Source organism: Caballeronia grimmiae, assembly GCF_000698555.1.
GTDB lineage: Bacteria > Pseudomonadota > Gammaproteobacteria > Burkholderiales > Burkholderiaceae > Caballeronia > Caballeronia grimmiae.
The window spans coordinates 1-55,927 of record NZ_JFHE01000022.1; the positions used below are offsets into that span (position 1 = coordinate 1).

General features: G+C 63.5%; 56 protein-coding genes (1 of these 56 cut by a window edge). 32 read left to right on the plus strand and 24 right to left on the minus strand.

Features of this window, described 5'->3' with window-relative positions; translation table 11 throughout:
- The 3 genes from BG57_RS20050 to BG57_RS20060 all read left to right on the plus strand — a co-directional run.
- Positions 1-774, plus strand: a 774-nt coding sequence (locus BG57_RS20050; protein ID WP_338151977.1) for a hypothetical protein, incomplete at its 5' end; no start/stop codon positions are given.
- Between the two features lie 47 nt (positions 775-821).
- Positions 822-1,820: a LacI family DNA-binding transcriptional regulator gene (locus BG57_RS20055; protein ID WP_035967492.1), complete on the plus strand. Its 999-nt coding sequence runs from the start codon at positions 822-824 to the stop codon at positions 1,818-1,820.
- 85 nt (positions 1,821-1,905) lie between these two features.
- The gene (locus BG57_RS20060; RefSeq protein ID WP_035967493.1) at positions 1,906-3,690 is read left to right on the plus strand and encodes an IlvD/Edd family dehydratase; all 1,785 of its coding nucleotides are present in this window, start codon (positions 1,906-1,908) and stop codon (positions 3,688-3,690) included.
- Positions 3,691-3,693: 3 nt separating this feature from the next.
- Here the strand turns inward: BG57_RS20060 and BG57_RS20065 are convergent, their stop codons facing one another.
- On the minus strand, positions 3,694-4,014 hold the full coding sequence (locus BG57_RS20065) for a hypothetical protein (protein ID WP_229754087.1): 321 nt from the start codon (positions 4,012-4,014) through the stop codon (positions 3,694-3,696).
- A 272-nt stretch (positions 4,015-4,286) separates the two neighbouring features.
- Between BG57_RS20065 and BG57_RS20070 the strand changes: the two genes are divergently transcribed.
- Positions 4,287-5,387, plus strand: coding sequence for an MBL fold metallo-hydrolase (locus BG57_RS20070; RefSeq protein ID WP_229754088.1), 1,101 nt, complete (start codon positions 4,287-4,289; stop codon positions 5,385-5,387).
- A gap of 78 nt (positions 5,388-5,465) precedes the next feature.
- On the opposite strand, the gene BG57_RS31715 is transcribed toward BG57_RS20070, so the two are convergent.
- The 4 genes from BG57_RS31715 to BG57_RS20085 form a co-directional block, all read right to left on the minus strand.
- Positions 5,466-5,627, minus strand: a complete 162-nt coding sequence (locus BG57_RS31715; RefSeq protein WP_035967564.1) for a DUF1328 domain-containing protein — start codon at positions 5,625-5,627, stop codon at positions 5,466-5,468.
- 248 nt (positions 5,628-5,875) lie between these two features.
- Complete coding sequence (locus tag BG57_RS33090; protein ID WP_160174740.1) at positions 5,876-6,043, minus strand: hypothetical protein; 168 nt, start codon at positions 6,041-6,043, stop codon at positions 5,876-5,878.
- Between the two features lie 294 nt (positions 6,044-6,337).
- On the minus strand, positions 6,338-6,952 hold the full coding sequence (locus BG57_RS20080; protein WP_035967497.1) for a LysE family translocator: 615 nt from the start codon (positions 6,950-6,952) through the stop codon (positions 6,338-6,340).
- 115 nt (positions 6,953-7,067) lie between these two features.
- Positions 7,068-8,096: an aldo/keto reductase gene (locus tag BG57_RS20085; RefSeq protein WP_035967498.1), complete on the minus strand. Its 1,029-nt coding sequence runs from the start codon at positions 8,094-8,096 to the stop codon at positions 7,068-7,070.
- A gap of 184 nt (positions 8,097-8,280) precedes the next feature.
- Between BG57_RS20085 and BG57_RS20090 the strand changes: the two genes are divergently transcribed.
- The 4 genes from BG57_RS20090 to BG57_RS20105 all read left to right on the plus strand — a co-directional run bounded on the left by BG57_RS20090 (position 8,281) and on the right by BG57_RS20105 (position 12,866).
- Positions 8,281-10,635 (plus strand): VTT domain-containing protein, encoded by a 2,355-nt coding sequence (locus BG57_RS20090; protein ID WP_035967499.1) that lies wholly within the window; start codon positions 8,281-8,283, stop codon positions 10,633-10,635.
- Positions 10,632-11,390 carry an endonuclease/exonuclease/phosphatase family protein gene (locus BG57_RS20095; RefSeq protein WP_035967500.1) on the plus strand — a complete coding sequence of 253 codons (759 nt, stop codon included), beginning with the start codon at positions 10,632-10,634 and terminating at the stop codon, positions 11,388-11,390. Before BG57_RS20090 ends, BG57_RS20095 begins: the two co-directional genes overlap by 4 nt.
- A gap of 206 nt (positions 11,391-11,596) precedes the next feature.
- Complete coding sequence (locus tag BG57_RS20100) at positions 11,597-12,064, plus strand: HU family DNA-binding protein (RefSeq protein WP_035967501.1); 468 nt, start codon at positions 11,597-11,599, stop codon at positions 12,062-12,064.
- A gap of 442 nt (positions 12,065-12,506) precedes the next feature.
- Positions 12,507-12,866, plus strand: coding sequence for an H-NS histone family protein (locus tag BG57_RS20105; RefSeq protein WP_035967565.1), 360 nt, complete (start codon positions 12,507-12,509; stop codon positions 12,864-12,866).
- A 52-nt stretch (positions 12,867-12,918) separates the two neighbouring features.
- Here BG57_RS20105 and BG57_RS20110 read toward each other — a convergent pair whose 3' ends face one another.
- Complete coding sequence (locus tag BG57_RS20110; RefSeq protein ID WP_035967502.1) at positions 12,919-13,329, minus strand: RcnB family protein; 411 nt, start codon at positions 13,327-13,329, stop codon at positions 12,919-12,921.
- Between the two features lie 264 nt (positions 13,330-13,593).
- Here BG57_RS20110 and BG57_RS20115 point away from each other — a divergent pair, with 264 nt between their 5' ends.
- Positions 13,594-15,045, plus strand: a complete 1,452-nt coding sequence (locus tag BG57_RS20115) for an aldehyde dehydrogenase family protein (RefSeq protein WP_035967503.1) — start codon at positions 13,594-13,596, stop codon at positions 15,043-15,045.
- Between the two features lie 174 nt (positions 15,046-15,219).
- Here the strand turns inward: BG57_RS20115 and BG57_RS20120 are convergent, their stop codons facing one another.
- On the minus strand, positions 15,220-15,564 hold the full coding sequence (locus tag BG57_RS20120; RefSeq protein WP_035967505.1) for a hypothetical protein: 345 nt from the start codon (positions 15,562-15,564) through the stop codon (positions 15,220-15,222).
- Positions 15,565-15,661: 97 nt separating this feature from the next.
- Complete coding sequence (locus BG57_RS20125; protein WP_035967567.1) at positions 15,662-16,606, minus strand: LysR family transcriptional regulator; 945 nt, start codon at positions 16,604-16,606, stop codon at positions 15,662-15,664.
- 387 nt (positions 16,607-16,993) lie between these two features.
- On the opposite strand from BG57_RS20125, the gene oxlT reads away from it, so the two are divergent.
- From oxlT to BG57_RS20150, 5 genes are all read left to right on the plus strand, one after another.
- Positions 16,994-18,346 (plus strand): oxalate/formate MFS antiporter, encoded by a 1,353-nt coding sequence (oxlT, locus tag BG57_RS20130; protein ID WP_035967506.1) that lies wholly within the window; start codon positions 16,994-16,996, stop codon positions 18,344-18,346.
- A gap of 11 nt (positions 18,347-18,357) precedes the next feature.
- Positions 18,358-19,305 (plus strand): LysR family transcriptional regulator, encoded by a 948-nt coding sequence (locus tag BG57_RS20135; protein ID WP_052005908.1) that lies wholly within the window; start codon positions 18,358-18,360, stop codon positions 19,303-19,305.
- Between the two features lie 148 nt (positions 19,306-19,453).
- Positions 19,454-20,467 (plus strand): 2-dehydropantoate 2-reductase, encoded by a 1,014-nt coding sequence (locus BG57_RS20140; RefSeq protein WP_035967507.1) that lies wholly within the window; start codon positions 19,454-19,456, stop codon positions 20,465-20,467.
- 114 nt (positions 20,468-20,581) lie between these two features.
- The gene (locus BG57_RS20145; protein ID WP_035967508.1) at positions 20,582-20,803 is read left to right on the plus strand and encodes a hypothetical protein; all 222 of its coding nucleotides are present in this window, start codon (positions 20,582-20,584) and stop codon (positions 20,801-20,803) included.
- The gene (locus BG57_RS20150; RefSeq protein ID WP_035967509.1) at positions 20,793-21,518 is read left to right on the plus strand and encodes a GntR family transcriptional regulator; all 726 of its coding nucleotides are present in this window, start codon (positions 20,793-20,795) and stop codon (positions 21,516-21,518) included. Before BG57_RS20145 ends, BG57_RS20150 begins: the two co-directional genes overlap by 11 nt.
- Before the next feature lie 84 nt (positions 21,519-21,602).
- Here the strand turns inward: BG57_RS20150 and sucD are convergent, their stop codons facing one another.
- Together sucD and sucC are read right to left on the minus strand one after the other, a co-directional pair.
- Positions 21,603-22,475 carry a succinate--CoA ligase subunit alpha gene (gene sucD, locus BG57_RS20155; protein WP_035967511.1) on the minus strand — a complete coding sequence of 291 codons (873 nt, stop codon included), beginning with the start codon at positions 22,473-22,475 and terminating at the stop codon, positions 21,603-21,605.
- Positions 22,472-23,674 carry an ADP-forming succinate--CoA ligase subunit beta gene (gene sucC, locus BG57_RS20160; protein WP_035967514.1) on the minus strand — a complete coding sequence of 401 codons (1,203 nt, stop codon included), beginning with the start codon at positions 23,672-23,674 and terminating at the stop codon, positions 22,472-22,474. Before sucC ends, sucD begins: the two co-directional genes overlap by 4 nt.
- 308 nt (positions 23,675-23,982) lie before the next feature.
- Between sucC and BG57_RS20165 the strand changes: the two genes are divergently transcribed.
- The 4 genes from BG57_RS20165 (at position 23,983) to BG57_RS20180 (ending at position 30,183) form a co-directional block, all read left to right on the plus strand.
- Positions 23,983-25,749 (plus strand): thiamine pyrophosphate-binding protein, encoded by a 1,767-nt coding sequence (locus BG57_RS20165; RefSeq protein ID WP_035967516.1) that lies wholly within the window; start codon positions 23,983-23,985, stop codon positions 25,747-25,749.
- A 42-nt stretch (positions 25,750-25,791) separates the two neighbouring features.
- A complete protein-coding gene (gene frc, locus BG57_RS20170) occupies positions 25,792-27,054 on the plus strand; it encodes a formyl-CoA transferase (protein ID WP_035967518.1) in 1,263 nt (420 codons plus the stop codon).
- An 88-nt stretch (positions 27,055-27,142) separates the two neighbouring features.
- Positions 27,143-29,350 (plus strand): acetate--CoA ligase family protein, encoded by a 2,208-nt coding sequence (locus tag BG57_RS20175; protein WP_229754089.1) that lies wholly within the window; start codon positions 27,143-27,145, stop codon positions 29,348-29,350.
- 53 nt (positions 29,351-29,403) lie between these two features.
- Complete coding sequence (locus tag BG57_RS20180; RefSeq protein WP_035967519.1) at positions 29,404-30,183, plus strand: fumarylacetoacetate hydrolase family protein; 780 nt, start codon at positions 29,404-29,406, stop codon at positions 30,181-30,183.
- A 111-nt stretch (positions 30,184-30,294) separates the two neighbouring features.
- On the opposite strand, the gene BG57_RS20185 is transcribed toward BG57_RS20180, so the two are convergent.
- The 3 genes from BG57_RS20185 to BG57_RS20195 all read right to left on the minus strand — a co-directional run bounded on the left by BG57_RS20185 (position 30,295) and on the right by BG57_RS20195 (position 32,545).
- On the minus strand, positions 30,295-30,549 hold the full coding sequence (locus BG57_RS20185; RefSeq protein WP_035967520.1) for a CsbD family protein: 255 nt from the start codon (positions 30,547-30,549) through the stop codon (positions 30,295-30,297).
- A gap of 131 nt (positions 30,550-30,680) precedes the next feature.
- Entirely contained in the window at positions 30,681-31,037 is a 357-nt protein-coding gene (locus BG57_RS20190) for a response regulator transcription factor (RefSeq protein ID WP_035967521.1), read from the minus strand.
- On the minus strand, positions 31,034-32,545 hold the full coding sequence (locus tag BG57_RS20195) for an ATPase domain-containing protein (RefSeq protein WP_035967522.1): 1,512 nt from the start codon (positions 32,543-32,545) through the stop codon (positions 31,034-31,036). The genes BG57_RS20190 and BG57_RS20195 overlap by 4 nt, the downstream gene beginning before the upstream one ends.
- Positions 32,546-33,419: 874 nt before the next feature.
- On the opposite strand from BG57_RS20195, the gene BG57_RS20205 reads away from it, so the two are divergent.
- The gene (locus BG57_RS20205) at positions 33,420-34,115 is read left to right on the plus strand and encodes an OmpA family protein (protein ID WP_035967524.1); all 696 of its coding nucleotides are present in this window, start codon (positions 33,420-33,422) and stop codon (positions 34,113-34,115) included.
- A gap of 66 nt (positions 34,116-34,181) precedes the next feature.
- Here the strand turns inward: BG57_RS20205 and BG57_RS20210 are convergent, their stop codons facing one another.
- Genes BG57_RS20210 through BG57_RS20220 form a run of 3 tightly spaced genes read right to left on the minus strand, consistent with a single transcriptional unit; the run spans position 34,182 to position 35,710 of the window.
- A complete protein-coding gene (locus BG57_RS20210; RefSeq protein ID WP_035967526.1) occupies positions 34,182-34,697 on the minus strand; it encodes a methylated-DNA--[protein]-cysteine S-methyltransferase in 516 nt (171 codons plus the stop codon).
- Position 34,698: 1 nt separating this feature from the next.
- A complete protein-coding gene (locus tag BG57_RS20215; protein WP_035967527.1) occupies positions 34,699-34,959 on the minus strand; it encodes a hypothetical protein in 261 nt (86 codons plus the stop codon).
- Positions 34,952-35,710 (minus strand): DNA/RNA non-specific endonuclease, encoded by a 759-nt coding sequence (locus BG57_RS20220; RefSeq protein WP_081850950.1) that lies wholly within the window; start codon positions 35,708-35,710, stop codon positions 34,952-34,954. Before BG57_RS20220 ends, BG57_RS20215 begins: the two co-directional genes overlap by 8 nt.
- A 179-nt stretch (positions 35,711-35,889) precedes the next feature.
- Between BG57_RS20220 and BG57_RS20225 the strand changes: the two genes are divergently transcribed.
- Positions 35,890-36,954 (plus strand): alpha/beta fold hydrolase, encoded by a 1,065-nt coding sequence (locus BG57_RS20225; RefSeq protein WP_052005909.1) that lies wholly within the window; start codon positions 35,890-35,892, stop codon positions 36,952-36,954.
- Here the strand turns inward: BG57_RS20225 and BG57_RS20230 are convergent, their stop codons facing one another.
- Entirely contained in the window at positions 36,955-38,313 is a 1,359-nt protein-coding gene (locus BG57_RS20230) for an MATE family efflux transporter (RefSeq protein ID WP_035967528.1), read from the minus strand.
- Positions 38,314-38,429: 116 nt separating this feature from the next.
- On the opposite strand from BG57_RS20230, the gene BG57_RS20235 reads away from it, so the two are divergent.
- The gene (locus BG57_RS20235) at positions 38,430-38,747 is read left to right on the plus strand and encodes a YnfA family protein (protein ID WP_035967572.1); all 318 of its coding nucleotides are present in this window, start codon (positions 38,430-38,432) and stop codon (positions 38,745-38,747) included.
- A gap of 13 nt (positions 38,748-38,760) precedes the next feature.
- On the opposite strand, the gene BG57_RS20240 is transcribed toward BG57_RS20235, so the two are convergent.
- Positions 38,761-39,783 (minus strand): DUF2891 domain-containing protein, encoded by a 1,023-nt coding sequence (locus BG57_RS20240; RefSeq protein ID WP_035967529.1) that lies wholly within the window; start codon positions 39,781-39,783, stop codon positions 38,761-38,763.
- Between the two features lie 235 nt (positions 39,784-40,018).
- Between BG57_RS20240 and BG57_RS20245 the strand changes: the two genes are divergently transcribed.
- A complete protein-coding gene (locus BG57_RS20245) occupies positions 40,019-41,314 on the plus strand; it encodes an MFS family transporter (RefSeq protein WP_035967530.1) in 1,296 nt (431 codons plus the stop codon).
- 250 nt (positions 41,315-41,564) lie between these two features.
- Positions 41,565-42,242 carry a hypothetical protein gene (locus BG57_RS20250; protein ID WP_035967531.1) on the plus strand — a complete coding sequence of 226 codons (678 nt, stop codon included), beginning with the start codon at positions 41,565-41,567 and terminating at the stop codon, positions 42,240-42,242.
- A 9-nt stretch (positions 42,243-42,251) separates the two neighbouring features.
- Here BG57_RS20250 and BG57_RS33360 read toward each other — a convergent pair whose 3' ends face one another.
- On the minus strand, positions 42,252-42,413 hold the full coding sequence (locus tag BG57_RS33360; RefSeq protein ID WP_167569266.1) for a hypothetical protein: 162 nt from the start codon (positions 42,411-42,413) through the stop codon (positions 42,252-42,254).
- A gap of 172 nt (positions 42,414-42,585) precedes the next feature.
- Between BG57_RS33360 and BG57_RS20255 the strand changes: the two genes are divergently transcribed.
- From BG57_RS20255 to BG57_RS20265, 3 genes are all read left to right on the plus strand, one after another.
- On the plus strand, positions 42,586-43,719 hold the full coding sequence (locus BG57_RS20255; RefSeq protein ID WP_035967574.1) for an acyl-CoA dehydrogenase family protein: 1,134 nt from the start codon (positions 42,586-42,588) through the stop codon (positions 43,717-43,719).
- 14 nt (positions 43,720-43,733) lie between these two features.
- Positions 43,734-45,434 (plus strand): AMP-binding protein, encoded by a 1,701-nt coding sequence (locus BG57_RS20260; RefSeq protein ID WP_035967532.1) that lies wholly within the window; start codon positions 43,734-43,736, stop codon positions 45,432-45,434.
- A gap of 122 nt (positions 45,435-45,556) precedes the next feature.
- Positions 45,557-46,258, plus strand: a complete 702-nt coding sequence (locus tag BG57_RS20265; protein ID WP_035967533.1) for a hypothetical protein — start codon at positions 45,557-45,559, stop codon at positions 46,256-46,258.
- A gap of 100 nt (positions 46,259-46,358) precedes the next feature.
- On the opposite strand, the gene BG57_RS20270 is transcribed toward BG57_RS20265, so the two are convergent.
- Together BG57_RS20270 and ydiK are read right to left on the minus strand one after the other, a co-directional pair.
- Positions 46,359-46,919 (minus strand): DUF6572 domain-containing protein, encoded by a 561-nt coding sequence (locus BG57_RS20270; RefSeq protein WP_241482166.1) that lies wholly within the window; start codon positions 46,917-46,919, stop codon positions 46,359-46,361.
- Positions 46,920-47,102: 183 nt separating this feature from the next.
- Positions 47,103-48,275 carry an AI-2E family transporter YdiK gene (ydiK, locus tag BG57_RS20275; RefSeq protein WP_081850953.1) on the minus strand — a complete coding sequence of 391 codons (1,173 nt, stop codon included), beginning with the start codon at positions 48,273-48,275 and terminating at the stop codon, positions 47,103-47,105.
- 279 nt (positions 48,276-48,554) lie between these two features.
- Here ydiK and BG57_RS20280 point away from each other — a divergent pair, with 279 nt between their 5' ends.
- From BG57_RS20280 to BG57_RS20290, 3 genes are read left to right on the plus strand one after another with little or no spacing between them, the layout of a single operon-like run.
- On the plus strand, positions 48,555-50,306 hold the full coding sequence (locus BG57_RS20280) for a pyrroloquinoline quinone-dependent dehydrogenase (protein WP_035967534.1): 1,752 nt from the start codon (positions 48,555-48,557) through the stop codon (positions 50,304-50,306).
- Positions 50,306-50,884 (plus strand): c-type cytochrome, encoded by a 579-nt coding sequence (locus BG57_RS20285; RefSeq protein ID WP_035967535.1) that lies wholly within the window; start codon positions 50,306-50,308, stop codon positions 50,882-50,884. Before BG57_RS20280 ends, BG57_RS20285 begins: the two co-directional genes overlap by 1 nt.
- A gap of 10 nt (positions 50,885-50,894) precedes the next feature.
- Positions 50,895-51,548: an ankyrin repeat domain-containing protein gene (locus tag BG57_RS20290; protein WP_035967537.1), complete on the plus strand. Its 654-nt coding sequence runs from the start codon at positions 50,895-50,897 to the stop codon at positions 51,546-51,548.
- Between the two features lie 13 nt (positions 51,549-51,561).
- On the opposite strand, the gene BG57_RS20295 is transcribed toward BG57_RS20290, so the two are convergent.
- Positions 51,562-52,413, minus strand: a complete 852-nt coding sequence (locus BG57_RS20295; protein WP_035967538.1) for a 3-hydroxybutyryl-CoA dehydrogenase — start codon at positions 52,411-52,413, stop codon at positions 51,562-51,564.
- 94 nt (positions 52,414-52,507) lie between these two features.
- On the minus strand, positions 52,508-52,987 hold the full coding sequence (locus BG57_RS20300) for a 2,4'-dihydroxyacetophenone dioxygenase family protein (protein ID WP_035967539.1): 480 nt from the start codon (positions 52,985-52,987) through the stop codon (positions 52,508-52,510).
- Positions 52,988-53,105: 118 nt separating this feature from the next.
- Here BG57_RS20300 and BG57_RS20305 point away from each other — a divergent pair, with 118 nt between their 5' ends.
- From BG57_RS20305 to msrB, 3 genes are read left to right on the plus strand one after another with little or no spacing between them, the layout of a single operon-like run.
- Entirely contained in the window at positions 53,106-54,032 is a 927-nt protein-coding gene (locus BG57_RS20305) for an ABC transporter ATP-binding protein (protein WP_035967543.1), read from the plus strand.
- Entirely contained in the window at positions 54,029-54,790 is a 762-nt protein-coding gene (locus tag BG57_RS20310) for an ABC transporter permease (protein WP_035967545.1), read from the plus strand. The genes BG57_RS20305 and BG57_RS20310 overlap by 4 nt, the downstream gene beginning before the upstream one ends.
- 48 nt (positions 54,791-54,838) lie before the next feature.
- The gene (msrB, locus tag BG57_RS20315) at positions 54,839-55,345 is read left to right on the plus strand and encodes a peptide-methionine (R)-S-oxide reductase MsrB (protein WP_081850952.1); all 507 of its coding nucleotides are present in this window, start codon (positions 54,839-54,841) and stop codon (positions 55,343-55,345) included.
- A 234-nt stretch (positions 55,346-55,579) separates the two neighbouring features.
- On the opposite strand, the gene BG57_RS20320 is transcribed toward msrB, so the two are convergent.
- Positions 55,580-55,927 carry the final stretch of a metallophosphoesterase gene (locus tag BG57_RS20320; RefSeq protein ID WP_035967547.1) on the minus strand. Its footprint extends 828 nt past the window's final position, so the window shows 348 of its 1,176 coding nt (coding positions 829-1,176); its start codon lies beyond the right edge, outside the window; it ends in the stop codon at positions 55,580-55,582.

The window sequence follows — 55,927 nt, forward strand, 5'->3', positions numbered from 1 at the left end:
ACCCCGCAAAGGTGGGGTTTTTGCGTTGGGGCGGCGCATTCTGCATGCGATCTAACGCTGCAAGCGCGGAACCAGGCAAATCTGTCGGTAAAATGGCGCGACGAGGACCCCATCGGAGCGCCTATGAGAACGAGTCTGGTAATTGCCGCGGTTAGCGTCGCGATGTTGACGACGGCGTGTGGCAAGAAGAACGATGCGAGCGAGTCCAGCCTGGGCGAGGCGATCACCGCCGACATGAAAACCAACCGCGGGCTCCTGTGCCTCAACCGCAGCGGGCGCGGTCCTTTCACTTTTCCGTCGACCTATTCAGCGCGCGACCTCAACGAATATTCTGGCGCTGCATTGCGCGAGCAGCTGGCTGCGCTGGAAAAGAGCGGCCTGATCGCTCGCTCGACCACCACGCCCAGCAACGCGACTCCCAGCACGCAGCGCAACGCCGTCTCCTACAGTCTCACGGGCGAAGGTCAAAAGTACGCGGTAGAGACCGTCAGGCAAGCCGGTGACCCCAACGCGACTCCCGACAACCATGCATGGATGCTTTGCTACGCACGCGTGAAGCTCGACAAAGTCGTCGCCTGGACGGAGCCCGACCCTAACGTGCATCGTACAGATGTGACTTATACCTACAAGCTCGACAATGTCGCTCCGTGGGCAGACGATCGCGACATCAAGCGCGCGTTCGCCGATCTCGTCGCCGCCGATCGCGAAGCGGGCGAAACCAAACTCCATCTGACGCTGGAGCAGCGGCCGGACGGCTGGGCACGGGTGGACTGAGGAACGTGTCGGCGACTGTTGATGAACTTCCCGTCGGTCCGCCGCGCATGTCGGATGTTGCGCGGCTGGCGGGTGTGTCGAAGATGACCGTGTCGCGCGTGCTCGCCGGCCATAGCGTCGCTCTTGCGACGCGCGAGCGCGTGCAAAAAGCGATCGACGATCTCGGCTATGTGGCGGATGCCGCCGCCGGTGCGCTCTCGTCCGGGCGCTCGGAATTCGTCGCGGTACTGGTGCCGTCGCTGGCAAGCTCGAATTTCTCCGATACCGTCCGCGGCCTCTCCGCCGCATTGGAGCCGCACGGCCTGCAATTGTTGATCGGCGACACCGACTATCACCTCGACCGCGAAGAGAATCTCGTGCGCTCGATGCTGCGCCATCAGCCGCGCTGCATCGCGCTGACCGGCTCGCGTCACACTGACGCGACGCGCACACTCTTGCGCCGCTCGGGGGTGCCTGTCGTCGAGATGTGGGACTTCCCATCCGATCCGATCGATGCCGCCGTCGGCTTTTCCAACGTCAACGCCGCGCGCGAGATGGTGCGCTATCTCGCCGAGCGTGGCCACGAGCGCATCGGCTTCGTTGGCGGTGCGAGCGAACTGGACCGGCGCGGCCTCGATCGTCTGAAGGGCTTTCGTATGGAGATGAAGGCGCGTGGCCTCGACGCCGGGCGCGTCGTCCGTCTGGGCGATTCACCGATCACCATGAGTCACGGCGGTCCCGCGATGGCCGCGCTCCTCGATGCATGGCCCGATACGCAAGCCGTGATGTGTGTGAGCGACATGTCCGCGTTCGGCGCGATAATGGAAAGCCATCGGCGCGGGCTTTCGGTGCCTGACGATATCGCCGTCGCGGGCTTCGGCAACTTCGAAGTTGCCGCGTGCTGCGCGCCATCGATCACCACGGTCTCGGTCGACGCATATGGTATCGGCACGCGCACCGGCGCCGCGCTGCTGGCCGCACTCGAAGCCTATGAGCAGGGCGTCGTGAGGCGCGCTGGCAAGCGCATTCGCGTCGACTATCACGTGATCCCGCGCGAGAGCGCGTAAGCCCACGGAATCGCGAACATTGCATGTTAATATCGACGAGATGTTACCGGTAACAAACGCACAAGAACGCCCCACGGAGAGAGACATGTCCCAGCAAACACCCCGCCGCCTGCGCAGCCAGGAATGGTTCGACGATCCTTCGCATGCCGACATGACCGCGCTCTATGTCGAGCGATTCATGAACTACGGACTCACGCGCGAAGAATTGCAGTCGGGCCGGCCGATCATCGGCATTGCGCAAACGGGCAGCGATCTCGCGCCGTGCAATCGCCATCACATCGAGCTGGCCGCGCGCACCAAAGCCGGAATCCGCGACGCTGGCGGCATCCCCATGGAATTTCCCGTGCATCCGCTTGCGGAACAGAGCCGCCGTCCGACCGCCGCGCTCGACCGCAATCTCGCGTATCTCGGCCTCGTTGAAATACTGCATGGTTTCCCGCTCGATGGCGTCGTCCTCACGACCGGCTGTGACAAGACCACGCCCGCCTGTCTGATGGCAGCCGCTACCGTCGACATGCCGGCGATCGTGCTGTCGGGCGGTCCGATGCTCGACGGCTGGCACGAAGGCAAGCGCGTCGGCTCCGGCACGATCATCTGGCATGCGCGCAACCTGCTCGCGGCGGGCGATATCGATTACGAAGGCTTCATGCGCCTGACGACGGCATCGTCGCCGTCGATCGGCCATTGCAACACGATGGGCACCGCGCTCTCGATGAACAGCCTCGCCGAAGCGCTCGGCATGTCCTTGCCGACGTGCGCGAGCATTCCGGCTGCGTATCGCGAGCGCGGGCAGATGGCGTACGCGACAGGCAAGCGCATCGTCGACATGGTGCGCGAGGACTTGCGCCCGTCGAAGATCATGACGCGCGACGCGTTCCGCAATGCGATCGTCGTGGCGTCGGCGCTGGGTGCGTCGACCAACTGCCCGCCGCATCTGATCGCGATTGCGCGGCATATGGGCATCGACCTGAGTCTCGAAGACTGGCAGCGCGACGGCGAGCAGGTGCCGCTCATCGTCAATTGCATGCCGGCCGGCGAATATCTCGGCGAGAGCTTTCATCGTGCGGGCGGAGTTCCGGCCGTGCTGCGTCAGCTCGATGCCGCGGGTCTGCTGCATCGCGACTGTCACACGGTCTCGGGCCGCACGATCGGCGAGATTGCCGACGAAGCGCCCGCCGCCGATCGCGATGTCATCCGCACGGCGGACGACCCGCTGAAGCACGGTGCCGGCTTCATGGTGCTGTCGGGCAATTTCTTCGATAGCGCGATCATGAAGATGTCGGTCGTCGGTGAAGCGTTCACCAAGACCTATCTCAGCGAGCCGGGCGCGGAGAACATGTTCGAAGCGCGGGCGATCGTGTTCGATGGCCCCGAGGATTACCATGACCGCATCAACGATCCCGCCCTCGAGATCGACGAGCATTGCATCCTCGTGATTCGCGGTTGCGGCACGGTCGGTTATCCGGGCAGCGCGGAAGTGGTCAACATGGCGCCGCCGGCGGAACTGATCAAGCGTGGCGTCGATTCGCTGCCCTGCATGGGCGATGGCCGGCAAAGCGGCACGTCGGCGAGCCCGTCGATTCTGAACATGTCGCCGGAAGCGGCCGTGGGCGGCGGCCTCGCGCTGTTGCGCACGAATGACCGCATCCGTGTCGATCTAAATGCGCGCTCGGTCAACGTGCTGCTCGACGAAGCCGAACTCGAAAGCCGGCGCGACGAAGCCGCGTTCGCCGCGCCCGTCGCGCAGACGCCGTGGCAGGAACTGTATCGGCAGACGGTGGGTCAGCTATCGACGGGCGGCTGCCTCGAACCCGCGACGCTCTATCTCAAGGTCATCGAGACGCGCGGCAATCCGCGGCATTCGCACTGAGCGTCACACACGCGCATCGCGGCGTCGCGCGATGCGCGGCTCGGGCTTGAGCGTCGGCATCGTGCCGCTTTCGATGTAATGCTGCACGGCATCGGCGGCGTCGAAGTATCGGCGCTCGTCGAGCCAATGCCAGACGGCAGCGAGAAAAAGGCCGAGTCCCGCGTGACTGCAATGGGCGACGACATCCGCGATGCCTTCAGCGAGGCTTTGATCGCGTCCGTGCGAAGTGAATGCGCTCGCGACATGCGATGCGGTGCGCGATACGAGCATCGCGTGCATCGAATGCAATTGCGGATTGAACGTGCGCGATGCGTGACTTCTCAAGCTGCTGCCCATACGGCCCCCGTGGTCAATGCTGGCGTGCTGCGTCTTCTTCTCCGACGCGCGCCGCCATTGTCTGTTCGATGCGCCGGTTTTCGGCGTCGCGTGGTTATTGCAAGAAGCGGGCCGACGGTTCGAAACTTGCTGGCTCGCTTGCCTAGCGAGTGTCTGCGGACGCCGGGTGAATCAGACTCGGTACGCGCATCGCGCATTTCTACATTACGTATGAACGAACGCCTATGCGCCGACGCATTGCTCGTGTGTGCGAATTCCCTTTGCGATATCCACGGATCTCGATTTGCGCGCTCGCCTTGCTTGCGGGATGCTCTTCGCGCAGCGAGGAACCGCATCGTCCGATCGCGAGCCAGCCGCAACCGCTGCATCACGCGAGGCACACGTCAGCGGGCTTCGAAAACAATTACGGGGATCTGCCTCGCGAATCTTTTCTGAAGTGGCAGTGGGAGCGCATCACGCAAGGGCTGCCGAAGCCGCCGGCGAACGGCTATCGCTTCCCGATGGCGCATCCCGATGGCGCGTTTCTGAAGGCTAACCGCAGCGTCGATACGCTGACGTGGATCGGTCACGCGAGTGCGCTCGTGCAAATCGACGGCGTCAACGTTCTCACCGATCCGGTCTTTTCCGAGCGCGCGTCGCCGTTCTCTTTCGCGGGCCCGAAGCGTAAGACGCCACCCGCGCTGACGCTCGACGAGCTTCCGCACATCGACGTCGTGCTCATCTCGCACAATCATTACGATCATCTCGACAAGCCGAGCATCGAAGTGTTGAACCGGCAAGCGGGCGGGCCGCCGCGCTTTCTCGTGCCGCTGGGCGTGAAAGCATGGATGGCGCGCATCGGCGTGACGAACGTGGAAGAACTCGACTGGGGCGATGAAACGCACGCCGCCGGTCTCGATATCTGGTTCGCGCCGGCGCAGCACTGGTCGGCACGCACGCCGTTCGACCGCGCGGAAACGTTGTGGGGCAGTTGGGTCGTGAAGACGCCGCAGGGCGCGCCGCGTCCGTATTCCTTCTTCTTCGCGGGCGATACCGGATACTCGCCCGATTTCCGCGATATCGGCGCCCGCTTCGGCGGCTTTGACCTCGCGCTGATTCCGATCGGCGCTTACGATCCTCGCTGGTTCATGCACGCGCAGCATGTGAACCCGGAGGAAGCGGTGCGCATCTTCGAAGACATTCACGCGCGAAGAGCCATCGGCATTCATTGGGGCGCCTTCGAACTGACCGATGAGCCGCTCGATGAACCGCCGCGTCGCCTTGCCGATGCCGTGCGCAACGCGGGCCTTCCCGCCGATGTATTCACCGTACTCCAGCACGGCCAGACGATCCGGCTGAATACCGCGTCTCAGGCTCGCTAAACCGCAAGGCCCATAAAAAAACGCGCGGGCGTCGAAGCCCGCGCGTGAGTCAATGCAGCACTCGCGTTGCTATCGGCGTCATCGCCTGAATACGCCGAGCAGCAAAGTCGCAAGGAAGATCACGATGAAGATGAAGAACAGGATCTTGGCGATTTCCGCCGCGCCCGTCGCGATCCCGCCGAAGCCGAAAAAGGCCGCGATGAGCGCAATGATGAAAAATATGACAGCGTAACGGAGCATGAAGCCTCCCACGGGGATCGGTTGGTGATTCGATTCGCATGCGGACTGGACACCGTCGCCGCCTTCGCTCATCGGTCGTGCCGCGCTTTTGTTCAAGGTGGCGCGGTACGGAGCGACAAAGCAACGCGCGTGCCCAAGCGGGGCATCGTGTTTTCACCGGGCAAAGCAAAAACGCCGCAGACCCGTGGAAACAGGGTGATTGCGGCGTTGGATGCGCGTTGCGTAAACGCGCGGAGAAGGTTGTGGGGCTAACGGCCTAGCGTGCGATCGGAGTCGGTTTCATCGTCCTCGTCTTCGTCGTCCTCGACGCTGTTTTGTGCATCCAGATGACTCTTCAGTTCATCGCGCTCGATCTGATCGGCTAGGTCGAGGGATTTGCGCGTGGCGGGACCGGACGGGCGGTTGGCTCCAGACATGGCGTACTCCTTGAACAGATTTCACGGCCGCGCCCAAACCGGCGCGAACCAGGGAACAACGAGGCATGTACACGCCGGGCGATGAAACCGCCTCGGAGGATCATCCAGGGCGGCGGACGTTGCGATCGTTCATGACGGCAGCGTTCAACGCACAAAACGCTGGATGGGTGATCAAACCGCCGTCCCATTCTTGCAAGCGGAACGGCACATTTTGCGTGGCCGGCGCGTAAGCCAAGTATGCACGGGTCGGGCAGCGAGGCAAAGTGCTTTATCGGATAACGATCGCTGGCCGCGTTACTCAAAGTAATGCGCCACGACCGGATAGAGCGACAGCACGAGCAGCGCGGCCATCGTGATGTTGAATGCGCGCAGCAGACGCGGACGCGCGAGAAAACGCCGCAGCGACATCCCGAACGCCGCCCACGCGACAATGCACGGCAGCCCGACCAGCACGAACATCACCGCCATCAACGCGGCATTGAGCGAAAGGCTCGCGTGCAGATGGATGGTCGTCGCGGCGGTGAGCACCATCATCCACGCTTTGGGATTGACCCACTGAAACGCGAGGGCTTCATGGAACCGCATCGGGCGGCGCTCGCCGTCGCGCATCTGCACCGACGACGACGTGCCGATCTTCCATGCGAGATACAGCAGATAGACCACGCTTGCCGTTTCGAGCACGGAATACAGCCACGGCAAGCGATCGAACGCTTGTGCAAGCCCGAAACCGACCGCGAGCATCAGCACCGCGACGCCCGCGCTGATACCGAGCACATGCGGCACCGTGCGCTTCAGTCCGAAATTGACGCCCGACGCCAGCAGCATCGTATTGTTCGGGCCGGGCGTGATGCTCGTCACGAGCACGAACAGCGCGGCGGCGGGCAGGGCGTGGAGAAAATCGGAAGACATGGCGCATCTCGCAGATGAATCGATTGCAGCCAGTTTAAGCGCTCGCATCTGTACAGTACCGGTACAGCTCGACACGAGAGTTCCGGTACGGCACGAAGCGAAGTCACACCGCGAGTCACACCGGGAAAGGATTGCGCTCCGCAAAACCTTCCTGATGCCAGTACGGATACGCCGGCCGCACCTTGCTCGCTTCATCGAGCCTTTTGACCTGCTCCGTGGTCAGGTTCCAGCCGACAGCGCCCAGGTTCTGCCGCAACTGCTCCTCGTTGCGCGCGCCGATCAGCACGGTCGCGACAGTCGGACGCTGCAGCAGCCAGTTCAACGCGATCTGCGGTACGGTCTTGCCGGTTTCCTCGGCGATCGCATCGAGCGCATCGACCACGCGATAAAGATGCTCGTCGGGCACCGGCGGCCCCATGTCGGCGGTTTTATGCAGGCGGCTTGAGTCGGGCAGCGGCTGGCCGCGCCGGATTTTGCCCGTGAGACGTCCCCATCCGAGCGGACTCCACACGACAGCACCGACGCCCTGATCGAGTCCGAGCGGCATTAGTTCCCATTCGTAGTCGCGGCCAATCAGCGAGTAATACGTTTGATTGGCAACATAGCGTGGATAGCCATAACGATCCGCCACGTCGAGCGATTTCTGCAGATGCCATCCCGAGAAATTCGATACCCCGGTATAACGGATCTTGCCCGCGCGCACGAGATCGTCGAGCGTGGACAGCGTCTCTTCGACGGGCGTTTTCGCATCGAACCCATGCAACTGGAAGAGATCGATGTAGTCGGTCTGCAGGCGCTTCAATGCATCGTTGACGGCGTTGATGAGATGAAAGCGCGATGAACCGACGCTGTTGGGCTCGTCCGTATCGAAACGAAAGGTGGCTTTCGTCGAGATAACGGCCTTGTCGCGCCGGCCCTTGAGCGCCTCGCCCAGAATGGATTCCGACGCGCCGCGCGAATAGATGTCGGCGGTGTCGAACATGGTGACGCCAGCATCGAGACAGATGTCGATGAGCTGGCGCGCTTCGCTTACATCCGTTTGTCCCCAGGCCTGGAAGAACTCGCCTTTGCCGCCGAACGTGCCGGTGCCGAAGCTCAGCACGGGCACCTTGAAGCCCGAAGCGCCTAGATGTCGATATTCCATGGTGTGTCCTCTGAACGTTGGTCGCTTTACGTTGTGTTCGATTGACGAGACTAACCCAACGGCCGCACGCGTGCAGAACCGGCATCGGCGCACGGGCACGCTGCTTGCAAACTCCTGACGGACATGTCGCGGCGCGCTGCGGCATGCAGGCCCACATGACGGAGAACGCTTGAACGACGCCCCGATGCGCGATGCTCGCGCGAACGCAGTAACCGCAGAGAAACACGACGAATCCTTCTTCGAGCCGGGACGCAACTGCGCGAGCGTGCGTCATGCGGATCGCTTCAGCCTGCTCATCGACGGTTCCGATTATTTTCGCGTGCTGCGCGAGGCCATCACGCGTGCGGAGCGGACGGTGTTCATCCTCGGCTGGGATATCGACAGCCGCATGAAGCTCACGCCGGAAGGCTCGAACGATGGCTATCCGGAAGCGCTCGGCGACTTCCTGCATGCGATCGCAGCGGAGAAGCGCCGCCTGCGCATCTATATTCTCGCGTGGGACTTCGCGATGCTTTACGCGTTCGAACGCGAATGGCTGCCGGTCTACAAGATGGGCTGGCGCACGCATCGGCGCATCGCGTTTCAGATGGACGGCAAGCATCCGCTCGGCGGCTCGCAGCATCAGAAGCTCGTCGTGATCGACGACCGCCTCGCGTTCGTCGGCGGTCTCGATCTCACGCGCTCGCGCTGGGACACGCCGTCGCATGACCCCGACGATCCGCATCGCCGTGATGCGAACGGTGCGAAGTATCAGCCGTTCCACGACGTCCACACGATGTTCGATGGCGACGCCGCCCGCGAGATCGGCCAGCTTGCACGCGAACGCTGGTCGCGCGCATGCGGCCGGCGCCTGGCGATCCGCGCGCATCGCGCGGCGCTGCAAAACGATCCGTGGCCGCCTTCGCGCGCCGTCGATGTCGAAGACGTGCAACTCGCAATCTCACTGACGGAGCCTGCCTATCTCGGCCGACCCGCCGTGCAGCAGATCCGCACGCAATATCTCGATGCGATTGCGCGCGCCCGCCGCAGCATCTACATAGAGAATCAGTACTTCACGTCGGGGACCATCGGCGCGTCGCTTTCGGATTCGCTCGAGCGCGAAGACGGACCCGATCTCGCGATCGTCGTGCCGCGCAATCAAAGCGGCTGGCTGCAGGAAGTGACGATGGGCGTGCTGCGCGCGCGTCTGCACAAGCTCCTGAAGCAGGCGGACCGTCACGGCCGCTACCGGCTGATGTGCCCGACCGTGCCCAAGCTCGGCGAAGAGATCATCAACGTGCATAGCAAGCTGATGATCGTCGATGACGAACTGCTGATGGTCGGTTCCGCGAATCTGAACAATCGCTCGATGGTGCTCGACAGCGAGTGCAACATATCGATCGATGCCGGCGCGGACGCGCGTTTGCGACGCGCTATCGCGACGATGCGCGACACGCTGCTCGCCGAACATCTCGGCTGCGAAGTGGCGGACATCGTGCGCGAGCGCGATGCGCGTGGCGGGTTAAACGCCGCGATTCAGGCGCTTTCACGCGACCGCGACGAACATCGCACGCTGGTGCCGCTCGATCCCGAAGTGTCGCGCGAGCTCGATCAGCTCATTCCGCCCGAGGCGCTCGTCGACCCCGAAACGCCGATTGCCGCCGATGAACTCGTCGATCAGTTCGTGCCCGCGGAAAGGACACGGCCGCTCATCGGGCGCTTTGCGCTGCTCGGCGTGCTTGCGCTTCTCGTCGTCGGGGTGGCGGCCATATGGCACTGGACGCCGCTCGGCGAATACATCAACCTGAAGTCGCTGACCCAGGCGACGCGGCGCATCGACGCGCTGCCGCTCGCGCCGCTTCTCATCCTGTGCTGCTATGTCACTGCCGCCGTTATTTCCGTGCCGATCACGCTGCTGATCGCGACGACGGGCCTCGTGTTCGGCGCAGGATGGGGCAGCGCCTATGCGTTCGCGGGCACGCTGATCGCCGCTTCCATCTCGTACATGCTCGGGCAGTGGCTTGGCCGGGATGCGGTGCGCAAGGTCGCCGGGGCGCGCGTGAACCGGCTGTCCGAACGTGTGGCGCAGCGCGGCATCGTCGCGGTCGTCGTGCTGCGCCTGTTGCCCGTTGCGCCGTTTGCAATCGTGAATCTGGTCGCTGGCGCATCGCACATTCGCATGCGCGATTTCCTCATCGGCACGCTGCTCGGAATGGGCCCCGGCATTTTGTTGACGGTCGCGTTCGCGCATCAGCTGGTCGCTTCGCTGCGTCATCCGACGGTCGGCTCGTTTGCCGTGCTCATCGGCATCGGCGTGGTGCTGATCGGCGTATCGATACTGCTGCAGCGCTTCCTGGGACGTCGCGGTGATCGCAACGAGAAAGTGGCGGAAGGGGCCCCGAGCGATGCCGACAAGGCGCGCGCCAGCGACGAAGCGCAACGCGCGAGCCGCCTGCGCGAACGCGGGGTGATGCCGCGCGACAGCGCCGCGAACGCAGCGAACGCCGCCCACGCCGCCGACGATGCGTCGTCGCGCAATCACGACGAGGTCAGCTCATGACGTTGATGCACGAAGCCGGAATCGACATCGAAACGATGAGCGCGACGCGCGTGAAGGAACTGCGCATCGCGACGTACAACGTGCATGGCGCAGTGGGCATCGACGGGAAGTTCGCGCCGGAACGCATCGCCGGCGTCCTCGCGGAAATGGATGCGGATATCTTCGCGCTGCAGGAAGTGCCGCTCGGCGGCAACGGTCATCCCGATGTCCTTGACGGCCTGCAACGCATGACGGGGCTGCATGCGGTTGCCGGTCCGACTCTCGATACACCGGAGCGCCGCTATGGCAACGCGGTGCTCACGCGTTATCCGGTGCGCGCGGTGCGCACGCTCGATCTGTCGTTTCGAAGCCGCGAGCCGCGCGGCGCGCTGGATGCGGATATCGACTGCAACGGCGAACTATGGCGCGTCGTCGCGACGCATCTCGGGCTTGCATCGAGCGAGCGCCGCGCGCAAGTCGAACAGGTGCTGCAGAGCTTCGATACGCCCGCGCTGCCCGTGATCCTGCTCGGCGATCTGAACGAGTGGTTCGTCTATGGCCGCACGCTGCGGCGGCTCGTCACGCACTTTCATCGCGCACGTGCTCTGCGCACGTTTCCGACGCGCTATCCGCTCTTTGCGCTCGATCGAATCTGGGTGCATCCGGGCGAACGGCTCATGCGAGTGGACGTGCATCGCTCGCGTCTTGCGCGCGTCGCATCCGATCACTATCCGCTGATTGCGCACATTGCGCGTCGCGCATCGCGTCACGGATAAGCTGCATTGCAGTGCATCGAAAGCGATGCGATGCGCGACGAGCGGCTCGTGTGTCAGTGCTACACCACGAAAAACCCCTGAAAAACCGATATAAAAACGCAAAAGACTCGCACGAACACGTCTGCGCTATGTAGAATCCGGCGTTGATACGAACGCATCGGTGCTGACGTATTCCGATATCACTGACCAAAACAGGTAGGAGAAACATGCCGACTTCCGCAAAAACCGCTGCTAAGAAAGCCACGGCCAAGAAGGCCACGGTGAAGACTGCTGCACCGGCAAAGAAAGCAGCATCGAAGGTTGCCGCGAAGAAAGTACCCACCAAGAGCGTCGCCGTGAAGAAGACCGCGGGTGCGCTGTCGCCGATCAAGGACACCTTCACGAAGGCATCGCTCGCTGCGCATCTGGCGGATCGCGCCGAAGTCGACGTCAAGGCGGTCAAGGCCGTGTTGGTCGCGCTGGAAGACACCATCCTCGGCTCGGTTCACAAGAAGGGTTCCGGCGAGTTCACGCTGTCGGGTCTGTTGAAGATCTCGGCGCAAACTGTCCCGGCGAAGAAGAAGCGCTTCGGCAAAGACCCGTTCACCGGTGAAGAACGCTGGTTCCCGGCCAAGCCGGCAAGCGTGCGTATCAAGGCGCGCGCGCTCAAGAAGCTGAAGGACGCGGCGGCTTAAGGCTCGTTTGGCGTTCGATGGATGAAGAGGCCAGCTTCCCTTATGGGGAAGCTGGCCTTTTTGCTTTTGTCGTCGCGAAGGTCACGGCTTGTATGGTGTTGATACGCCCTTGCGATTGCCTTGCGTCGGAGGCAGATCTCGTTGTTGCAGCCTTCGGCGCACATGGATAGCCGGGAAACCGAAGCAGGTAAGGAACCCTGATGAAGTGCGCTGGACGCGGGCAAGTGAGAAAGACAGCGTGAGCGAGCGGCTCGAGTGAACAGTCATTCGTTTGCCGGCAAGCACGCCCGCCGCTCTGCCCGCAAACTCACTTCGTGTTAACCTCTGGTTTTCGCGGCTTTAACGCCGCACCTTATTGCGCGACTCACGCGCTCCCTGCATCGAAACCTTCGCCCCGCCATGCGCGGGCGCTGACATCGCTTACCCGACGCCCGATACGAACATGACGTACAGAAGTCCGCAAGTCGCCGAGTTAATGGCGCAAAGAGAATCGCTCGAAAAAGAACTTGCCGAAGCACGGCGCAAAGAAGAGCGGCTCGCGCTAATTGAAATCGTGGAGAAGATGCGCGAATACGGCATCACGCTAAACGAACTGTTGGGCCGCAAGCCCGAGACGCCGGTTGCCGCGTCCGAGGTCGCCATCAAGTACCGCGACCCGGCGAGCGGCGCAACGTGGAGCGGGCGCGGTCGCGCACCGCAGTGGATCGCCGGCAAGGATCGCGATGCGTTCCTCGCCAGCCGGCCCGCGAGCGGCGCATCGGCGCGCGCATCGCAGGCATCGCTGTTCGCGGACGAGGATTAACCGGCAGTCGCACGATGCCGGCCTGCCGCGCCGCGCTACTAAAGTGCGCCGCTTACTGCGACAACACCACCTGCGCGATCAGGCCGGTGCCGAGCGCCACGAGCAGATAATCCGCGCCTACGCCGACCCACTGATATCCGCGCGGCGGTTGATGCAGGCCGTGGCCGTGCCAGTCATCGACGACATATTGGCGATCACGATAATCCGCCGACAGACGGTCGCCCTTGCGCCAGTCGGGATGCCCGCGATCGTGGTCCGCATGCTCTTGCGGACGCGGCGCATCGTGGCCGACCATCACCGGTGCGCGTCCGGGTGCTTGATCGGGACGATGAGCGTCGCCGTGATCATTGCCATGATCGCTGCCAAGATCCGGTCCGTCATGCGACGGCTGCGCGAAAGTCGCGCTCGCCCCGAGACCCAGAGTTGCGCACAGAAGCGCCGCGATAATTCGATTCTTTTTCATCAAACACTTTCCTCGATAGCTGAATTGCCGATCGCGGCCCGGCTTGCAACGCCGATTCACGCGACCCGCCGCCACTCTAAGTGCTGGCAATGGGCGCTGCCGTGAGAATGTGTAAGTAACGCTTACTCCGTATTACCGGTGCGATAAGGCAGCCGTTTCAGCGGTCCATACATTCAGGTGAATGCGAACAATAAAAATGTTTTGCTATCGTGAATGGTCTTTCTGGCTCACCATGAAACGATTCGATAAAGCAGGGAGACGGAGATGGAAAGCACTGCGGACCTGAAGCGTTACGAGCTATTGATCGGCGGGGAGTTTGTCGCGCCGAGTGGCGGCGAGTATTCGACGAACCTCGATCCCGCGACCGAAAACGCCATCGCCTACGTGGCGCAAGGCACGTCGGCGGACGTCGATCGCGCGGTGCAGGCGGCGCGCGCCGCACTGAAACCGTGGAACGCAATCCGCGCCGCCGAGCGCGGACGCATCCTCATGCGGCTCGCCGAACTATTGCGTGAGAACCAGGAAGAATTGGCCGCGCTGGAAAGTCTCGATGCGGGCAAGCCGATCGCGGGAGTGCAGCGTCAGGACGTGCCCGCCGCCATCGATACGCTTGCCTATTACGCCGGCTGGTGCGACAAGATCAACGGTCAAGTGGTGCCCGCGCGGCCCGATGCGCTGACTTATACGGTGCGCGAACCAGTCGGCGTGGTCGGGGCCATCGTGCCGTGGAATTTTCCGTTGATGATCGGCATGTGGAAGATCGCGCCTGCGCTCGCATGCGGCTGCACGCTGATCGTGAAGCCTGCGGAAATCACGCCGCTTTCCGCGCTGATGGTCGGCCGGCTCGCGCTCGAAGCGGGCTTGCCGCCGGGCGTGCTCAACATCGTGACAGGGAAAGGCTCTGTCGTCGGCGATGCGCTCGTCGCGCATCCCGGCGTCGACAAGATCACGTTCACCGGCTCGCCGTCTGTCGGGCGCGGCATTCTGCAGGGCGCGGCGGGCAACTTCAAGCGCGTGACGCTGGAGCTCGGCGGCAAATCGGCAAACGTGATTTTCGCGGATGCCAACATCGACAGCGCCGTACGCGCCACGGCGTCCGGCATCTTCTTCAACGCGGGGCAGGTGTGTTCGGCGGGATCGCGCGTGCTCGTGCAGCGCGCCGTTTATGACGAGGTCGTCGAACGTCTCGGGCAGCGGGCGCGAAGCATCAAGCTCGGCGACCCGTCGCAACGCGAAACCAACATGGGCCCGCTGATTTCCGCAAAGCAGATGAAGACCGTGCTCGATTACGTGGACATTGGCAAGGGCGAGGGCGCATCGCTCGTGACGGGCGGCAAGCGGTCGGGCGAGCGCGGCTACTACGTCGAGCCGACCGTGTTCGCGAACGTCGAGCACGAGATGCGGATTTCGCAGGAAGAGATCTTCGGGCCGGTCGCGAGCGTGATCCCGTTCGACGACGAAGCCGACGCGCTGCGCATCGCCAACGGCACCGCGTACAGTCTGGCGGCGGGCGTGTGGAGCGCGGATATCGGGCGCGTGCATCGCATGACGGCGGAGTTGAAGGCGGGCACCGTCTGGGTCAATACCTACGGTTACACCGACGTGCGCCTGCCTTGGGGCGGCTCCGGCGATTCGGGCTTTGGCCGCGAGCACGGCGACGTGGCCATCGAGAACTTCACCGAGCCGAAAGCGGTGTGGGTGGCGTTGACGTCATGAAGGAACGATGTGGTCTCTCACGGCATGTGTCGTGAGAGACCGCAACGGACTGGAGCGTCTTCTGGAATTAATTGCGAGCGCAAGATCGCGGGGGCTGACACCTAAAAGCAAGCGCACGAAAGGGGCAGCAACCGCTGCCCCATTTTTTTGCGACCTTCCCAGCGCGATACGGAATCAGACTCCCACGCGCTGACCTTCCTCGTTCCGCGCACGCCAAAGCCGCGCGCGCTGTGTGCTGTCCTCGTACTGCACGGTATTTTGCCGGCAAGCCTCGATGGTCGAATTTTTCCGCTCGATGATCGCCTGGCAGAGAAACTCCGCGCTGTAAGCCGTCAGCAGATGCGGGCAATGCGTGCCGATGTATTGCGCGAGCTTGCCATAATCGCTGTCCGCCGATGCCAGCGAGCGATAGGTTTGCGCATCCCACCGGAACATCAGGTCCAGTTCTTCGAAAGCGGTATTGAAGGCGCAGACTTGCGCCTGAATCTCGCGGTCATCGCCAAGCGTTGAATGGATCATGATCGTCTCCTGTATGGCCGTGGGGCATGCATGGAGAATAGGCAACCTGATCCATAGAGGACAGTTAAACTTTCTTCTACTTCCTATTCGCGATCGCTTATAAGTCGGGTCTGCCCGTCTTGGCGACGATCTGCGTAATGGCTTCGATCTGCGCCGCGCCTTCTTCGACAAGAAACTCTTTGAAAGCAAGTGCGACGGGCGGCAAGCGTTTATTGTTCCGATGCACGACGAACCAGTTGAGCATCACGGGAAAACCCTCGATGTCCAGCACGGCCAGCTTGCCGACCTGCAATTCCATGCTGATCGTATGCGCCGATAAAAAGCTCACGCCCATTCCCGCAATCACGGCTTGCTTGATCGTCTCCGTGCTCGTGATTTCCATCGCGACATTGAGATTGGCGAGCCGCCCCGCAAAGCCTTCTTCCATTGAGTTCCAGGTATCCGAGCCGCGCTCACGAACGATGAACGGCTCATCGGCGAGGGCTTCCAGCGGAATGTTCTTGCGCCCGACGAGCGGATGATCCGGCGGCGCGACGATCACGTACGGATGCGGCGCAAACGATACATTGACCGTATCCATATCGCGCGGCGGCCGAACCATGACGGCTAGATCAGTGAGATTGTCGGTGAGCTGGTGCAGCAATTCTTCGCGATTGTGTACCGCCAGATTGAGCCGCACATCGGTATTGCGCCTGGTGAACGCCGCCAGCAAGCGGGGAAAGAAGTAGTCGCCCGCGCTGATCACGGCGACGTTGAGCGTGCCGCCCGAAATGCCTTTGAGACGAGCCATCGCATCGTCGGCTTCGCGGAATTGCTCAAGAATCGACCTGCTGTAATGGAGCATTTCGTTCCCGGCTGGAGTGAGGTAGATTTTCTTGCCGAGCTGCTCGAAGAGCGGCAAGCCCGCATGTTCCTCCAGTTGTTTCACCTGTGTGGATACCGCAGGCTGCGTGAGATAAAGCTCTTCCGCAGCTCGGGAAAAGCTGAGCCGGCGCGCGACCGTTTCGAAGATTTTGAGTTGACGCAGGGTGGCGTTACGCAGCACGGCGAGCCCTCATCCATTCACGATAGCTAACTTATACAATAATTTTTTTTAACTTTCCCTAATCGTTTTTCTCCCCCACGATGCCTTCACGCCTCTGGAATTTGTAAGCCAGTCGCGAAATCGCAGCACACGAAAGCCTGTAAAGGCTGCTTCAATCATCCGGACTCTATTGGGAATCGCTCGAAATGATTCTTCGATCGCCTGACGCGGATGTTGGCCAGATGTGCAACTTCATCGCCCTTCTCGATGTGCGCCGCCACGCCCGCGCCGCGCGTCCCGAACATCTTCCCTGACCGACCGCCTCGCCCGCTGGCGCACCGCGCCCGCGTTCTCGCAGTGCATCAGGCGCCGTACGAGCGCCGATTACAGATAACGGAGACAGACATGGCAAGCGCAGACACGGTTGTGTCCGGGCAATCGCACGGGCGTCATCACAACAGGTGGATTCAGCTAGCGATCGGCATTGCATGCATGGGCCTCGTCGCGAACCTGCAGTACGCCTGGACCCTTTTCGTCGTACCCATGGATGCCAAGCATCATTGGGGGCAAGCGGCGATTCAAACGGCTTTCACCATCTTCATCGTCACCGAGACGTGGCTCGTGCCCGTCGAGGGCTGGCTCGTCGATAAATTCGGGCCGCGCCCGGTCGTGATCGGCGGTTCGATTTGCGCCGCGATCGGCTGGGTCATCGACGCGCACGCGACGAGTCTCGCGCATCTGTACATCGCGGCGGTGATCGCGGGTATCGGCGCGGGCTGCGTGTATGGCACATGCGTCGGCACGGCGCTCAAGTGGTTCCCGGACAAGCGGGGACTCGCGGCGGGCCTCACGGCAGCGGGCTTCGGCGCGGGCGCGGCGGTGACGGTCATCCCGATCTCGAACATGATTCAAAGCTCGGGCTACGAACACGCGTTCATGTTCTTCGGCATCTTCCAGGGCGTGTGCATCTTCTTCCTCGCCTTGCTGCTCGTGCGCCCGAAGCCGCCCGTGAACGTGGTGCCGGCGAAGCGCGTCGTGTCGACCAAGATCGATTACACCACCGGACAGATGGTTCGCTCGCCGCTCTTCTGGGTGCTGTATCTGATGTTCGTGTTCGTCGCGGCGGGCGGCGTGATCGCCACGGCGCAGTTCGGGCCGATCGCGAAGGAATACGGCTTCGCGAAGATGCCCGTCAACGTGCTCGGCGTGACGCTGCCGCTGCTCGCGATGACGCTGTCCATCGACAATCTGTGCAACGGCTTCACGCGCCCGCTATGCGGCTTCATCTCCGACAAGATCGGCCGCGAGAACACGATGTTCATTATCTTTCTCGGTGAAGGCGTCGCGCTGCTCGGACTGATGGAGTTCGGTCATAACCCGTATCTCTTCATGCTGTTCGCGGCGATGACCTTCCTCTGCTGGGGCGAGATTTTCTCGATCTTCCCGGCGACCTGCGCCGACACCTTCGGCAGCAAGTACGCGGCTGCGAACGCGGGCACGCTCTACACAGCGAAAGGCACGGCGTCGATGCTGGTGCCGCTGGCATCGGTGCTGGCGTCGTTCGGTTCGTGGAACGCGGTGTTCATTACGGCGGCGGTGACGTCGATCGCGGCGGGACTGTGCGCCAAGTTCGTGCTCGCGCCGATGCGCAAACGCTGGATCGAGAACTCGGCCGCCGAAACGTCGGGCGATGCGTCGGTGAATGCATCGTTCCAGGCAGGCTGGCCGGAAACGTCGCGCAACACGTCGGTTCAATAAGGAAGCACGGCATGCGCGACCGTCCGCCCGGCTCCGCGCATGCGCCTTCCGTCTCGCTGCATCAATTACGATTGTTCATCACGCTCGCGCGCTATCGCAGTTTTACGCGCGTGGGCGATGAATTCGGCATCACTCAATCGGCAGTCAGCCGCGGCATCCGAGAACTCGAAGATGAAATCGCGCTGCGGCTGTTCGACCGTACGACACGCCACGTCACGCTCACCGATACCGGACGCAAGCTGCTGTCGCGCATCGCGCCGCTCGTCGAAGAACTGGAGGCCACGCTGCGGCCGCGCGCGCCGGAATCGGGCGAGCCGGGCGTCGTCAATCTCGCGTGCAGTTGCGGTTTGACGGCGAGCGTCTTGCCGCCGCTCTTCGCTTCTTGCCGGGAACGTCTTCCGGACATCACCGTCGTGCTCATGGACCGGCCGCAGAACGCCGTGCTGCAACTCGTGCGTTCCGGCGAGGCTGAACTCGGCGTTGTCATCGCGCCGGACAATCTCGACGACCTCGCGAGCGAGCCGCTCTTTGCAGACGGGCTCGCCGCTGTCGTGAGCGCGTCGCATCGACTGGCCGCGGCAGAGCGCGTGGACTGGCAGCAGTTGCGCGGCATGCCACTGCTTCTTCTCGACGATGACACCGGCAGCATCGCCGCCATCGAAGCCGCGCTGGCGCGATACGCCGTGACCGGCGCGGTTCGCCAGCGGCTCGCGCAGCCGGCGGCGGTCGCACGCATGGCCGAAGCGGGGCTGGGCATCGGCGTCCTGCCGATGCACGCCCGTACAGCCTGTGAAACCGATCGCGTGCGTTTCATCGCGCTCGCACCGGAAGAGTCGCGCACCATCATGCTCGTCCGGCGGCGCGGCCGCGCGTTGCGCGCGAGCGCGGCGAGCGTATGGTGGCACTTCATCGCATCGTCGACGCATACTCTTATCGCATCCCAGGCGATCGAAGCCTGAGCGTTCCCCGATCGATGCCGATCACAGACGCACCGCAGGCGCGGCGTGCGGGTTTCCGCTCGCTCGATTAGCCTTGTTCGGCGTGCACCTGGAATGTAGTATCTTGTATATCAGAAGGCTAAAAGCTACTTACTCCTGGAGACGAACCATGAAGATCTGCGTGTACGGCGCCGGCGCCATCGGCGGTTACATGGGAGCACAGCTTGCGCGTGCCGGAGCCGATGTCAGCTTCGTGGCGCGCGGGCCGCATCTGGCGGCAATGCAGGCGAATGGCGTTCGTCTCCGTATCGACGGGGAAGAGCACACGGTCAAGGTCCGCTGCACGAACAATCCCGCCGAACTCGGCCCGCAGGATTTCGTCATCATCGCGTTGAAGGCACATTCGGTGCCGGGCGTCGTCGATCTGATGCCGCCGCTGCTCGGTCCCGAGACGGCGATTGTCACTGCGGTGAATGGCTTGCCCTACTGGTACTTCCACGAGCACGGCGGCGAGCTGGCCGGCACGACGCTGCAAAGCATCGATCCCGGCGGCCGGCAGTGGAGCGTGTTCGGGCCGGAACGGGCCATCGGCTGCGTGCTGCTGCCCGCCGCGGAGATTGCGGAGCCGGGCGTCATCGAACATCACTACGGCAAGAAGTTTCCGATCGGCGAGCCGAGCGGGCAGATCACGCCGCGCCTGCAGGCGTTGCACGACATCATGGTCGCCGCCGACATGGAAGCGCCGATGCGCGACAACATCCGCGACGAAATCTGGCTGAAGCTGTGGGGCAACCTCTGCTTCAATCCGATCAGCGCGCTGACCCACGCCACGCTCGACGTCCTGACGAGCGATCCCGGCACGCGCGCGCTGTCCAAGGCGATGATGCTCGAAGCCAAAGCCATCGGCGACAAGCTCGGTGTCAATTTCCGCGTGGACGTGGAGCGGCGCATCAACGGCGCGGGCGCGGTCGGCGCGCACAAGACCTCGATGCTGATGGACTGCGAAGCCGGCCGTCCTATGGAAATCGACCCGCTGATTACCGTCGTTCAGGAAATAGGCCGCCTGGTGAAGATCGACACGCCGATGATCGATGCCGTCCTCGCATTGATCAAACTGCGCGAAGCAGTTAATCAAGGCACGGCGCGTGCGCTGCCCCTCCCGCAGACGCAGAAAGCGGCATAAACTGCACTCGATGGCCCCAGCGTTGTTTCTGATATACAAGATTCAAAATATGTTGCGTCCTGCTGCGACGCAACATATACTAGAGGCTCTTGAGTGATCAACCGGAGCCTTTAAATGAGCATCGCCTTGTTGGTAGTTGTCGGATTCGCGCTGGTGGCCGTGGGTGTGGGCGTTACGTTTGTGATTGCGTCGGCAGTGCCGCAGGACATGTTGCAGCGCGCACAGGATCACGGTCGCTTTGCCGGTCTCGCGGCGGACGATCGGAACGGCGGTTCGGGCAAGCGTGTTATCGCAGACCGGCCGCAAATGGGAAATCAAGCCATCAATGCCATCTGATACTCAATCCGTAGACCGGCCGGAAGTTCGGGGACTGACGCTTTCGCTGGAGCCGATCAACGCCACGGTTTCGCTGCGCGATCAGGCGTACGCGAAGCTGCGGCAGGCCATTGCGGAAGCGGACATCTACCGCTCGCGTGAAGAGATCCGTCTGGATGAAAAAGAGCTGACGGAGGCGCTCGGGGTGAGCCGCACGCCCATCCGCGAGGCCATGACGCTGCTGGAGCAGGAAGGCTTTCTGCGCACGGTGCCGCGTCGCGGTGTGTACATCTTGCGCAAGACCAAGCGCGAGATCGTCGAAATGATCCATATGTGGGCGGCGCTCGAAAGCATGGCGGCGCGCCTCGCGACGCAGCGCGCGACTGACGCGGAAATCGCCCAGTTGCGGCACATGTTCGACAACTTCCGCGACAGCACGCCCGCCGAGCACATCGACGAGTATTCGGAAGCGAACATCGCTTTCCATCAGGCGATCGTGCGGCTGTCGAAGTCGCAGATCATCTTCGATACGATCAAGAACATCTTCGTGCACGTGCGCGCCATTCGAAAGATGACGATCTCGCAGAGCGACCGCGCGTCGCGCTCGATCGTCGATCACATGCGCATCATCGAGGCGCTGGAAAGGCGCGATACCGAACTCGTCGAGCGTCTCGTCAGGCAGCATTCGCTCGACCTGGCGGCGTTCGTCGAAGCGAACTGCGATTTCCTGGACTGAGTCTGCGCCGGAGTCGGCGGTACCAATCAGAAAGGCCGCGCGGCGTTTGCCGCGCGGCCTTTCTTTTTACGTAGCGACCGCGGTTTAGCGCAGCGCACGCACCATCGTTTCACCGAGCGTGGCGGGAGAATCGGCGACATGGATGCCTGCCGCCCGCATCGCGTCGATCTTTGCGCTGGCGGTCCCCGACCCGCCCGAAATGATCGCGCCCGCGTGACCCATGCGCCGTCCCGGCGGCGCGCTCGTTCCGGCGATGAACCCGACGACAGGCTTCTTCGTCTTCGCATCCTTCAGGAACTGCGCGGCTTCCTCTTCCGCCGATCCGCCGATTTCACCGATCATGATGATGCCCTCGGTCGCGTCGTCCGCAAGAAACAGCTCGAGGCAATCGATGAAGTTCGTGCCATTCACCGGATCGCCGCCAATGCCGATGCACGTCGTTTGCCCGAGCCCGGCGGCCGTCGTCTGCGCCACCGCCTCGTAAGTGAGCGTGCCCGACCGCGATACGACGCCGATCTTCCCCGGCTGATGAATATGCCCCGGCATGATGCCGATCTTGCATTGCCCCGGCGTGATGACGCCCGGGCAGTTCGGACCGACCAGACGGCTCTTCGATCCAGCGAGCGCGCGCTTCACGCGCAGCATGTCGAGCACCGGTATGCCTTCCGTGATGCAGACGATGAACGGCACTTCCGCGTCGATGGCTTCGAGGATCGCATCGGCGGCGAAGGGCGGCGGCACGTAGATCACGGACGCGTCCGCGCCGGTCCGGGCGACGGCGTCCGCCACCGTGTCGAACACGGGCAGGTCGAGATGCGACGTGCCCCCCTTGCCCGGCGTGACGCCGCCGACCATGCGTGTACCGTAGGCAATCGCCTGCTCCGAATGGAACGTGCCCTGCGCGCCGGTGAAGCCCTGGCAGATCACCTTCGTATCTTTATTGATGAGAACGCTCATTTGGACTCTCCCACGGCAACGGCGGAAACGATTTTGTCGGCGGCATCGGCGAGATTTTCGGCGGGGATGATCGCGAGACCCGATGTGCGGAGAATCTCGCGGCCCGCGTCGACGTTGGTGCCCGCGAGACGCACGACGAGCGGCACGTGCAGATCGATTTCCCGCGCCGCCGCCACGACGCCTTGCGCGATGACGTCGCACCGCATGATGCCGCCGAAAATGTTGACGAGAATTCCGCGCACTTTCGGATCGCGCAGGATCAGCTTGAACGCCGTCGCGACGCGCTCTTGCGTCGCGCCGCCGCCGACGTCCAGGAAGTTGGCCGGCTCGCCGCCGTAGAGCTTGATGATGTCCATCGTCGCCATCGCGAGGCCTGCGCCGTTCACCATGCAGCCGATGTTGCCGTCGAGCTTCACGTAGTTCAGCCCGTGTTTCGCGGCTTCGATTTCCGCCGGGTCTTCCTCGGCCTCGTCGCGCAAGGCTTCGATGTCCGGGTGCCGGTACAGCGCGTTGTCGTCGAAATTCAGCTTGGCGTCGAGCGCGATGACATCGCCCGAGCCGGTCACGACGAGCGGATTGACTTCGACGACCGACGCATCAAGATCGACGAACGCCTGATACAGCGCCGCGATGAACTTCGACGCCGCCCCGACCTGCTTGCCGGATAGCCCGAGCCCGAACGCGATCTGCCGCGTGTGAAACGGCTGCAGGCCCGTCGCGGGATCGATCGCTACCTTGAGGATTTTCTCCGGCGTGCGGTGCGCCACTTCTTCGATCTCCATCCCGCCTTCCGTCGACGCCATGATCGTGATGCGCGAACTGGCGCGATCGACCAGCATGCCTAGATACAGCTCGCGTGCGATGTCGCAGCCTTCTTCGATATAGAGGCGCTTCACTTCCTTGCCCGCCGGCCCCGTCTGTTTCGTGACGAGCACCGACGACAGCATCTTGCGGGCGTTCTCGCGCACGTCATCGACCGATTTCACGACGCGCACGCCGCCCTTGCCATCGGGATCGTTCGAGAAGCGCCCGGCGCCGCGGCCTCCTGCGTGAATCTGCGATTTGACGACCCAGACCGGGCCGCCCAGCGCGCGCGCGGCGTCGGCGGCCTCTTGCGCATCGAAGGCGACGCGGCCCTGCGGGACCGCAACGCCGTACTTTCGCAGCAGCGCCTTCGCCTGATATTCGTGGATGTTCATTGCGTCTCCTTTTGTGATGGCTGTGGCGCGGGAAAAGTGCGGGGCGTTCGCGCTGGTATGTGATATATCACATTTCAGGCGGCATTAAAAAGGCTTCGGCGGGAGTTAGGAATGCTGCAGCGCAGCGTGAAACAAGCGGGAGCGCAATCGGAAAAGGCAGAACGCCATTGATGCGCCGCATCACAGGGTTTTCGCCCCTGCCGGACGCTTGAACTAATACTGTGTGTGGAATATTGTATATCACAGACACCGGGCGGCAGCGCGACGCCTCGTGATCGCACACAACCCCCATCGAGGAGGAGACAACAATGTCCGAAGTCGTCAGCAGCCGTCCCGAAGTCGCTCCGGCCACCACCACCGCCGAAGACACGCTCAAGCAGAAGACTCGCGGCGCGGGCGTCGTTTCGGGCGGCCACCTGGTCGCGCGAGCGCTCAAGAACGAAGGCGTCGATACGATCTTCACGCTGTGCGGCGGCCACATCATCGATATCTACGACGGCTGCGTCGATGAAGGCATCCGCATCATCGACGTGCGTCACGAGCAAGTCGCCGCGCACGCCGCCGATGGCTATGCGCGTCAGACCGGCAAGCTCGGCTGCGTCGTCACGACGGCCGGTCCCGGCTGCACGAACGCGGTCACGGGCGTCGCGACGGCGTTCCGCTCGGAAAGCCCGATCATCCATATCGGCGGGCAGGGCGCGCTCACGCAACACAAGATGGGTTCGCTGCAAGACCTGCCGCACGTCGACATGATGGCGCCGATCACGAAGTTCGCCGCGACCGTGCCGAGCACCGAGCGCGTCGCCGACATGATCTCGATGGCCGCCCGCGAAGCGTTCAACGGCGCGCCCGGCCCGGCGTATCTGGAGATTCCGCGCGACGTGCTCGACCGTGAAATCGACGTCACCAAGGCCGTGATCCCGCAGCCGGGGCGCTATCGCGCATCGACGAAATCGGTCGGCGATCCGCAGGACATCGAAAAACTCGCCGATCTGCTCGTCAACTCCGAGCGCCCGGCGATTCTGTACGGTCAGCAAGTGTGGACGGCGCGCGGTCACGAGGAAGCCATCGCGCTGCTGCGCGGCCTCGACATTCCCGGCTATTTCAACGGTGCGAGCCGCGGCTTGCTGCCGCCGGGCGACCCGCATCACTTCGACCGCACGCGCTCGCAGGCTTTCGCGAAGGCGGACCTGATCGTGATCGTCGGCACGCCGTTCGATTTCCGCATGGGTTACGGCAAGCGCATCAGCAAGGATCTGAAGCTGGTGCAGATCGACATGGATTACCGCACGGTCGGCAAGAACCGCGATATCGATCTCGGCCTGGTCGGAGATCCGGGCGCGATTCTCGGCGCGGCGCTGCAGGCGGCGAGCGGGCGTCTCAAGAACGACAAGCGCCAGTCGCGCCAGGCCTGGATGCGCGAACTCGCGGCGGCGGAAGAAACCGCGACCGCCAAGCTGATGCCGCTCTTCACGTCCGACTCGAGCCCGATCCATCCGTACCGCGTTGCGCACGAGATCAACCAGTTCCTGAGCGACGACACGATCTATATCGGCGATGGCGGCGACGTCGTCACGATCTCCGCGCAAGCCGTGCGTCCGCGCCGCCCCGGCCAGTGGATGGACCCCGGCGCGCTCGGCTCGCTCGGCGTCGGCACCGGCTTCGCGATCGCGGCGGGCCTCGCCAATCCCGAGAAAGAAGTACTCTGCTATTACGGCGACGGCGCGTTCTCGATGACCTCGTTCGACATGGAAACGGCCAATCGTTTCGGCGTGCCGTATATCGCGGTTATCGGCAACAACTCGGCGATGAACCAGATCCGCTACGGCCAGCTCGCCAAGTACGGGCAGGAGCGCGGCAATGTCGGCAACCTGCTGTCGGACGTGCCGTACGGACGCTTCGCGGAAATGCTCGGCGGCTACGGCGAGGAAGTGTACGAAGCGTCGAAGATCGCGGGTGCGTTGCAGCGGGCGCGCGAGTCGATCGCCAAAACGGGCAAGAGCGCGGTCATCAACATCTGGGTCGATCCGACTGTGTATGCCCCCGGCACGATGGCGCAGACGATGTACAAATAAACGTAGAACCTATAAACGTCGCAAGAGAGACTGGAGACAGCCATGACGGTGAACACTTCTGGCAAGGCGCTGGACGGCGTGCGCATTCTCGACTTCACGCACGTCCAGTCGGGCCCGACCTGCACGCAGTTGCTCGCGTGGTTCGGGGCTGACGTGATCAAGGTGGAGCGCGCGGGCGCGGGCGACATCACGCGGGAACAACTGCGCGATATCCCCGACGCCGACAGCCTCTACTTCACGATGCTCAACCACAACAAGCGGTCGATCACGATCGACACGAAGAACCCCGAAGGCAAGAAGGTGCTCGAAACGCTCGTCAAGAAGTGCGACGTGCTCGTCGAGAACTTCGCGCCGGGCGCGCTCGATCGCATGGGCTTCACGTGGGAGCGTATCCAGGAGTTGAATCCGCGGATGATCGTCGCGTCCGTCAAGGGCTTCGGGCCGGGGCCGTACGAAGACTGCAAGGTCTATGAGAACGTCGCGCAATGCGCGGGCGGCGCGGCATCGACCACGGGTTTCGACGATGGCCCGCCCGTCGTCACCGGCGCGCAGATCGGCGATTCGGGCACCGGCTTGCATCTCGCGCTCGGCATCGTCACGGCGCTGTATCAGCGCAACCAGACGGGGCGCGGCCAGAAAGTGCTCGCGGCGATGCAGGACGGCGTGCTCAACCTCTGCCGCGTGAAGCTGCGCGACCAGCAGCGGCTCGAGCGCACCGGCGTGATGAAGGAGTATCCGCAGTTCCCGAACGGCACCTTCGGCGAAGCGGTGCCGCGTGCGGGCAACGCATCCGGCGGCGGTCAGCCGGGCTGGATTCTCAAGTGCAAGGGCTGGGAAACCGATCCGAACGCGTACATCTACTTCATCACGCAGGCGCCGGTGTGGGGCGAAATCTGCAAGGTGATCGGCAGGGAGGAATGGATCGACCATCCCGACTACAAGACGCCGAACGCGCGCCTGCCGCACCTGAAGGACATCTTCGCCGAGATCGAACGCTGGACGATGACGAAGACCAAGTTCCAGGCGATGGAAATCCTGAACAAGCACGACATCCCGTGCGGCCCGATCCTCTCGATGAAGGAAATCGCCGAGGAGCCGTCGCTGCGAAAGACGGGCACGGTCGTAGAAGTCGATCATCCGGTGCGCGGCAAGTACCTGACGGTCGGCAATCCGATCAAGCTGTCGGACAGCCCGACCGAAGTCGTCCGCTCGCCGCTGCTCGGCGAGCATACCGAGGAAGTCATGGCCGAACTTGGCTACTCGCCCGACCAGATCGCCACGCTGAGAAGTCTCGGCGCGATCTGACCCACGCCTCATTCGATGTTGTGACGCCGCCGCCTCCGGTCGAGGGGCGGCGCGAACCGGCACGCCCCTACACACGGAGACATTTCAAATGAACAGCACCGTTGTCCAGGAACGCAGCGAAGCGCGCAACGAATCCACGCATGCCACCAACGTCGTGCCGCTGCATGCGAGCGATGCGAAACGCCGCGTCGCCGAGATTTTCGACCGCGTGAAAGCCGAGGGCCGCACGTCGCTGACCGCGCCGGAAGGCAAGCTCGTCTGCGATGCCTACGGCATTTCCGTGCCGCAGGAAGGCGTCGCGACCAGCGCGGACGATGCGGCGAAGCTGGCGTCGTTCATCGGCTTTCCGGTGGTGCTGAAGATCGTGTCGCCGGAAATCCTGCACAAGACGGAAGCGGGCGGCGTGCTTGTCGGCGTGAAGAACGAGGCCGATGTCCGCGCCGGCTACGCGTCCATCATCGAGAACGCGAAGAAGTACGATGCGAACGCGACGATCATCGGCGTGCAGGTGCAGCAGATGGTCGGCGCGGGCCAGGAAGTGATCATCGGCGCGGTGACGGACCCGTCGTTCGGCAAGCTGATCGCGTTCGGTCTCGGCGGCGTGCTGGTCGAAGTGCTGAAGGACGTGACCTTCCGACTCGCGCCGGTGACGCGTGAAGAAGCGGCGTCGATGCTCGACGGCATCCAGGCCGCCGAAGTCCTGCGCGGCGTGCGCGGCGCGCAGCCCGTGGATCGCGAGGCGCTCGTCACGCTGGTCGAGCGCGTGTCGCGCCTCGTCGACGACTTCCCGCAAATCTCCGAGATGGACCTGAACCCGGTTTTCGCGAGCCCGGGCGGCGCGGTGGCGGCGGACGTGCGGATCGTGATGGACTTCGAGCCGGCCGCGCCGCGCTATCGTCCGACGCAGGAGCAGATCGTCACGCAGATGAACCGCATCATGAAGCCGGATGCGGTCGCGGTGATCGGCGCGTCGAACGAGGACGGCAAGATCGGCAATTCGGTGATGAAGAATCTCATCAACGGCGGCTATCAGGGGACGATCTATCCGATCCACCCGAAGGCCGACGAGATCATGGGCCGCAAGGCGTACAGGAGCGTGAAGGACGTGCCCGGCGTGATCGATGTCGCCGTGTTCGCGATTCCGGCGAAGTTCGTCGCGCAGGCGCTGGTCGAAGTGGGCGAGAAGAAGATTCCGGGTGCGGTGCTGATTCCGTCGGGCTTCGCGGAGACGGGCAATCACGAAGGCCAGGAAGAGATCGTGAAGATCGCGCGCCAGTACGACATCCGCATGATGGGGCCGAACATCTACGGCTTCTATTACACGCCGAAGAACCTCTGCGCGACGTTCTGCACGCCGTATGACGTGAAGGGCAAGGCGGCGCTGTCGTCGCAGTCGGGCGGGATCGGCATGGCGATCATCGGCTTCTCGCGCTCGGCGAAGATGGGCGTGTCGGCGATCGTCGGGCTCGGCAACAAGAGCGATATCGACGAGGACGATCTGCTCACGTTCTTCGAGCAGGACGACAACACCGAGATCATCGCGCAGCACTGCGAGGACCTGAAGGATGGCCGCGCGTTCGCGGAAGCGGCGAAGCGCGTATCGAAGAAAAAGCCGGTCGTCGTGCTGAAGGCGGGGCGCACGAGTCTCGGCGCACGCGCGGCCAGTTCCCACACCGGCGCGCTCGCGGGCAACGACAAGATTTACGAGGACGTGTTCCAGCAATGCGGCGTGATCCGCGCCCGCTCGCTGCGCGATCTGCTCGAGTTCGCACGCGGCATTCCGAAGCTGCCGACGCCCAAGGGCGAGAACGTCGTCATCATCACGGGCGCGGGCGGATCGGGCGTGCTGCTGTCGGATGCGTGCGTCGACAACAATCTGTCCTTGATGACGATGCCCGACGATCTCGACGCCGCGTTCCGCAAGTTCATTCCGCCGTTCGGCGCGGCGGGCAATCCGGTGGACATCACCGGCGGCGAGCCGCCGAGCACGTACAAGAACACGATCAAGCTCGGGCTTCAGGACGACCGCATCCATTCGATCATTCTCGGCTACTGGCACACGATCATCACGCCGCCGATGGTCTTCGCGAAGCTCGTGATCGAAGTGAAGGAGGAGATGAAGGCGCTCGGCATCGAGAAGCCGATCGTCGCGTCGCTCGCCGGCGACGTGCAAGTGGAGGAAGCTGCCGAGTATCTTTACGAGCACGGCGTTCCGGCGTATGCGTATTCGACCGAATTGCCGGTTGCGGTGCTCGGCGCCAAATATAAGTGGGCGCGTGGGGCGGGTTTGATCTGACGTGAAACGAGGGAGCGCGGCCCGCGCTCCCTCACACAACCAAGGATGCTTCAGTGACCACCTGGATACGCTTTCGCGACGGCGACGGACGCATCGGCTTCGGCACGCTAGATCCGCATTCGGGACGCGTCGTGCAGCACGACGGCGCGCTTTTCGATCGACCGCGCCCGACCGACATCAGCTTCGCCGCCGACGATCTCACGCTGCTAGCGCCGTGCGAGCCCAGCAAGATCGTCGCGCTGTGGAACAACTATTACGCGTTGTCGCAGAAACTCGACAAGGCGCCGCCGCAGCATCCGCTCTTTCTCATCAAGCCGCCGATGTCGGTCATCGGGCCGAGCGAGGCGATCAGGCGTCCGCGCAGCTATCACGGCAAGATCGCGTATGAGGGCGAGCTTGGCATCGTGATTGGCAAGACGGTGTCGGGCGCGTCGGTGGAGGAGGCTGAAGACGCGATCTTCGGCTATACCTGTGTGAACGATGTCACCGCGATCGAACTGCTGCAGGAAGATCCGAATTTCGCGCAGTGGTGCCGCTCGAAGGGCTTCGATACCTTTACGTGCCTCGGGCCGGCGATCGTGCGCGGTTTCGACTGGCGCAGCGCGACGCTGACGACGACCGTCGATGGCGTCGAACGGCAGAACTATCCGCTCGACGACATGATCTTCTCGCCCGCCGAGCAGGTCAGCCTGATTTCACACGACATGACGCTCGTTCCTGGCGATGTCATCGCGTGCGGCACGTCGGTCGGCGTCGGCTCGATCAAGGACGGGGCGCGCGTGGATGTATCGATTGCGGGGATCGGCACATTGTCGAACGTGCTCGCCGTCTAGCGAAGCACTCCAGGCGCACGCGCAAAACGCGCAGAAACGACAAAGCCGGCGCACGAGGGCGCCGGCTTTGCATTTTCGACTGCATGCGCCGGCGGGCGGCGCATCGCACGATCAGCGATCGCGATTCCACAACGCGCCGAGCAGGAAGCCAACGGCAGCCGCAATCAGCACGCCGTTGATCGGCTGATCGGAGACGGCCGAACGCACGTTGTCGATCGTCTGACCGTAGGTCTGCTGCAGCGAGCCCAACGCCTGCCGCGCCTTGCCCTCTACCTGCGTGCCGGCATCGCCCGTCAGCGCCCCGACCGCGTCCTGCACCTTGCCGACTACGTTTTGCGCCGTGCCTTCCACTTGATCTTGCACCATGGTGCCTCCCATTCTGGTTGATGCGGTTTGCGTTGAAATTGCCTCGAAACTGCGTCGAACTGCTTCGATTCAACCGGCAGCGCCGGAACGGACGATAGAGCACGCTTCGTGCCCGGCGCATCAATCACGCTTCACGCCGGGCCGATCAGATGGTTCACCAGCGCGAGAAGCTCGTCAATCGAAAACGGCTTGCGGCGAAACTGCGTGTGCGGGTGATCGACCGCGGGCGCGTGCGCGGCGGCGCTCATCAGGATTACCGGCACCTTGCTCAGCGTTTCGCTCGCGGCCAGATCGCGGATCAGTTCGACGCCGTCCTTGTGGGGCATCATCCAGTCGGTGATGACGAGATCGGGCGCGCTCAAGTTGGCGGCCTCGAGCGCGACGCGTCCGTTGAATGCGGTGATCACCTCGTAGCCCTCCATTTCGAGCACGAGCCGCCACGTGGTCAGGATGTCGAATTCGTCGTCGACGACGAGGATCTTTTTCATGCGCGCGCGCCGGGGTCCGACACGGAGATCGCGGGCGAGAGCGACGGATGGCCGGACAGGATGCCCGTCGGCCCGATGAACCCTTCGATGATATGCAGCCCGTCCGAGTCGATCGTGAGCCGGCGGATCCCCGTATCGTGCGGGCCTTCGCGCTGCTTCACGATCGTCACCATGCGATGAAGCGCCGAATTGAGTTCGACGTAGCGCATGAGCACGATGTTCTCGGTCATCGCGGAGGCGCGCAGCGTCGCGGGCGCGCCGAATTCGTTGTAAAGCGGCAATTCCTCGGTCAGCACCGTCGTCACGCCGATATTGCGAAGACGCTGCGTCAGCGCGTTGATGAAGAGGCCAAAACGCTCGCTGCGGTTCGCCGACTGCAGAAAGCCGTCGATGCCGTCCACCACGAGCCGCGACGCATTCGTGCGCGTGACGACGGCGATCAGCTCGGCGGCGAGCTCGTCGATGGCGAGTTCCACCGCGGAATGCCAGTGGATCGCGAGCCGCCCGTCCTTAACGGCATCTTTCAGGTCGATGCCGACTCCTCGCGCTTTCGCGAGTAGCCGCTCCGGGGACTCATAAATGCCGAAGTAAACACAGCGTTCGCCGCAATCGGTGCCCGCCTGCAGAAACTTGAGCGCGAGCAGCGTCTTGCCGACACCCGATGGCCCGACGAGCGTGGTCGTGGAGCCGCGCATCACGCCGCCGCCGAACATGCGGTCGAAGGTCGGAAGCGCGAATTCGAGCCTGCCCTCGAGGTGGCACGGCGCGCCCGCCCGTTCGGACGTGGCTTCGAGCCGCGGGAACGCGACAAGCCCGTTCCCCGTGATGTTGAAGAAATGCTTGCCGAGCAGATGATCGCGGGCGCGCAGCTTGTGGACTTCGATTTCGCGCGCGCGCCGCATCCCGTTGTTGAAGCGGTTCAGCTCGATGAGCCCGTCGACCAGCGTGTGTTCCGGATGCGGCTCGTTGCCCGAGAGCGGCGCGAGCACCAGCGTCGTGCAGCGCGCCGCGCTCACGAACGCCGACAACTCGTGGATGAACTGCGAAAGCTCCAGCTCCGTGGAACTGAACTCGCGCGCGCTGCGAAAGCCGTCGATGACCATGAAGCGCGGACGGCTCGTCTTGATCGTCGCGGCGATCAGCGAAAGAAATCCGGAGAGACCGTCGCGCATCAGTTCGTGATAACCGCTCACGAACAGCATGCGGTCCGAGATGGCGTCGGCGTCGTAGAACGACAGTCCGCGCAAATGCGACAGCAGCTTCGTATGCGACTCGGCGATGAGCGTGATGTACAACACCCTGTCGCCGTTCTTGACGCGGTGGAAGCCGATCTGCGACGAAAGGATCGTCTTGCCCGCGCCGGCCATGCCTTCAATCAGATAGAGCCCGCCTTCGACCAGGCCGCCGCCGAGAATGTGGTCCAGGCCCGGGACACCCGTCGTCACGTTGCCGTCGCTGGCGGTCGGCTGCGGCGATGGATCAGGCGGGAGAATGTTGTCTTCGCTCATGGGAATTTCGTTTTTACTCGGCGAACCGCCTTTTCAAGATGGCGAATTATCGCTGACGAGAGTCAAGCTGTCGCCGTAAATACGCGAATTCACTCGTCGCAAAGCCTATTCGTGCGTGCGTTCCGGCGCAGACGGCACCGGCGAGAGGCGACGCCACGATGACCCGTGGTTCGAATGCGCCGCATGAATCGCGCCCGCAGTCGCGCAATATTGCGGTTCGTCACATACAGCGCATTTTGAGATGTTTCTCATGGGCGGCGGACGGCCGCGCTGCTGAAATAGCGGGCGTTGCTTCTCCTGGACGCCGTGTGTTTCCGGCGTCTGTCCCGGCGCGCCGCGCCAGTCATTGCCTTCTAAGCCATGCACCGTTCGCATCCGATCCTGGGCGCTGTCGCGCTCGCCGCCTGTCTCGCTTCTTCGTTGTTGTTCTCGCCGGTCTCATCGCATGCGGCGGAGCCGTTGATCGACCCTCACATGCTGTCGGCCGCTCCGTTCAGCTTTCAGGCCGACCGGGCTATTTTCTCTCGCATGTCGCCCCCGCCGTCGGATTCGCGCATTTTCTCGCCGCGTGAATCCCTGAAACTGAATGAGTCTTCGCAGTTTTCTCAAGCGGATACGCGGCGCCGTCAATCGCTTTGAGATTTCCGGCCGCGATTTCGGCAGGTTTTCGGTCAGGGCACGACGCGAATTGTCGACGTTAGAAATACTTCGAAAAATTGGGATTTGTCTGCTGCGATCGGCCTGTTCGCCCTTGCTAGAATCGCCCGGCTTTGGAATGGCCCGCCTCGCAGCCGCGGCGGGTAACGCAAGGCATCGTCCTCAATGTAAAGCGCGTGTCATCCCAGGCTCGTTGCCCTACCTGACTAAATCCGAGATGTTCAATAAATCCGTTGCCGCTGTACTTGCAGTCGCTGCCGTGCTTTCCGGTTGCGCGTCCAATTCCGGGCCTACTTTCAACATCCAGCAGATCAAGACGTCGAGCGGACAGTCCGCTTTCCGCGCCGAATGCTATGGCCTCTTCGAGAACGGCGGCGCCTGCATGCAGGCCGTCAAGAAGGCTTGCGGCAACCAGCCGTACACGCTGTTGCAAAGCGTCGAAGGCACGCAGGCGCCGGGCGATGCGCGCTCGGTGATCTTCACCTGCGGCACGCCGGCTCCGGCTCCGGTCGCTCAGTCCACGCCGCAGGCAGTTGTTGCCGCCGCTGCTGCACCCGTCGCCGCGCCGGCCCGCAAGGTTACGCTCGACGAAAAGACGAACTTCGCGTTCGATAGCGCCCAACTGACGCCGAAGGCCAAGCGCATTCTCGACAAGGTCATCGCCGACGGCCGCGACGTGACTTTCTCTTCGGTCACGGTCCAGGGCTTCACCGACGCTGTCGGCTCGGATGCGTACAACATCGCGTTGTCGGAACGCCGCGCGCAGTCCGTGCTCGGTTATCTGAAGAGCCACGGCCTCCAGTCGAAGGCGTTTGCGACGCAGGGCTACGGCAAGTCGCGCCCGGTTGCATCGAATGCGACGAGCGACGGCCGCGCAGAAAACCGTCGCGTGGAAATCGTGCTGACGCAATAAGCCGCATCGACGGCGCAAGATAAAAGCTCGCGGGCCGCAAGGTCCGCGAGCTTTTTTATTACGTGTTCAGAAGAGAAGAAGCTGTTCGCGGCCCGGTCCGCCTTCGAGCGTGAGCAGCGAACGCTTGCGATCGACGCCGCCCGCGTAACCCGTCAACTCGCCGTCGCCGCCGATCACGCGATGACACGGCACGATGATCGCCACCGGATTGCGCCCGTTTGCGCCGCCAACGGCCCGCGATGCGCCCGACGGCAAGCCCAGCCGCCGCGCGAGATCGCCATAGGTCCAGGCATCGCCGAAAGGAATGCGGCTCAACAATTCCCAGACCTGTTGCTGGAATATGGTCCCGTGCAGCCGGAACGGCACCGAGAACGCCCGGCGCTCCCCCGCGAAGTATTCGGCGATCTCTTCCTGCGCCTGAGCGATCACGCGAGGGGCAGGGCGGTCCGCGTCAGGCATCGCTTGCGGGACGCCCTTCGGAAAATGCTTCTGTCCGACGAAGAACAGCCCGGTCAGATGCTCGTCCTCCGCGCGGTAGAGAATGGGCCCGAGCGGACTCGGGCTGACACGGAGGTCGATCACGTCAGATGAACGGATTGTCCGCGGTTCCGGTCGGCGCGGGCGGCTCGTCGGCGAGCTTCGCAGGCAGATCCGGCGCGCTCTCGAGCGCCGCGACGATCGCACCCAGCGCCTCGTGAAGCGCCTTCGCGGCGGCCAGCCCGGCCTTGTCCCGCGCGATGGTCAAATCGCCGCTGATGGTCACGCGCGTCGTGCCGTTGACGATGTTGATGGCGTCGCCCGCGATGTTCATCGCGTCGGTATCGTTGGCAAATGGCTTAAACACCTCTTAGTCCTCCAATTCGTTTGTCTTTCAGTGCATCGGGGATGCCGGGGAACGCGAGACCGCTCATCGCTTCGAGCTCGCGCACGGTTTTCATCGTATAGGTTTTGGTCGGCGTGTTCTCGACGACGACCGCGAACGCGATCTGCCGTTGCGGCAGATACACCACCTTGTACAACTGCGTGGGCACGAGCACGCGCGATTCGCCGATCGTCTGCAATTGCCGGCCAGAAAACAGCGGCCCGGTCACGACGTACGCCTCGCCCGATTCTTCCGTGAGGCGGCGCACCGCTTCCTCGATGCGCGACCAGATGCTCCGGTTGTTCGACGGGTCCTGCGGCACGATGTTCGCCAGCGAGAACGATTCGGCCATCCCTTTCTTCGTCGCGCGATCGCCTGCGGGGCTCATGTGACCGCGATCGTAGCCGCTGCGCTTGTAGTCGTCGAGTTGGGCGCTGTCGCCGGGCGGCAGCCGCTTGTCGACGAAAAAGCGGTTGGTGCGCGTGTTGTCTTTGGCGTCATCGACGCTCTTTGCCGTCAGATGTTCCGCCGACCACAGCGGCCCGTGCGTGATGCCCGAATGAAGGAGCGCGAAGTCGGAGTAGCAGATTTCCTGCGCCGACGCGCGCATCTTCGAATTGGTGACGACCGGCGCGAGGCCGCCCGGGCTGAACTGCGGGCAGTCGCTCGCGAACGCGCTGATGCACGCGGCGCCGAGAAGGGCGGCGACGAGCGCCTTGATGCTTGCTTGCATGCTTGAAAGTCCGAACTGAATGCGACGCTTGATACGTTGTGATAACCCGCCGGTGCGCTGCATTCGACACGCGGCCAGCGAGGCGGCACAGTATAAAGGCTGCGCGACGGCATCGAAACGCAAGCGGCGGCTGCGAGTTAGAATCGCTGGGGCCTCCATCATTCCGAAAAAGCACGCCCATGAAGCCTCGTTTGATTCGATCGATCCTGCTTTCGATAGCCTCGTGCATCGCGCTGACGGTCGCGCCGTATGCGTCCGCTGACGATGCGGCGCAGGCGCCCGCCAGCAACGACGGTCCCGCGTATGGCCCCGAACTGCAAGGCTTCGACTATCCGTACCCGGTTGCGCGATTCGCGTTCACGTCGCAGCGTCAGGTCGTGCGGATGGCTTATATGGACGTGCATCCTGCGCATCCGAACGGGCGTACCGCCGTGCTGCTGCACGGCAAAAACTTCTGCGCGGCGACGTGGAAGCAGACCATCGATACGTTGAGCGATGCCGGTTATCGCGTGATCGCGCTAGATCAGATTGGCTTCTGCAAGTCCACCAAGCCCGAGCGCTATCAATACAGCTTCCAGCAACTCGCGCGCAACACGCATGCGCTGCTCGCGGCGCTCGGCGTGAGCCGTCCGGCGCTCATCGCGCATTCGACGGGCGGCATGATCGCGGTGCGCTATGCGCTGATGTATCCGCGCGAGACGGAGCAACTGGTGCTCGTCAATCCGATCGGACTCGAGGACTGGAAGGCGAAGGGCGTGCCGTCGATTTCCATCGACGACTGGTATGCGCGCGAATTGAAGACGAGCGCCGACGGTATCCGCCGCTACGAGATGAACACGTACTACGCGGGCCACTGGCGCGACGATTACGAGCCTTGGGTGCAGATGCTTGCGGGGATGTATCGCGGGCCGGGCAAGAGTATCGTCGCGTGGAATTCGGCGCTGCTATACGACATGATTTATACGCAGCCCGTGGTGTATGAGTTCGAGCAGTTGCGCGTGCCGACGTTACTGTTGATTGGCGACAAGGACACGACCGCGATCGGCAAGGACCTCGCTCCGCCGGAAATTCGCGCGACGCTCGGCCGCTATCCCGAACTCGCGAAGCTGGCGAAGGAGCGCATAGAAGGGGCACGGCTCGTCGAGTTTCCGGAACTGGGGCACGCGCCGCAGATGCAGGACCCGCAGGCGTTTCATAAGGCGCTGTTGGATGGGCTCGCCGCGTCGCCGTCCAGAGCGGAATAGTCACGCCCGTCCACCCCCGCACGACGCCCGCTCGATCGACGGCAACTGCATCCACAGCGTGACGCCTCGCGCCACCATGAACGCGGTGAGCGCGAGCCATAGCCCGTGATTGCCGAGCGGACCGGCGAGCGTCCACGCGGCGAGCAAGTACACCGCGAGCGAGACGGCCATCGCCTTCATCAGTTCGCGCGTGCGCGTCGCGCCGATAAACACGCCGTCGAGCTGAAATCCCGCGACGGATGCGAGCGGCAGAATCGCGGCCCACGGCAGATAGCGCATTGCCGCTTCGCGCACGACGGCCTGATCCGTCAGCCGCTCGATGATCCATTCCCCACTGATCCAGTAGACGATGGAAAACCCCGCTGCGCCGATGGCCGACCACAGCATCGTCACCCTGACGGCCTGGCGAAACGCGTGCCGGTCACGCGCGCCCGTCGCCGCACCGACGAGCGCCTCCGCCGCATGCGCGAAACCATCGAGCCCGAAGGCCAGGAAGGTCTGAAAGTTGAGCAGGAGCGCGTTCGCTGCGAGGACGGCATCGCCCTGACGCGCGCCCATGTGCGCGAACCAGCCATAGGAACCGAGCAGGCAGAGCGTGCGCACGAAGATGTCGCGATTGATCGCGACGAGGCGGTGGATCGCGCGGAGATCGAAGAGCGTGGCAAGCGCGAGGGGCGGCAGGCCGCGTTCACGCAAGCGCCAGAGAATCGCTGCACCGAGCGCGAAGCCGCCGAAATCCGCGAACGCGGTCGCCGCGCCGATGCCCGTGATTCCCCAGCCAAAGCGATACACGAACAGCAGCACCGCGACGATATTCACCGCGTTGATGAACACCTGCGTGACGAGCGCGAGCCGCACGCGCTGGCAGCCGAGCAGATAGCCGAGCACCGCGTAATTGCCGAGCGCGAACGGCGCGGCCCAGATGCGCGCGTGGCAATACGCGCTCGCGGTCTCCTGCACCGCGCCGCTGCCGCCGAGCATGCGCAGCGCGTATCGGATGATCGGCACTTGCAGCGCGAGCACCGCCACGCCGATCGCAAGTGCAAGCATCAGCGCGCGCATCACGCTGGCACGCACGGCCGCGGCATCGCGTGCGCCGAACGCCTGCGCGACGAGGCCCGTCGTGCCCATGCGCAGGAAGCCGAAGCCCCAGAATACGAAGCTGAACACGAGGCCGCCGAGCGCGACGCCGCCGAGATACTGCGGGCCGTCGAGATGGCCGGCGACGGCGGTATCGACTGCGCCGAGAATCGGCTGCGTGAGATTGGCGAGGACGATCGGGAACGCGAGCGTCAGCACACGCCGATGCCAGTGCACCGGCAGCGCGTCGGCGGGTGAGGAGTCCGGGGAATCGGTCAAAGGAGCAGGCGTTGGCAGGGAAAGGCGACATTGTCGTCAGCGCGGCGCCACGGTGCAACCGGACGTAAATCGACGCAACTCGACGCAGCTTCGCGCCCCAGCCGATAATGCACGCCATGAAAACCTTCGCGCTCTATGTCGTGACCGCGCTCGCGGAAATCGCGGGCTGCTATTTTCCGTATCGATGGCTGAAGGCAGGCGGATCGCCTTGGCTCGTGGTGCCGGGCGCGCTGTCGCTCGCGCTGTTCGCCTGGCTGCTGACGCTGCACGATGCCGCCTCCGGACGCATCTATGCCGCGTATGGCGGCGTATATATCGGCACGGCGATCGTGTGGCTATGGGCGATCGACCGCATCCGGCCGACCGCGTGGGACATGACCGGCGCGGCAATCGCGCTGATCGGAATGAGCGTGATCGCGTTTCAGCCGCGCTGACGGTTGCGCTCGCTCAGGCTTCGAGCGCGAGCAGCGCGAAGGTCGCGAGCCAGTGCTCGCCCATGTAATCCCCGGCGACATGCGCAATGCCCGACGCCAGATGCGCCTCGGCCGCCGCTTCGAGAACGGCGATGCGCGCCTCGCCAGCAGGCAGCGCCTGCGCGATGGTCCGCTGGCACCACGCGCGGCTCAGATTGAGGCCGTCGAGATGCGCGAGCTTGCCGTCGCTGCGATCGGTGACGGTCGCGGGAACGAAGAGCGTCGCGGGCTCGCGACGGTCGAGATGCGGCAGAAACGCATCGAACCAGCCGGCGAAGCGCTCCGCCGGCAGCACGTGACGCATCAATACTGCTTCCATCAGCGACGGGGAGAGGAACTCGTCGCCGGCCGGCTCCCACGCCTGGCACGCGACATCGTTCGCGAACCAGCGCATCGCGGTTGCTTCGAGCAGGCGCGCGAATTCCGCATCGCCGGCGATGCGCGCGTAGCCGAGCGAAAGCGTCAGCGCGAACGCCATGTTGAAGTGCGTGCCGACGCGAAGCGGATACGTCGATTTCGGCAGGAAGTCCTCGAAGCGATCGACGAAGGCATCGGCGAGCGGTTGCAGCGTGCGGGCCCAGCGCGCGCCGTCGTCCGACTGCATCGACCGGAGCTGGCCCGCGAGCGCGAGGAGCCACGCCCAGCCGTAGGGCCGCTCGAAGCCGCGCGACGCGGGGCGCTGCAAATAGGCGACTTCGGCGGCGACGTTCGCTTCGGTGAAATGCTCGTCGATGACAGCGCGAATGCGGGCGGCTTCGGGCAGATCCGGGAAGCGGTCGTAGAGACGCGCAATCAGCCAGTAGCCATGCACGCACGAATGCCAGTCGAAGCTGCCGTAGAAGATTGGATGCAAGGCGCGCGGGCTTTGCGCATCGGCGGCGCTTGCCATCACGTGATCGAGCTTGTTCGGGTATTCGCGTGTCAGGTGACCCAGCGCAACCTGCGCGAATTTCGATGCCAGCGCGGCGTCGAGTGCCGTCGCATTCTGCTTGTTCATGCGCACCTCGCGGTGATCGGTGGAGCGGGACAGAAATCTAGCACGAGACCTTATCGATAAAGCGGCGGGAAACGCGCGTCGGGGTAATTACCTACGCACGGGTCTTTCAACGAACGCTGCGCGCGCCGATCGCGGATGCGTCGTTTAAACTTGCGCCCGAACGCCGACAGAGCGTGCCGTTCCGGGGCTCACGCGCCGGATTTGTGATCCGTTGAGACAAAAAGTTGAGCACATCATGAGCGACCTTCCCATCTATACCGCAGAGGACACCCGGCGACGCGTGTTCGCCATCGTCGGGGCATCGTCGGGCAATCTCGTCGAATGGTTCGACTTCTATATCTACTCGTTTCTCGCACTGTATTTCTCGGCGGCGTTCTTTCCGAGCGGCAATCCGACCACGCAGTTGCTGAACACGGCCGGCGTGTTCGCGGCGGGCTTCCTGATGCGCCCCATCGGCGGATGGCTGTTCGGCCGCATCGCCGACAAGCACGGCCGCCGCAACGCGATGATGATCTCCGTGCTGATGATGTGCGGCGGCTCGCTCGTCATCGCCTTCCTGCCGACGTACGCGACCATCGGCGCATGGGCGCCCGTGCTGCTCCTGATGGCGCGGCTTTTCCAGGGCTTGTCGGTGGGCGGCGAATACGGCACGAGCGCCACGTACATGAGTGAAGTCGCGCTGCGCGGACGCCGCGGCTTCTTCGCATCGTTTCAGTACGTGACGTTGATCGGCGGACAACTCGCCGCGCTGCTCGTGCTCGTCGTCCTCCAGCTTTTCTTGTCGACGGAAGAACTGAAGGCGTGGGGTTGGCGCGTGCCGTTTTTCATCGGCGCGTGCGCGGCGCTCGTGTCGCTTTATCTGCGCCGTTCGCTCGACGAAACCACGACCGCCGAAATCCGCGAACGCAAGGAAGCGGGCACGCTCGCCGGCCTCATGCAGCACAAGAAAGCGTTCCTGACGGTGGTAGGCTTCACGGCAGGCGGATCGCTGATTTTCTATACGTTCACCACGTACATGCAGAAGTATCTGGTCAACACGGCGGGCATGCACGCCAAGACCGCCAGCAACGTGATGACCGCCGCGCTGTTCGTCTACATGCTGTTGCAGCCACTGTTCGGCGCGCTGTCCGACCGCATCGGGCGTCGCCGGTCGATGCTGTTCTTCGGCTTCTTCGCGACCATCGGCACGGTGCCGCTGCTGCACGCGCTGCGCGACGTGACGAGTCCGGTCATGGCGTTCGTGCTCGTCGTGGTGGCGCTCGCGATCGTGAGCTTCTATACATCCATCAGCGGTCTCATCAAAGCCGAGATGTTTCCGCCGGAAGTGCGCGCGCTGGGCGTCGGGCTTTCGTATGCGGTGGCTAACGCGATTTTCGGCGGATCGGCCGAATACGTCGCGCTGTTTTTGAAGAACGTCGGGCATGAATCGGCGTTCTACTGGTATGTGACCGTGATGTGCGCAATCTCGCTCATCGTGTCGTGGAGAATGATGGACCCGAGCAAGGAAGGCTATTTGCGCAACGAGCCGTAAGGGTGATCACGCGGGCGGCGTCGGCTGTCCGGCGTGATCGGTTGAATCGGGCGGGCGGCGCGCGGACTTCGGTCACGCGCGCCGCTTGCCGTTGACGGTAGTATGGTGTTTTATGCGGTATGTACCGTTAGAAGGCGCGCCGGATGCGGCGCACAGCGGCAATCGGAAACAGGATACACATGCGCGCGGCTACGTCGCGCGCCTTGGCGAAGAGCGCATTCGGGCGTACCGGTCTGCCAGGAGCCTGTCCATGGAAGATTTCGACGAAACGTTATTTGTCGTCTGGCGAGCGAACTTGAACGTGCTGACCGGCTCGGCCGGCGGCGCGGCGCGGCTCGCGCGCATGATGAACTTCTCGCCGTCGTTCATGAAACTGATCGTCGCGGGACAGCGGGATTTCAACGAAGAGTTCGTGCGCGGCATCGAACTGGTGTCGGGACTGCCGCCGCACTGGATGGACGAGCGCCGCTCGTCCGCCGACGTGCCCTCCGAAGTCAGGCGCGCACTCGACGAGGAACGGCCGTTCGCGGTGTTTCGCGGCACCGCGCATCCCGCGCCGAAGCGTTCGGTGCTTCGCGGCCCGGAGCCGCTGCTGTCGCAAACCGAAGCCACGCGGCGCGTCGCCGATCTCGCCCAGCAACAGGCCGAAGCAAACCGGCGCGATCTGTTATTTAGAAAGAATCGCGAATTACTGTCGCAGGATTTGCGGCGTCTCGAGCGCCAGCTCGGATTGTTGCAAGTCGAGCCGATGCTGCCGAAGGCCGACGAGCTCATCGCGTCGGAGCGCATGAGCGAAGCGGCGAAGGCGGATCTGTCCGGCCGGCTCGAACAGATCGACAAGCACGTCAAGCTGCTGCATCAACACGTCGATAAACTCGTCGCCTTGCTGAGCTCGCCCGACGAGCCGGATTCCAACGACGTCAACTGACGCCGCTAGTCACTTCTTGGGCGCTTGCCCGTCGTCCTTGGATTTGCGTTCCGGGTGGACCGCGATCGGATCGCTGGCCGGGAAGGTTTCGTCCAGCGCCTCGTCCAGCAAATCGTCGTCGCTCGCGGGCTGTGCGGGCTTGTTCGGTGCGTCGTGCGGTGACTGCGTCATGGTGTCCTCCGGGCGCAGGTTAAGGTGTCTCAATATATCGCAGTCTTTCTTCCAGGGTGCGCGCCGGGCAGCGCACGTCGGCCTTACCCATTCGGGTTGTCACTAGGTGGCGAAAGCGCGCGGTTCGCGTGATCGTTCTGGTCACACGAGACCATCACCGGGTTCAACCATGATCGACAGTTTTCTCACCGAAGAACAGCGCATGATCCGCGACGCGGCGCGCCAGTTCTCGGTCGAAGTGCTCGCGCCGAACGCGGGCCAGTGGGACAAGGACGGCGCGCTTCCCGACGCCGTCGTCCGGCAGCTCGGCGAACTCGGGCTGCTCGGCATGATCGTGCCGGGCGATTTCGGCGGCACCTACAGCGACTACACCGCCTATGCCCTCGCGATGGAAGAGATCGCCGTTGGCTGCGCCTCCTGCGCGACGCTGATGAGCGTGCACAACTCGGTCGGCTGCGGCCCGATCCTCGCCTACGGCGGCGATGCGCAAAAGGCCGAGTGGCTGCCGAAGCTCGCGAGCGGCGAAGTAATCGGCGCCTTCTGCCTGACGGAGCCGCACGCGGGCTCCGAGGCGAACAACCTGCGCGTGCGCGCCGTCGAGCGCGACGGCCAGTGGATCATCTCCGGCAGCAAGCAGTTCGTGACGAACGGGCGGCGCGCGGGCGTGGCGATCGTCTTCGCGGTGACGGACCCGGAACTCGGCAAGCGCGGCATTTCGGCGTTCATCGTGCCGACCAGCACGCCGGGCTTCAACGTCGGGCCGCCCGAGCACAAGCTCGGCATTCGCGCATCGGATACCTGCCCGATCACCTTCGACGACTGCGCCATTCCCGCCGCGAATCTGCTGGGCGAACGGGGCGAGGGGCTGAAGATCGCGCTGTCGAATCTGGAAGGCGGACGCATCGGGATCGCGGCGCAGGCGCTCGGCATCGCGCGCGCGGCCTTCGATGCGGCCCGCGCCTATGCGCGCGAGCGCGTGCAGTTCGGCAAGCCGATCATCGAACATCAGTCGGTTGCGAACATGCTCGCGGACATGCAGACGCAGATCAACGCGGCGCGGCTGCTGGTGCTGCACGCGGCGCGCATGCGGACCGAAGGCGTGCCGTGCTTGTCGGAGGCATCGCAGGCTAAGCTCTTTGCATCGGAAATGGCCGAGCGCGTATGTTCCGACGCGATCCAGATTCACGGCGGATACGGTTATTTGCAGGACTATCCGGTGGAGCGGCATTATCGCGATGCCCGCATCACGCAGATTTACGAGGGAACGAGCGAAGTGCAGCGGATGGTGATCGCGCGAAACGTTTGAGCGAAGGAGACGCTATGAGCCGTGCCGAGCCGTTCATCGAAGCCAGAGACTTTCTGCTGCGTCACCGCACCGATTACGACACCGCGTATCGCGACTTTCAATGGCCCGCGCTGGACCAGTTCAACTGGGCGCTCGATTACTTCGACGCGATGGCGCGCGGCAACCATGCGCCCGCCTTGCGCATCGTGAGCGAAAACGGCGACGAGACGCGGCTCTCGTTCGCGCAGATGAGCGAGCGTTCCGCGCGGGTCGCGAATCACCTGCGCGCGCTGAATGTGCAGCGCGGCGAGCGCATCCTGCTGATGCTGCCGAACCGCGTCGAGCTATGGGAAACGATGCTCGCGGCGATGAAGCTCGGCGCCATCGTGCTGCCCGCCACGACGCAGCTATCGGGCGGCGACGTGCGCGAGCGCATCGCGCTGGGGCAGGTTCAGCATGTCGTCGCGGAGGCGAGCGAGACGCATAAATTCGACGGCATCGACCTTCCTGGCGTGCGGCTGTCCGTGGGCGGCGCGAGCGAAGGCTGGCTCGCCTATGACGATGCGTACTGCGCCTCGCCGGAATTCGCTTCGGATGGCGAAACGAATGCGCGCGATCCGTATCTGCTGTACTTCACCTCCGGCACCACGTCGAAGCCGAAGCTCGTTGCGCATACGCACGAGAGCTATCCGGTCGGCCATCTCTCGACGATGTACTGGATCGGCCTACAGCCGGGCGACGTCCACTGGAACATCAGTTCCCCCGGCTGGGCCAAGCACGCGTGGAGCTGCTTCTTTGCGCCGTGGAATGCAGAGGCGTGCGTGTTCATCTATAACTTCGGCCGCTTCGACGCCGCTCGCACGCTGAATGCGCTCGTGCAGCACGAAGTCACCACGCTTTGCGCGCCGCCGACCGTCTGGCGGATGCTCGTCCAGGAGCCGCTCGCGTCGTATCGCGTGAAGCTGCGCGAGATCGTCGGGGCAGGCGAGCCGCTCAATCCGGAAGTCGTCGAGCGAGTGCAGGCGGCGTGGGGCGTGCCGATCCGCGACGGCTACGGCCAGACGGAAACCACCGCGCAGATTGCGAATTCGCCCGGCCAGCGGCTCGTGCCCGGTTCTATGGGGCGTCCGCTGCCGGGTTATCGTGTGGCGCTGCTCGATCCGGACGGCCAGAGCGCCGACGAAGGGGAGATCGCGCTGTCACTCGATCCGCCGCCGCTCGGCCTGATGACCGGTTACGCCGACAATCCCGCCGCGACCGAAAACGCGATGCGCGGCGGCTTCTATCGCACGTCCGATGTCGCAGCGCGCGGCGCGGACGGATATTTCACGTACATCGGCCGAGCCGACGATGTCTTCAAGTCGTCCGATTACCGCCTCAGCCCATTCGAGCTGGAGAGCGTGCTGATCGAACACGAGGCGATAGCGGAAGCGGCCGTCGTGCCGAGCCCGGACGCATTGCGCTTGTCCGTGCCGAAGGCGTTCGTGACGCTGCGTCATGGCTTCACCATCGGCCCGGACGTGGCGCGCAGCGTATTCGTGTTCTCGCGCGAGCGGCTTGCGCCTTACAAGCGCATCCGTCGGCTTCAGTTCGCGGAATTGCCGAAGACGATTTCGGGCAAGATCCGGCGCGTCGACTTGCGCAGGCACGAAGCAGGGCGCGCGCAGGACAGCGAGCGAGCCGAAAACGAGTTCTGGGAAGAGGACTTTCCGGAACTGCGCGAGCCGGCGAAATGATGCGGACGAGCGTGTCGGCTCGAGGCGCAAATCGAAAGCAAATGTAACGCGGCGAACCGTCTGAAGGACCGCGAGTCGAATCGGCACCATTCACGTCGGATCAATTCACGGAGGAACCCGACATGCCGAATCGCTCGCTACGGATCGCGCTTCTGACGGCCAGCCTCGCAGGTGCGCTCGCGGCCCCGGCCGCGTCTTATGCACAAATCAACCTTCAACAATTCGGCTCCGGCAACAAATCGGAGTCGACTGGCGACACCGCCGCGGCGCAACCGTCCGCGCTCGGTTCGCTCGTACAGAACTATCTCGGCGCGAATCAGCAAGTGCTGACGGGACAATCGAGCCTGGCATCGGCGATGGGCATGTCGAGCGTCGCGAGTCAGGCGCAATCGGCGGCGGGCTTGCTGTCGGGCGCGTCGAGCGGCGGCGTGCCGAGTGCGAGCGTGCTGTCGCAACTCGGCGGGACGCAGCAGAGCGTTTCGCAATCGCTGATGCAGGCGTTCTCCGGCAACGCGGCCACGCCGCCGACCGCCGCCAGCAAGCAGACTTTCACGGATGGACTGGCGTCGCTCGGGCAGGGCGTCAAACAGTATGCGGGCTTGCAGTCGGACCTGGGCGCGGTGAAGAACTCGATGAACATGTCATCGCTGCTTCAGGCGGGAACGAATCCGGGGACGGCGCAGGCGGCATCCTATATCGCGCAGTCCGCGCCGGGGCAGTTGCAATCGCTCGTGCAGACGTTGACGCAGGCGGTGCAGTACGCGAAGACCAACGGCATTTCGGTGCCGTCCATCGCGGCATCCGCGTTGGGCGCGGGCCAATAGCCAGCGCGAGGGCACGCACGAAAAAAGCGGCGAGCCTCGTGGGCTCGCCGCTTTGCTGTGTAGTGGTCGCATCGCCTCGATGCGTTTGCGTTGTTCGCGCTTACATCATCGCCGTGCGGCGAATCGCCAGCCGGTTGAGCAGCGGCAAGGTTTGCCCCCGGCGCTGCGATCCTCCGAGCGGCGGCAAAAACGAAACGTCGGTCACCTCGGTGTACTGCGTGTCAGGTTCGGCGTCCAGCACTTCGAGTGCCGGTGGCTCGACGAGATCGCTTGCATCCGTTCCTCCCGCCACCCCCGCGCATTCGCTGACGTTCAGGCCAAGCGAGCGCCGCACATCGACGCCGCGGGTTCGTACGCCATAACCCGCGCCGCGAATGAGTTCCTCGCGAGTCTTCCAGAACCGGACGGCGGAAGGCGACATCGCTTGCATCGAGACGTATTCGACGACGATTTCATAGCCGCGAACTTTCGGATAATTCATCAGCAATTTACCCGAGCGAATATATCGGGTGTAGTGGTCGATTTTCTTCGTCAGTAGATCCTGATGCAATTGTTCGTCTTGCCAGTCGAGGTCATCGAATATGCCGACATACACTTGTCTGAACAGGATATTGATTCCGATGTAATCGATGACGTCCACGTCGCGCAAAGACATGGTCATTCCCCTACGCCCTAAATTGGGCAAGTATCAAAGAAATGCATTGTAACGGTTTTGCCGCTCCGGAAAACCGTGAAACACTGTGTGCAACAGGTCAACGGACGTTTTTCGTACCACTCCGAATTCGGGATTTAGAACTATTCCTATATCCCGGTATCCGGTTTGTCGAAACCATTATTGAGATAATCACGGGCGTCGCCGCGTCGCGTCGGCGAGACCTTGATCCAGCGCGGGTTTCGCGTTTTCTTCGTTATTCAGTGCAGCGGTCTGCGCAGTCGGCGGTTGCTCGTTGATCCAGGCATTCAGAATGGCGGAAGTGACGGCGAGAATCACGGGTCCTATAAACAATCCGACTATTCCGAATGCGAACATGCCGCCAAGCACGCCCGACAGAATCAACAGCATGGACAAATTGACGCCGCGCTGAATCAGGAGCGGTCTCAGGAAATTGTCGAGCATGGCGATCATCAGCGACCACACGAGCAGCAACGCCGCCGCCACATGGGAGCCGTGCCAGAACAGCCAGGCGACGCCGCCGAGCAGCGGCAGCAGCGGCCCGATCTGCGCGAGGCACAACATCAGCATGACGGCGGTGATGACGCCCGCCGCCGGCACGCCCGCAACGAACAGTCCGATGCCGCCGAGCGCCGACTGCGTGACCGCCGTCACGACGATGCCGAGCGCCACCGCGCGGATCGCCAGGCCGGCGAGCTTGATTGCCCCCGCGCCGCGCTGTCCCGCGATGCGCGTGGCGAAGCGCACGACGAAGCTTCCCGCCGCTTCGCCGCGACTGTAAAGAATGCCCGAGATGATGAGCGTGATGAGCATGTGAATGACGAACACGCCGACGACGGCCGCGTGCGACAGCATCCATCGCGCGGCGACCGTCGCATACGGTTCGAGCTTCGCGAGCAGCCCGCCGGGGCCGGCATCGGAGAGCGATTGCCATTCGGTCGTCACGCGCTGACCGACGAGCGGCACGTCGCGCACCCACGACGGCGGCGGAGGCAGCGCGTAAGTCGGCAGGCTCTTGATCGCGGACATGATGTCGCCGGCATGCAGCGCGAGCGTGGAGATGGCCTGATAAAGCGGCAGGACGATGACGATCAGCAGTCCGAGCAGCATCACCGTCGTCGCGATCCAGCGGCGGTTGCCGCAGCGGTGCTGCACCGCGAGCATCAGCGGCCACGTGGCGATGACGATCGTCGTCGCCCAGATGATGCCGGGAATGAACGGCCGCAGAATATACAAGCTGCCGATGGTCAGCGCGAGCAGGATCGCGATGAGCAGCAGGATGCGGGCGATATCGATCGGCTGGCGCGGATTGTAATCGGGCTGCCCGTTAGGTGGAGTTGACATGGCGCGTGTGTTTCGTGATGAATGCGGAGAGTGCGACAAGCGCGGCGCATGTATCAAGCGATAAGCCAAAGCGCGCGCGGCGGCAAGCAGCGTCTTGTGAACGACCGGCGGCATGATACGGCATGCGATCGATAGTACTCGAAACTGCAGACGGTTCCCGCCCGCACACGTCAATGGGTAACGCTGGAAATGCCCCCTTAAATTGCCTATGCTTCTTCCGGGCGCAGGAGAGGGCAACGCATGCCCCGGCCCACAACAAGAACGATTTGGGAGACTGTCATGGCCGGTTTTTCCCGTACGTCGCTTGCCCCGCTCCTTCCGCTTCTTCCTGTCGCTTTCGGCGCTTTGACGATGCTCGCATCGCCCGCATCGCGCGCCGCCGACGAGATACAGAACGCCAACACCACGCAGGCTTCGCCGATCCCCGCGGCGTTACAAGCGGTCTCGCAGTCGCAACTCGACGCCGCGGCGAACGATCGCGCATCGTGGCTGCATTCGAATGGATCGTACGGTCAGATGCGCTATGCGCCGGCCTCGCAGATCACGGCCGCGAACGTCGCGAAACTCAAGCCGGTGTTCATTTTCCAGACGGCGGTGATGGAATCGATGGAAACCGCGCCGATCGTCACCAACGGCGTGATGTTCCTGACCACGTCCTACAACCACGTCTATGCGATCGATGCCGTCACCGGCAAGGAATACTGGCATTACAAGCACAAGATGGGACCGGTGACGACCTTCTGTTGCGGGCCGAATAATCGTGGCGTAGCGATCTCCGGCGATCGTCTCTTCATGGGCACGCTCGACGCGAAGCTGATCGCGCTGGATGCCAAAACCGGCAACGTCGTCTGGTCGACACAGATTGCCGATCCCGAAGAAGGCTATTCCGAAACGATGGCCCCCGTGGTCGTCGACGGCAAAGTGCTGATCGGCACCAACGGCGGCGAATACGGCATACGCGGCTTCGTCAAGGCATACGACGCGACCTCCGGCCAGTTGCTATGGACGTTCTATACGATTCCCGAAACCGGCAGCGAAGGCGTCTGGGCGGAAAACGACGCGGTCGGCCGCAACATGAAGCGCGACATCGCCGGGGAGAAGCAGGCGCTCGCACAGAAGGGCGGCGACTTCTACAAGACGCTCGGCGGCGGCGTATGGATGGCGCCGTCGGTCGATCGCGCAACGCGCACCGTGTACTTCGTCGTCGGCAATCCATCGCCCGATCTGTATGGCGCGATTCGTCCCGGCGACAATCTGTACACCGATTCGCTCGTCGCCATCGATCTCGACAGCGGCAAGTACAAGTGGCACTACCAGTACATCGCGCACGACGTCTGGGACCTCGATGCCGTCAGTCCGCCGATTCTGATCGACGTGAAAGACGAGAACGGCCGGACTATTCCCGGCATCATCCACGGCGGCAAGACCGGCTACGTCTATGTGCACGACCGGCGCGACGGACATCTGATCCGCGTGTCGGAAGCGATGATCCCGCAGGAAGGCGTGTGGACCCTGCCGACTCCGACCGGCGCGCGCATGCTGCCCGGCGCGAACGGCGGCGTCGAATGGTCGCCGATGGCCTTCAGCCCGAAAACGCGCATGGCGTACGCGGCGAATCTGCATCAGCCGATGACCTATCAGGTCGAGGAAGCCGCGTATCCGGGCGGCAAGATATGGCTCGGCGGCGCGTTCAAGGTGATTCCGTCGGAGCAGCAATGGGGCCGGCTGGTTGCGGTGAATGTCGATACCGGCAAAGTCGCCTGGGGCTACAAGACGGATCAGCCATTGATCGGCGGCGTGCTCGCGACGGCGGGCGGACTCGTGTTCAATGGCGAAGGCAACGGCCTCTTTCGCGCGTTCGACGCCGCCAGCGGCCGCAAGCTGTGGGAGTTCCAGTGCGGCGCGGGCGTCAACGCGCCGGCGGTCTCGTACATGGTCAACGGCAAGCAGTACATTGCGGTGGCCGCGGGCGGCAACACGCAACTCGACTACAAGCGCGGCAATAGCGTGCTCGTGTTTGCGCTGCCGTGATGCGGAGCCTGCGCGTGATGTGGGCGTGCTGCGCGGCGCTGTGGCTGCCGTCGGTCGCGTTTGCGGATGCGCAAGCCGGGGCGACGAAGGCCGCCGTCTGCTCGGCGTGTCACGGGCTCACGGGCAATTCGACGACCGGCGAATATCCGTCGCTTGCGGGACAGACCGCGCGCTATCTGTATCTTCAGTTGCGCGACTTCAAGGCGGGCCGCCGCAGCGATCCACGCATGTCGCCGATGGCCGCGAATCTCTCGCCCGATGACATGCACGATCTCGCCGATTACTTCGCCTCGCAGAAACTCGTCGCGACCGACTTCAAGGCCGACGCGGTGAAAGTCGACGCCGGCCGCAAGAAATCGGAGGAACTGCTCTGCACGATGTGCCATCTCGGCGGCTTCACGGGGCAGAACGAGATGCCGCGCGTGGCGGGGCAGCAGTACACGTACATCGTCAAGCAGTTGCAGGATTTCCGCGCGAAGAACCGCACCAACGACGCTGGCAACATGACGAGCGTGACGAAGACGCTGACCGACGCGGACATCGAAAATCTGGCGAACTACATCGCCAATTTGCAGTAGCGGTCCGTCGATGAAACGCGTTTCGCTCATCGCCCTTCTTGCGCTCGTCATGGCGACGACGCTCACGCCCGCTTTCGCCGACGACGATGCCTACGTGCGCAACGAGCGCCTGCTCGCGGCCGCCCGCAGCGGCGATCAGAACGCGGTCGCGCAGTTGCTCGACGAAGGCGCGTCGATCGACTCGCGCAACCGCATCGGCGATACGCCGCTCATCAGCGCATGCAAGAAAGGCCTTACGCCGATGGCGCGCATGCTGATCGAGCGCGGCGCCAACGTGAATCAGGCCGACGTGCAGGGCATTACGCCCCTGATGGCCGCTGCGTTCGACGGCAACGATGAAATCGCCGCACTGCTGCTCGCGCGTCACGCCGATGTCGCCGCGACGGACCGCATCGGCAAGACCGCGATGGAATACGCGGCGGGGCGCGGCCATACAGCGATCGTGCAACGTCTGCTCGATGCGGGCGTCGATGTGAACGCCGTCTATCGCAACCATCTGACGGCGCTGATGTGGGCGGCGGGCTACGACCAGGCGCAGACCGCATCCATGCTCCTCGCTCGCGGCGCGAACCCCGCGTTGCGCGACGACCGCGGCATGACGGCGCGCGATATAGCGCAGCAGACGCATTCGGAGCACGTCGCTACGCTGCTGCCGAATCCCTGACCGCCTTCGCCGTTCACTCGTAGCGATACACGCCTTGCCGCGTCTTGCGCCCGAGCCGCCCGGCCGCGACGTACTCCCGCAGCATCGGGCACGCGCGATACTTCGAGTCCGCGAAGTCCCGATACAGCACGTCCATCACCGAAAGGCACACGTCCAGGCCGATCAGATCCGCCAGCGCGAGCGGGCCAATCGGATGATTCGCGCCGAGCTTCATGCCCGCGTCGATCTCTTCGGCCGTCGCGATGCCCTCGTAGAGCACGAAGAACGCTTCGTTGATCATCGGCACGAGAATGCGGTTGACCACGAAACCCGGCGAATTGCGCACGCCGATCGGCGACTTATCGAGCGTCTCGGTCAGCGCGCGCACGGTCGCCGCGGTTTCGTCGCTGGTGCGCACGCCGCGGATCACTTCGACGAGCGGCAGGAGCGGCACCGGATTGAAGAAGTGCATGCCGATGAAGCGCCCCGGCTCGGCGAGCGTCGCGCCGAGCGCGGTGATCGAGATGGACGAAGTATTCGTCGCGATGATCGCATCGGGCCGCGCGGCGGCTTCGATCTGCTTCAGGATGCGCTGCTTCAGCTCGGTATTCTCGGTCGCGGCTTCGATGACGATATCGGCTTCGGCAAGACGCGCGTAATCGGTCGATGTCTCGATGCGCGCGATGGCAGCGTCGCGCAGGGCGGCATCGAGCTTGTCCTTCGAGACGAGCCGCGCGAGGCTGTTCGTCAGCGTGGCGATGCCTTTTTCGAGCGCGGCGTCGGTGACATCGATCATCACGACCTTCAGCCCCGCGACGGCTGCGACCTGCGCAATGCCGTTGCCCATCGTTCCCGCCCCGACGATACCGACAGTCTGAATGCTCATTGACCTGCTCCTGTTCGTTGATTGAATGCGACGCCTGATTTTACGCAGCAAGCAACGCCTGCCGTGTTGCGGGCGGCATTGGGCGAACCGCGCGCTACCCGAACGCCGTCAGGTCGCGCGGCGTCAGGCCATGCGCGCGGCAGTAGTCCGCGTATCGGTTCCAGCCGCTGCGCCAGTCTTCAGTGGCGAGCGCGCGGCCGTTTTCATCGGTGAAAACGAGTTCGCCCTGAATGATGTTGAGCGTGACGATATCGCCCGGCCCGTCGAGCGGCGCGACGGCTTCAGGCGTATGCGCCGAGCCGGCCGTCTCGTACACGATGCTTCCTTTCTCCGCGATCCACTCGTGCTCGCGATACTTCCATCGCCCCTCGACCGTATAAACGATGACCGTGCCCGTGTGCCGATGACGCGGCATCTGGCCTTTCGCAGGCGCCTTCAGCAGCGCGATGGTTTCGCCGCGAATCGGATCGAGCTTGAAGTATTTGACGAGCACCCGCTCGCTATAAGGCGTGAAGGGTATCCAGGGCAGGTCCGCGTCGTTGATGCACGCGGTCTGAATCTGTTCGAACAACATGGCGGCTCCTTATGTCTGACCGCTCATTTTATGCAGCCGCGCGGGACGCGAACATCGGCCATTCGGACGACCCCTTCCATTCCAGCCGATTGGCGCGCTATCTGCTATCGTCCACGCCATGCCGAACATCATCGCTATATCAAACCTTTACAAGACCTACGCGTCGGGCTTTTCCGCGCTTAAGGACGTTAATCTGGAGATTCGCCGCGGCGAAATTTTCGCGCTGCTCGGCCCGAACGGGGCAGGCAAGACGACCCTGATCTCCACCGTCTGCGGCATCGTGCGCGCGAGCCAGGGCACGATCACCGTCGCGGGTCACGATATCGTCACCGACTATCGCCCCGCCCGCGCGATGATCGGCCTCGTGCCGCAGGAATTGACGACCGACGCCTTCGAAACCGTCTGGGCGACCGTCTCGTTCAGTCGTGGCCTGTTCGGGCGCGCGCCGGACCCGGCGCATATCGAAAAAGTGCTGAAGTCGCTGTCGCTGTGGAGCAAGAAGGACAACAGGATCATGACGCTTTCGGGCGGCATGAAGCGGCGCGTGCTGATCGCGAAGGCGCTCGCGCACGAGCCGGAGATTCTCTTTCTCGACGAGCCCACGGCCGGCGTCGATGTCGAGTTGCGCCGCGACATGTGGAATCTCGTGCGCGAACTGAAGGCGAACGGCGTGACCATCATCCTCACGACGCATTACATCGAGGAAGCCGAGGAGATGGCGGACCGCATCGGCGTCATCAATCGCGGCGAGATCGTGCTGGTCGAAGAGAAGGCCGAACTGATGCGCAAGCTCGGGCAGAAGAAGCTGACGCTGCAACTCGAACAGCCGCTCGCGGCGATTCCCGCCGCGCTCGTGCCTTACGCGCTCACGCTGTCCGCGAATGGCGCGGAACTCACCTATACGTACGACGCACACGACGAGCCGGGCCGCATCATCGCGCTGCTGCGCCATGTCGATGAAGCCGGCGTGCGTTTCAAAGACCTGCAAACGACGCAAAGCTCGCTGGAAGACATCTTCGTGAGCCTCGTCAGGGAAGCCAAATGAATCTACACGCAGTACGCGCAATTTACCGCTTCGAGATGGCGCGCGCCGGCCGCACGCTGATGCAGAGCATCGTCTCGCCCGTCATTTCCACTTCGCTTTACTTCGTCGTCTTCGGAGCGGCCATCGGCTCGCGCATTCCGGAAGTGGACGGCATCGGCTATGGCGCGTTCATCGTGCCGGGCCTCGTGATGCTCTCGCTGCTCACGCAAAGCATCGCCAATGCGTCTTTCGGCATCTACTTTCCAAGATTCACCGGCACGATCTACGAACTGCTGTCCGCGCCGGTGTCGTATCTCGAACTCGTCGTGAGCTATGTCGGGGCGGCGGCGACCAAGTCGATCATTCTCGGCCTCATCATCCTCGCGACCGCGCGGCTGTTCGTGCCGCTGCGCATCGACCATCCGGCGTGGATGATCCTGTTCCTGCTGCTGACATCAGTGACGTTCAGCCTGCTTGGGTTCATCATCGGGATATGGGCGGACGGATTCGAGAAACTGCAGATCATTCCGCTGCTGATCGTCACGCCGCTCACGTTTCTCGGCGGCAGCTTCTACTCGATCAACATCCTGCCGCCGTTCTGGAAGACGGTCGCGCTGTTCAATCCGGTCGTCTACCTGATCAGCGGCTTTCGCTGGAGCTTCTACGGCCTCGCCGATGTGGACGTCGGCATAAGCCTTGCGATGACGCTTGTATTCCTCGCGGTTTTTATCGCGATCGTCGCGTGGATCTTCAAGACGGGGTATCGGCTGAAGGCGTGATGCAATGGCTAGCGCCGGCGCGGCGGGAAAACAGGAGGCGTTCATCCGATGAAAGTCATGAGACGCACGAAGCGCAGTTTTCTCGGCGCGATGGCCGCCACGTTCGCGAGCGGAGTCGCTCCGTGGCATGTCCGTGCGGCGGCGGTGCGCACGGGTCCGGATACGTCGTACGAGATCGGACACACTCAGGCGCAGTGGCGCAGAAGGCTGTCGAGCGAGCAGTATCGCGTGCTCCGGCGTGGCGCGACCGAGCCGCCGTTCGCCAGTCCGCTTCTGCATGAACGGCGCGATGGCCGCTTCGCGTGCGCGGGATGCGGCCTGCCGCTTTTTTCGTCCGAAGCGAAGTTCGACAGCCGCACCGGCTGGCCGAGTTTCTGGAAGCCGCTCGATGGCGCCGTCGCCACGGATGCGAGCGAGTCGGCCGTCACCCACGCGAACGAAGTGCACTGCCGGCGCTGCGGCGGTCATCTGGGCCATGTCTTCGACGACGGCCCGAAGCCAACCGGCTTGCGATACTGCATCAATGGCGCGGCGCTGCTGTTTCAGCAGACCTGATCAAGTCAATAGGGCTGACCGGAAGCAGCTAATTTTTCAGAGTTTTCTAGTGGTCGCTGCGGCCCTGATTCTTTAACTTGTGGGTGCTTCGTCGACGGGATTCCCGCTTGTCGATGAAGGGCGTTCGTTCATTCCCGTGGTCGAACGTCGCGCTTTTACCCCAAGCGCAGGACGCGCGTCATGCGGCGCGCGTCCACTTCCTCCTGCAGCAGTCATCTGCTCATCATCCGCTCATCATCCTCTGACGTCCTGCACCGCTGGCGTAACCAGCCGCACGCGCGTGATTTCCGAAGGCGCACCGAGCCGTTTCGGCGGTCCCCAATAGCCCGTTCCTCGGCTCGTGTACACCCAGAGCCCCTTGAATTTCACGAGTCCCGCGACGAACGGCTGCTGCAGGCGCACGAAGAAATTCCACGGCAGGAACTGGCCGCCGTGCGTATGCCCCGACAGCTGCAACGTGAAGCCCGCTTCGGCGGCGGCGGTCGCGCTGCGCGGCTGATGCGCGAGCAGGACACGCACGGTGGCGTCGGCGGGTGCGCCGCTGATAGCCTTGGCCGGATCGCTTTGATGCGCCGGATCGAA

Excerpts from the sequence above, each read along its gene's own strand:
- BG57_RS20120 (WP_035967505.1), bottom strand. The coding sequence starts at position 15,564 with ATGATCCATTCAACGCTTGGCGATGACCGCGAGATTCAGGCGCAAGTC.
- BG57_RS20250 (WP_035967531.1), top strand. The coding sequence starts at position 41,565 with ATGGAAGATTTCGACGAAACGTTATTTGTCGTCTGGCGAGCGAACTTG.
- BG57_RS33360 (WP_167569266.1), bottom strand. The coding sequence starts at position 42,413 with ATGACGCAGTCACCGCACGACGCACCGAACAAGCCCGCACAGCCCGCG.
- BG57_RS20135 (WP_052005908.1), top strand. The coding sequence starts at position 18,358 with ATGCGCGACCGTCCGCCCGGCTCCGCGCATGCGCCTTCCGTCTCGCTG.
- frc (WP_035967518.1), top strand. The coding sequence starts at position 25,792 with ATGACGGTGAACACTTCTGGCAAGGCGCTGGACGGCGTGCGCATTCTC.
- BG57_RS20285 (WP_035967535.1), top strand. The coding sequence starts at position 50,306 with ATGCGGAGCCTGCGCGTGATGTGGGCGTGCTGCGCGGCGCTGTGGCTG.
- BG57_RS31715 (WP_035967564.1), bottom strand. The coding sequence starts at position 5,627 with ATGCTCCGTTACGCTGTCATATTTTTCATCATTGCGCTCATCGCGGCC.
- BG57_RS20190 (WP_035967521.1), bottom strand. The coding sequence starts at position 31,037 with ATGAAAAAGATCCTCGTCGTCGACGACGAATTCGACATCCTGACCACG.
- BG57_RS20295 (WP_035967538.1), bottom strand. The coding sequence starts at position 52,413 with ATGAGCATTCAGACTGTCGGTATCGTCGGGGCGGGAACGATGGGCAAC.
- BG57_RS20220 (WP_081850950.1), bottom strand. The coding sequence starts at position 35,710 with ATGCAAGCAAGCATCAAGGCGCTCGTCGCCGCCCTTCTCGGCGCCGCG.
- BG57_RS20305 (WP_035967543.1), top strand. The coding sequence starts at position 53,106 with ATGCCGAACATCATCGCTATATCAAACCTTTACAAGACCTACGCGTCG.
- BG57_RS20225 (WP_052005909.1), top strand. The coding sequence starts at position 35,890 with ATGAAGCCTCGTTTGATTCGATCGATCCTGCTTTCGATAGCCTCGTGC.
- BG57_RS20140 (WP_035967507.1), top strand. The coding sequence starts at position 19,454 with ATGAAGATCTGCGTGTACGGCGCCGGCGCCATCGGCGGTTACATGGGA.
- BG57_RS20205 (WP_035967524.1), top strand. The coding sequence starts at position 33,420 with ATGTTCAATAAATCCGTTGCCGCTGTACTTGCAGTCGCTGCCGTGCTT.
- BG57_RS20095 (WP_035967500.1), top strand. The coding sequence starts at position 10,632 with ATGACGTTGATGCACGAAGCCGGAATCGACATCGAAACGATGAGCGCG.
- BG57_RS20100 (WP_035967501.1), top strand. The coding sequence starts at position 11,597 with ATGCCGACTTCCGCAAAAACCGCTGCTAAGAAAGCCACGGCCAAGAAG.
- BG57_RS20260 (WP_035967532.1), top strand. The coding sequence starts at position 43,734 with ATGAGCCGTGCCGAGCCGTTCATCGAAGCCAGAGACTTTCTGCTGCGT.
- BG57_RS20280 (WP_035967534.1), top strand. The coding sequence starts at position 48,555 with ATGGCCGGTTTTTCCCGTACGTCGCTTGCCCCGCTCCTTCCGCTTCTT.
- msrB (WP_081850952.1), top strand. The coding sequence starts at position 54,839 with ATGAAAGTCATGAGACGCACGAAGCGCAGTTTTCTCGGCGCGATGGCC.
- BG57_RS20235 (WP_035967572.1), top strand. The coding sequence starts at position 38,430 with ATGAAAACCTTCGCGCTCTATGTCGTGACCGCGCTCGCGGAAATCGCG.
- BG57_RS20195 (WP_035967522.1), bottom strand. The coding sequence starts at position 32,545 with ATGAGCGAAGACAACATTCTCCCGCCTGATCCATCGCCGCAGCCGACC.
- BG57_RS20105 (WP_035967565.1), top strand. The coding sequence starts at position 12,507 with ATGACGTACAGAAGTCCGCAAGTCGCCGAGTTAATGGCGCAAAGAGAA.
- BG57_RS20290 (WP_035967537.1), top strand. The coding sequence starts at position 50,895 with ATGAAACGCGTTTCGCTCATCGCCCTTCTTGCGCTCGTCATGGCGACG.
- BG57_RS20145 (WP_035967508.1), top strand. The coding sequence starts at position 20,582 with ATGAGCATCGCCTTGTTGGTAGTTGTCGGATTCGCGCTGGTGGCCGTG.
- BG57_RS33090 (WP_160174740.1), bottom strand. The coding sequence starts at position 6,043 with ATGTCTGGAGCCAACCGCCCGTCCGGTCCCGCCACGCGCAAATCCCTC.
- BG57_RS20165 (WP_035967516.1), top strand. The coding sequence starts at position 23,983 with ATGTCCGAAGTCGTCAGCAGCCGTCCCGAAGTCGCTCCGGCCACCACC.
- BG57_RS20175 (WP_229754089.1), top strand. The coding sequence starts at position 27,143 with ATGAACAGCACCGTTGTCCAGGAACGCAGCGAAGCGCGCAACGAATCC.
- BG57_RS20300 (WP_035967539.1), bottom strand. The coding sequence starts at position 52,987 with ATGTTGTTCGAACAGATTCAGACCGCGTGCATCAACGACGCGGACCTG.
- BG57_RS20185 (WP_035967520.1), bottom strand. The coding sequence starts at position 30,549 with ATGGTGCAAGATCAAGTGGAAGGCACGGCGCAAAACGTAGTCGGCAAG.
- BG57_RS20090 (WP_035967499.1), top strand. The coding sequence starts at position 8,281 with ATGCGCGATGCTCGCGCGAACGCAGTAACCGCAGAGAAACACGACGAA.
- BG57_RS20150 (WP_035967509.1), top strand. The coding sequence starts at position 20,793 with ATGCCATCTGATACTCAATCCGTAGACCGGCCGGAAGTTCGGGGACTG.
- BG57_RS20080 (WP_035967497.1), bottom strand. The coding sequence starts at position 6,952 with ATGTCTTCCGATTTTCTCCACGCCCTGCCCGCCGCCGCGCTGTTCGTG.
- BG57_RS20245 (WP_035967530.1), top strand. The coding sequence starts at position 40,019 with ATGAGCGACCTTCCCATCTATACCGCAGAGGACACCCGGCGACGCGTG.
- ydiK (WP_081850953.1), bottom strand. The coding sequence starts at position 48,275 with ATGTCAACTCCACCTAACGGGCAGCCCGATTACAATCCGCGCCAGCCG.
- BG57_RS20110 (WP_035967502.1), bottom strand. The coding sequence starts at position 13,329 with ATGAAAAAGAATCGAATTATCGCGGCGCTTCTGTGCGCAACTCTGGGT.
- oxlT (WP_035967506.1), top strand. The coding sequence starts at position 16,994 with ATGGCAAGCGCAGACACGGTTGTGTCCGGGCAATCGCACGGGCGTCAT.
- BG57_RS20055 (WP_035967492.1), top strand. The coding sequence starts at position 822 with ATGTCGGATGTTGCGCGGCTGGCGGGTGTGTCGAAGATGACCGTGTCG.
- sucD (WP_035967511.1), bottom strand. The coding sequence starts at position 22,475 with ATGAGCGTTCTCATCAATAAAGATACGAAGGTGATCTGCCAGGGCTTC.
- BG57_RS20060 (WP_035967493.1), top strand. The coding sequence starts at position 1,906 with ATGTCCCAGCAAACACCCCGCCGCCTGCGCAGCCAGGAATGGTTCGAC.
- BG57_RS20270 (WP_241482166.1), bottom strand. The coding sequence starts at position 46,919 with ATGACCATGTCTTTGCGCGACGTGGACGTCATCGATTACATCGGAATC.
- BG57_RS20240 (WP_035967529.1), bottom strand. The coding sequence starts at position 39,783 with ATGAACAAGCAGAATGCGACGGCACTCGACGCCGCGCTGGCATCGAAA.
- BG57_RS20310 (WP_035967545.1), top strand. The coding sequence starts at position 54,029 with ATGAATCTACACGCAGTACGCGCAATTTACCGCTTCGAGATGGCGCGC.
- sucC (WP_035967514.1), bottom strand. The coding sequence starts at position 23,674 with ATGAACATCCACGAATATCAGGCGAAGGCGCTGCTGCGAAAGTACGGC.
- BG57_RS20265 (WP_035967533.1), top strand. The coding sequence starts at position 45,557 with ATGCCGAATCGCTCGCTACGGATCGCGCTTCTGACGGCCAGCCTCGCA.
- BG57_RS20085 (WP_035967498.1), bottom strand. The coding sequence starts at position 8,096 with ATGGAATATCGACATCTAGGCGCTTCGGGCTTCAAGGTGCCCGTGCTG.
- BG57_RS20115 (WP_035967503.1), top strand. The coding sequence starts at position 13,594 with ATGGAAAGCACTGCGGACCTGAAGCGTTACGAGCTATTGATCGGCGGG.